Raw genomic sequence first — 57,671 nt, 5'->3', positions numbered from 1 at the left:
ATCGTAGCAGGAGCTTCAGCATATGCCAGAGCTATTGATTTCAAGAGATTCAGAGAGATCGCTGATGAGGTTGGAGCATATCTCATGGTAGATATGGCACACATCGCCGGACTTGTGGCAGCAGGACTTCACATGAGCCCAATCCCATATGCCCATGTGACAACAACCACAACGCACAAGACTCTCCGCGGACCTCGTGGTGGTATGATCATGTGCAGCAACGAGATAAATGAGAAGTTTAATTTCAACAAGGCCGTATTCCCTGGAATCCAGGGCGGTCCTCTCATGCATGTGATAGCCGGTAAGGCAGTATGCTTCAAGGAGGCTCTTACACCTGAGTTCAAGGCATATCAGGAGCAGGTTGTCAAGAATGCGGCAGCACTTGCAAAGGCACTCATGGCAAGAGGCTTTGATATTGTATCAGGCGGAACAGACAATCATCTGATGCTCATGGATCTCAAAAGACTTGGACTTACAGGTAAGGAAGTTGAGAAGCTTCTTGACGAGGTTCATATCACAGCAAACAAGAACACTGTTCCAAACGACCCTAAGTCACCATTTGTAACAAGTGGAATAAGACTTGGTACACCAGCCGTTACCACAAGAGGTGCAAATGAGGCTGACATGGAGATCATAGCAGACGCCATAAAGGCAGCAGTCCTTGACAATGATAAGGCAAAGGCTGAGCAGCTTGTAAAGAGTATTGTAGAGAAGTATCCACTGTATGCATAATCGATAAGAAATATTGATGCATTGCAGTACGTCAGGCATATAAGATAAGAACAAGAGCGGCACGGAAGTTTCCGTGCCGCTTTTTGAGAACATGAACATGAAAAGTAACAGTAAAGTTAAGAAAAAATTACTCATAGCAGCCGTGGCTGTTCTGGCTATAGTTGTGGCGGTGATCCTGGTATGTGCGGCATATCTTCATGCGGGCAGAAGCTCCCTCAGAGGACAAAGATCCAGGGATGCTGAAATGCTGTATGAAGGTCACAGCTACATGTATGATGAAGACAACATTAATATACTGTGTATCGGTGTGGATGCCAGAGGAGAGGCTGACACCGTGGGACAGGGGGATGCCCTGATACTTGTCACACTCAATGTCAGGGACAAGACGATAAGATGCCTGAATATCAACAGGGATACTCTGGCACCTGTCAAGGTATTTGGTGTTGCGGGCAAATATATCACGACCCAGAATCTTCAGGCAGCACTGGCATTTTCATATGGCAGTGATGTGGCTGACGGTGCGGAACTCACGGAATATACGGTATCAGAACTGCTTGACGGACTTCCGATACATGCATATGTGACGCTTGACTTTGATGGGATCAGCAAGATGAACGAGCTTGTCGGAGGAGTGACGGTGAAAGCCATGGAGGATCTGGACAGAGCAGATATACGCCAGGGCGAGACAGTGACACTGTCGGGGGAGCAGGCGGTATATTATGTGACGGAGCGCAACAGTGCCTCGGAGGATATAGGAACAAATGCCGCCCGTATGGACAGGCAGAAGCAGTACATGTGTGCATGGTGCGGCCTGCTAAAGGAAAAGCTTAAGAGAAATCCCCTGAAGATATGGGATATGTATGAACAGATGTCGGGATATATATCAACAGACATATCCAGAACCGGGATGCTGTATCTGGCGTGGAAATTTGCCGGGGCGGAGTTTACTGATGACGGAATGTATGAGTTCCCGGGTTCATATGAGAGAGAGAATTATTATGATGAATATATTGTTGACGATGCGGCGTTAAAGGAGCAGCTTGTCGAAATGTTCTACAGAGAAGTGGAGTAATGCCTGTATGCAGAACGATGATAGACAGGAAGAATTAGAAAGAAAAATTGCAGAGGCGGTGGCGCTCGCGCAATCCGTTGTCGAGGACAATGAGCGGGAAAGTCACGCAGAAAATGGAAATACCGACAGCCCTGAGATAGAGGCAGTGATGACCGAACCGGGAGGAGAGCGTAAGAAGCTCTTATGGAAGGTGGTCTTGGGGGTATCATCGGTGGTTTTGCTGGTGTGCATCTGCCTGATCGTGAGATATGCGTTTGCACATAACCGGAGCAACCGTGCAAACCGGGCACTCAGGGAGTATGTGGATTATGGAACAGATGGAGCTACGGAGAGCGATGCCTCGTCCAAGCAGGATGCAGGAATTGATGATGTGATATTCCCGCATGTGAAGGTGGACTTTGATGAACTTCAGAAAAAGAATCAGGATATATGTGCGTGGATATACATACCTGGAACAGATGTCGATTATGCGGTACTGCAGGGCAGTGACAACAGCTATTATCTGAGCCATGATGCATATGGGGAGTACAGCCCTGATGGAGCAATCTTCATAGACTCTGCAAATTCCAGAGGATTTTCGGATTTTGATACGGTCATGTATGGACACAACATGTCCAGTGGAACTATGTTCAAGACTCTGCACAATTATGAGGATGAGGAATTCCTCAGAAACAACAGGAATGTGTATGTATACACACCGAACAGTACGCTGTGTTATACGGTGTTTGCTGCATACAGGACAAATGACAGACATATATTCACATACAATGATTTCTCTGACAAAAAAGGCAGACGGTCGTACATAGATGGAATATTTGACGAGAATTTTGATACTGGGGTTGTGCAAAATGACCAAAAAATAGATGTTGACAGCAGACTGCTGACTCTTTCTACATGTTGTGGAATGGATGGAAAAAGATGGATCGTGCAGTCGGTACTCACAGGGGAAATAGAAGCGGATGCCAGATAAAAAAGGGAGTTTTGCACAATTGACGCTCTCTTTTTATGATGGTATACTTTGGAACAAAGTATGATGTCAGGAGAAGGACATCAGGGAGACAAGGAGTGAAGGTTATGACAACAAGATTGGGGAAGGCAGCTTCATTTAAGAGAAAAGCGGCAGCCTGGCTTGCAGCGGTGGCGATAACATTAGGCTGCGGAACAACAGCATTTGCGAATAACAGCCCGGAGAATGATTATGAGACAGATTCGACACACATTCTCATATCCGAGGCGGATACAACTATAGCGGATATTGACAATCTCATGCTTGGAGATGCACCATCGGAGGTGCTTGGAGATAAATCATTGGATGGATATTCAACTCTTGCAGTGTTCTCAGTTACAGCGGTGAATGATTATGATTATTCTGAGATAGAGACGACAAAGATAAGAGGAGCAGCCATCACCAGTGATATGACAGTTCAGGTGAGATTTCTTCCGGATGACGGAGACTGGACCAAGATTCCATTCAGCGTAGAGAGCGGAGTTCTTCTGGCAGAATTCCCATCGGATGGACAGCTTGCAGTGTTTGTCAAGGATGACATAGATATACCGGATGATGATGATCCTCAGACTGCGGGTGTATCACAGGCAGGAAAGGCACCACAGACAGGAGACAGACTCCCAATATACATATTTACCGGAATCGTAGCGGCGGCACTTGTGGTTGTATCAGTGAGAAAGATAAGAAAATAATATATAGTGTATATAAAAAAGAACTTTTGCATATATATGTGCAAAAGTTCTTTTTTATGTTTAGAAAGTCAAGTGATTATTTCATAAAGCACATTGAATAACATATTGATTTTTGGTAAAATTGTATATAAATGGGGTTTCCAGACACTTATACTGGTTATTCCGCAAATGTACATATCAAGAAAGGCAGGGAGTAATTTATGAGAAGAAGTTATGGCAGACGAATGATCGCATTTCTCATGGCATTCATTATGGCATTGTCCGTATTGTTCCAGAGTGATATTGCGGTCGGAGGGATTGCGCAGGTGCTGGCGGCACAGTCACAGAATGTGGCGACGGCCAGTGATGCGGAGAAGCAGAGTGATGTGGGGGATTCTGTTGCCACGCTGGCGGCGGATGATGCCATAGATCTGAATGCGGACGGATATTATTGTTATACAACGGTGACATCCGGTAAGACGTATTCGGGAAAACCATGGACGCTCACTTCGTCAGAGCTGGTGGTAAAGAAGATTGGAGATACGACCAACGACACGAAGCTGTCGTCAGATTATTATACTGTAGAATACAGTAACAATGTTAATGTTGGTACGGCAACAGTTACAGTCAGAGGTAATGCAGACATGAACTGCAGCGGTACTCTTACATGTACCTTTACTATAAAGGCAAAGAGTATAACTTCGACTGCACTTTTCTATATAGATGGAAAAGAGAAAGCGAACCAGCATAAAAATTGCAAAAATAAAATTTACACATATCAGGCTGGTGGTGTATGGCCGCAGATATATGTAAAGACAGCGAATACATCATCAGGATATTTCCTTACAGAAGGAACTGACTATGTTGTCGATTATTATAACAACGACGAGGAGTCAGAGGTAGTGGAGGATCCTCTTGGGGACGGCCCTAGAGTTGTAGTGTCCGCTGCAAAGAACAGCAATTATAAGATCGGTAGCGACGGAGAGTATTACATATACTACGGAATCAGCGCTGCAAACCTCAGTGATCAGGAGATATCACTGGAGGGTGATACATTTGTATATACAGGAAAACCTATAAAGCCGGCTGTTAAGATACTGGACAAGACCAACAACAAGTATCTGCACAGCATAGACGAGTGGGGTACAAATGACTATGAGTACAAGGTTGAGTATACCAACAATACAGATGTTGGAACGGCGACTGTCACAATAACAGGAGCACCTACCAGATTCAAGGGAACTGTAACCAAGACTTTCCAGATCGTGGATCAGGGAACTGAGGTATACAGCATAGCAGACGCTGACGTTACGGTGGATGACGACCTTGTATATGACGGAACTGCCAAGACTCCAAGTCCGGTGGTTAAGTATAAGGGCACGACACTTGTCGAGGGCAAGGATTATAAGGTGTCATACTACACCAACAATACAAATGCATCCACATCCACATCTAAGCCATCACTGACTATATCAGGACTTGGTTCATATGTGGGTTCAAAGACGGTGAACTTCACCATCAAGCCTAGGAGCACGGAAAATCTCTCCGTAACATTTGATGATGCAGTGTTCAACACCGCAAACAACATAACGATACAGGTTTCTCCACAGAATATTTCTGTCAAGGATAAGGAACTTGGAACTACACTTAAGTTATCCCAGGATTTCTCATATGACTTCAGTGAGTATTGGAATGCCAAGGATTACAATGTAGGAACACATAAGTTTAATATAGTAGGTATTGGAAATTACACTGGAACTGTTCCATGTGAGTTCCAGATTGTTGCAGCGGATATATCCAAAGCTGTAATAACTGCCGATGACGCCGAGTACACAGGTTCTGAGGTGACCACAACCCTGTCAAAGGTCACATTCAGCAATACGGATCTTGTGGAGGGCGTTGACTACGAGATATCAGGTTATGAGAACAACGTGGAGATCGGAAATTCAGCCAGAGTCATGATCAAGGGTCTCGGCAATTTCCAGGGAACATGTGTAGGTACATTTGCGATAAAGACATCTAAGATCAGCATGAATGATGTGGAATTTTCTACGATATCATCGATGAAATATACCGGAGCACAGTTGAAGCCGGATGTGACATTGACATACGACGGCAAGACACTTGTGGAGGGAACCGATTACTCTGTTGCTTACGGCGAGAATATCGTGCCGGGAACCAACAATGGTAAGGTTACATTTACAGGTATGGGAGACTATGCGGGTACTGTGTACAAATCATTTAACATACTTGCAAAGTCATTCTCAGATGCCGATGTAAAGCTGACTGTGAATAAGTCCAGTTATGAATATACCGGAGAGAACATAAAGCCGGATATAACAATTACATACAACGGAATGACATTGGTTGAGGGAGTTAACTACACCTTCCCGTTCAGCTACAAGGAGACCGGAACATGGACAGTCATTGCCATGTCAGCATCGGTATATTATTCCGGTTCAAAGTCATTCCAGATCACTATAGTTGCTCCGTCAGGTGATATGGGCAAACTCACATATGAGGATATACCTGACCAGTATTATAACGGCGGCGAGGTGAAGCCGGAGCTTACCATTAAGAATGGCAGTTATGTTCTGAAGGAGGGAACAGACTTCACAGTCACCGACAGAAAGAACAATGACAAGGTAGGAACTTCTACTATTACTATAGAAGGAATGGGCTCATACAGCGGAACTAAGGTTCTTGAGTTCAACATTTTACCTAAGCCTCTTGAGGACTGCGATGTCAAAGATATATCCGACAGCCAGTACACAGGAGAGGCATTAGAGCCGGCAGTCACCATCAAGAATGGCAGTGTTGAGCTGGAGCAGGATGTAGACTATACGGTAGAGTACAGCAATAACACGGATGTGACAGATGAGGCCAAGGTCGTAATAAAGGCTGCAAATGATAATTATACAGGCGAGATCGTCAAGTATTTCAAGATAACACCTGTTTCAATCATTTCATCTTCAAGCGGAATGGGAATAACCCAGGCCGACCAGTCACAGATGTACACAGGTATGGCCATCGAACCGGTGATAAATGTAACCAGATACGTTAATGGTGAAATTATCAAGCTGGAGAGAGACAAGGACTATACTGTTGAGTATGCGAATAATATAGAGGTAACAGGTTCAGGAGAGAAGGCTTCGATCACTGTAACCGGTATAGGAAATTACACAGGACAGAAGGTTATACGTTTCGAGATAGAGAAGAGAGCTGTGTATAACTGTCAGATGGATGCTATAGCGGATCAGTTGTGGACAGGCTCAGCTATAACACCTGAGATCAATATATACAACGGTGAGATCAAGCTTGTTGAGAATGAGGATTACACAGTAGAGTATGCAGACAACACGGATGCCGGAAAAGCGTCAGTGACCATAACAGGCTGTGGTGATCATTACACAGGTCAGATCATCAAATACTTCAATATTACTAAGGAATTTATAGACATAAGCACAAGTGACAAGATCACTTTGACGGGACTTGAGGATCAGTCATACAACTTTGGCATGGCGGTCAGACCAAGCTTTACTCTGAGCTATGACGGCGAGGAGATGACAGCCGGATCAAACGGTGATTATACATATACCTTCAAGGACAACTATGAGGTCGGTACCGCAACACTTGTCATAACAGGTGTGGGCAAGTACAAGGGAACAAAGGAATACACGTTCAAGATCGCCAAGTATGACATATCAGGTGATACACTGATTATATCAGGCGACACATTTGAATATAGCGGTACTGCTATCAAGCCATCACTTGTGGCTGTGAAGGTTGGAACCGTCAACAGAATAACATCATTTGATGATTTCAATGTCACATACGGTGAGAATACAAATGTTGGAAATGGAAGTGTGACCATCACTCCAAAGGCGGACAGCAGCTATACAGGAGAGCTCACACAGAAATTTGTAATATACAAGAAGAGTATTACAGGTGCAACAGTTTCAGCTTCAAGTGTGACATACACAGGTAAGGCACAGACTCCTGCGGTGACAGTTACATGCAAGGACGGAATGGCAGTGCCTTCAGGAAGTTATAGCGTTGAGTATGCCAACAATATCAATGTTGGTACAGCTAAGATCACGGTAACAGCTCTGGAGGATGGCAATTTCGATGGAACCGCTACAGGAAGCTTCGAGATAAAGGCTATAGATATTGCCGGAGCCGATGTGGCTGATATAGCTGACCAGACATACACAGGCTCAGCGATAACACCGGATATAACAGTCAGCTACGATGGCACCGAGCTTGTTGAGGGTGAGGACTATGTTGTATCTTCATATGATAATAATGAGAATGTCAGCACGGCTTCAGCTAAGGCGTCGATAACCATAACTGGTAAGGGCGTATACAGCGGAACAAAGAAGATCGAGTTCAATATTGTTCCTGCATCAGTCAGCAAGGCAGTTGTAACAGGCGTTGAGGACAGTGTGGTATACACTGGCGCAGATATAGCATTTGTAGGACTGGCAGTTACAGTGTCGGGCAGAAAGCTCACTGCTGCTGACTACACAGTGAAATATACAAATAACAGAAATGCTTCCACAACTGACAGCAAGGCAGAGATACTTATCACAGGTAAGGGCAATTACACCGGTGAGAAGATAGTTCAGTTCGTGATCGAGCAGAAGGATATAGCAGATTGCACAGTTCAGCCGATCAGCGCACAGATCTATACAGGAAAGGCTGTTGAGCCTGAAGTGACTGTCACTGACGGTGCAAACACTCTTGTAAAGGGAACGGATTATACCGTTGCATACAGCAACAATATCAATGTCACAACAACCGAGTCAAAGGCTGTTGCTGATATAAGTGGAACAGGCAACTATAAGGGATCTGTGAAGGCAACATTTGATATTGCCAAGAAGATCGTCAAGATAACAGATGCGGATGTTGCTGATATAGCAGATCAGACATACCACATGGGAGATAAGATAGAGCCGGCTGCAACAGTCACAGTGGATGGCGTGAAGCTTGACGCTGACTGCTATACGGTAACTTATACAAACAATGTGAATGTCGGAACTGCGACAATGACAGTTACAGGTATCACTGTACAGGGATATTCAGGAACTGTCGAGAAGACATTCAAGATACTTCCATTGTCTATTGCAAAGGCAGTGGCATCTAAGACTTATTCAGCGGTGTACACACCGGCTGGAACGACATTTACAGTGGAGAGCTTTGACATCACAGTTGATGGCAAGAAGTACACTGTGACGGACATGTCAGATTTCACTGTAACACAGAAGAACCTGATAAATGTTGGAACAGGAACAATAACAGTTACTGCAAAGGCTGACTGTAACTTTACAGGAAGCTTTGATATCGCAGCGACAATAACTGCAGCGAAGATAGAGGAGAGCTGGGCAAGCCTTGAGCAGACAGAGTTCAGCTATACCGGATCTGAGATAACTCCTGAGCCGGTTGTCAGAAGTGGAAATGTCATTCTCAAGAAGGATGTCGACTATACACTCAGCTACGACAGCAATGTGGAGTGTTCCGATAAGGCAAGCGTGATGGTGACAGGTACAGGTAACTATACAGGAGAGGTAAAGCTTCTCTTTACTATCGGTGCGAAGTCGCTCACGGGAGCAAAGGTAAGTGCTCAGGCACAGAGCTATACAGGTAAGCCGCTCACCACGAAGATCTCAGTCGTACTTGGAGACGAGAAACTTGTGGAGGGCCAGGATTATACAGTAGAGTATGTAGAAGGCGAAGTTACAAATGCAGGAACCGGTAAATTCAAGATCAAAGGTAAGGGCAACTATACCGGAGAGCTTGACGGCACATTTGTCATAAATGCGAGAAGTATAAATGCTGAGGGCATTATGGTTGCAGGTGTGGCAGATAAGACATACACCGGATTTGAGATAACACAGGATATAACAGTTAAGGATGGAGATGCGGTTCTCACAGAGGGAACAGATTACACTGTCGACTATGAGAATAACGTCAATGCATCGACCACAGATTCAAAGGCTGCAGTTATAGTCAGAGGTAAGGGTAACTATGACAGCAGTACAACAAGACGTGTAGAATTTACAATTGGACAGAAGGATATAACAGATGCAGAGATGGACGGCGTGGAGAGTTCAGTCGTATACACAGGAAAGGCTATTACATTTGATCAGGCTGTGCTCACTGTGGACGGTGTTAAGCTTGTAAATGGTGTGGACTACGAGACTGAATATGTCAACAATCTGAATGTATCTACTGCCAGCAGCAAGGCGAATATCATCTTCAGTGCAAAGGGTAATTATACAGGAAAAGCAAGCTGGACATTCACTATCACAGCAAAGAGCATAGAGGATTGTACAGTCAGCGATATTCCGGGACAGACCCACACAGGAAAGGCACTTACACCTGACATAACAGTCAAGGATGGCAGCAGAACTCTTGTGAAGGGCACGGATTATGATGTCGTATACAGCGACAATATTGAGGTGTCAACAGCAGACAAGCCGGCAAAGGCGGTTGTCACAGGAAAGGGCAACTACACCGGATCTGTACAGAAGACATTTATGATAGCAGAGAGAGTTATAGATATAACACCTGCGGTCATCTCTATAACAGACAAGGGACCATTTGTATATAACTATGGCAAGCAGATCACACCGGCTATATCAGTTACACTGGATGGAGAGGTGCTTCCAGAGGATGCGTATACAGTAAGCTATCAGAGCAATGTGAATGCCGGAAAGGCATACATAATCGTGACAGGAGCCGGAGAGTATCATGGAGTCATAGATACATCATTTACTATCGAACAGCTCGATGTGACAGGAGGAGTCCTTGAGCTTGAGAAGGATGCTTACGGATATACCGGAAGCGAGATCAAGCCTGTAGTGACAGGAATCACTCTGGCTGGCGGCAGCATAGAGCCTGGCACAGATTTTGACGTGACATACAGCAACAATATAAATGTAGGCAGTGGAGAGATAGCTCTCACAGCCAGAAGCAGTTCAAACTATAAGGGAACAGTTACAGGCAAGTTTGCGATCACTGCGGCAGACATCACAGATGCCCAGCTCACGGTTGCCGATCAGACATACACAGGTGCTGCACTCAAGCCGGCAGTGACAGTATATCTGGGACAGACAAAGCTTATAGAGGGAACAGATTACACAGTGGGATATGCTGACAATACCGATGCCGGAACAGCAACGGTTACTGTAAAGGGTATGGGCAACTATGCCGGAACAGTTAAGACGACCTTCAAGATCGCAGCAAGATCCATAAGTGCAGCAAAGATAACTGTTGCAGATCAGGTGTATACTGGAGCTCCGCTTACACCGGAGATAACAGTTATATTAGGTGGAAAGCAGATCGCAGACACCGAGTATGATGTTGACTATAGTGGAAATACCGATAAGGGTACAGCCACAGTGACGATAACAGGTAAGCACAATTACACAGGAACAGCATCAGAGACATTCACCATATCCGCAATGGATATAAGCAAGTGCGTGGTCTCACCTATAGCGTCTGTTGTATACGACGGAACAGCCCACAGTCCAAAGGTTACAGTCAAGAACGGAGAGATAGTTCTGACAGAGGGCAGTGATTATGACGTCACATACAGCGACAATGTAAGTGTTACAACAGACTCAAGAAAGGCAAAGGCAACTATCACAGGCCGTGGAAATTACACAGGTCAGTGTGTGGCTGAGTTTGAGATAACAAAGGCAGACTTTGCAGATGCAGTCATAACAGGAATACCTGAGAGTGTAGAGTGTACCGGTGAGAGCATAGTCCTCACAGGATATGAGCTCACACTTGGAGATACAAAACTTGTAGAGAATCAGGATTACGTTGTTGAGTACACTGATAATAAGGAGATCGGAACAGCGACTGTCAGATTCATCGGAGCAGGCAATTACAGCGGTGAGAAGACTGCAGCCTTCAAGATAACAAAGGCAGATATAGCAAACTGCGAAATCAGCCCGATCCAGGGACAGACATGGACAGGTAAGGCCATAGAGCCGGTGCTCACCATAAAGAATGGCAGCGTCACCCTGAAGGCCGGAACAGACTATGAAGTTACATACAGCAACAATATAGACGAGACGGATGAGGCGAAGGCAGAGATCACCGGTATTGGCAACTATACAGGAACTGCTGTAGTCTACTTCTCGATAACAAGAAGCGTTGTGGATATAAACGGCGCTACAGTGTCGGCTATACCGGCGCAGACATATGCATTTGGCAAGGCTGTAACTCCTTCAGTCACTGTTATGTATAACGGAATTACACTGAAAGAGAATACAGATTACACCTTAACATATGAGAACAATATAAATGCTGGAACAGCATATGTGATCATAACCGGAACAAAGTATTACTCCAAGACAAAGAGAGTAAGCTTCGCCATCAACCCTGCGGACATATCAGCAGGCCGTGTGGTTATAGATCAGGGAAGCTTTGTGTACACAGGAAAGAGCCAGAAGCCTGAGGTTACAGGCATAGAGTTTGGAGATGTGATGATAACTGATATGGACAGCTTTGACATAAGCTTTGGCAGCAATGTCAATGTAGGAACAGCGTCCATCAGCGTATCAGCAAAGAGCAACACCAACTACAAGGGCAGCGTGACAGGTGAGTTTGCCATAACAGAGGCAGATCTGTCAGGCGCAGCAGTTGAGGTAGACGATGCGGTATATCAGGGAACACCTCTTACCCCGGCTGTCAGGGTAACACTTGGTACAGTGGTTCTGACAGAGGGCAGGGATTACACTCTGAGCTACAGCAGTAACACAAACGTAGGAAAGGGTACTGTAAAGATTACAGGAAGTGGCAATTATAAGGGAACCATCAGTGCAGAGTTTGCTATAACAGAGAGAACGATCACTGATGCCGATGTGGAAGTCGCAGATCAGATCTACACAGGTAAGGAGCTCACTCCTGATGTGGAAGTAACACTTGGAGACAAGCTTCTGACAAATGGTGTGGATTACACAGTTACCTATGAGAAGAATGTCAATGTCGGCACGGCAAACGTTATAGTAAAGGGAACCGGCAATTATAAAGACACTATCACAAAGACCTTTAGAATAGCTGCAGCAGACATTTCAAGTGCAGTTGCGTATAAGATCAGTGATCAGACATATACCGGAAGTCCTATCACCCCGGTAGTGACAGTAAGCATGGCTGATGGAACAACACTGAAAGCCGGTGTTGACTATGAGGCTGAATACACAGGAAACACAGATGTTACGACAAAGGATGCACCTGCACAGGTGGTTATCACAGGAAAGGGCAACTATGTAGGAACCCTCAGAACAACATTTGCGATAGTACCTAAGTCACTTACAGGAGTCGCCATCAGCGGATACAGTGAGTCTGTGGCTTACACAGGTGCTGATGTGACATTTGCAGATATTATAGTTGCCGATGGAAGCGAGATCCTCACAGAGGGAATTGATTACAGGATCACATACACAGGCAACAAGGCAGTCACAACAGAGGATGGTACATACTTTACAGTAACAGGTACAGGCAATTACACCGGAAGCAAGGATGTACACTTTGTGATTACGGCAAAGGATCTCAGGGAATGTGATGTCGAGGAGATTGAAAGCCAGGTATACACAGGAAAGGCCATAGAGCCGGAAGTAACGATAAGAAATGGTAATGTTCTTCTTGTGAGCGACGTTGACTATGATGTCACATATGAGTCGAATATAAATGAGACTACAGAGACAACAAAGGCTAAGGCTATAATCACAGGAAAGGGCAACTACACAGGAAAGGTAACGAAGGAATTCGTTATAGGAAGAGTATTTACAGATATATCAAAGGCTGAGATAGAGGCTATTCCGGATCAGACATATACGTTCGGACAGGCCATAACCCCTGAAGTCAAGGTAAGCTTTGGAGGAAAGGCACTCACACTTAACACCGACTATACAGTGACTTATACCGATAATATTGATGCGGGAACTGCAACTGTAAAGATCATAGGTACAGGTGATTACAACAAGTCAGTTACAAAGACATTTGTCATAAAGCCGGCAGATATATCAAAGGCGTCAGTAGTTCTCAGGGGAACATCATTCACCTACACAGGTGAGGCGATTACACCTGCAGTGACAAGACTTGGCGTTCCTAATGGTGGTGTGACTGAGAGTATCACAGATCTCTCTTCATTCGCTGTGGAATACAGTGACAATACAGATGCCGGAACGGCAAAGGTTACTGTAAGTGCAGGAAAGGATACGAACTACACCGGAACTGCATCAACTACATTTACTATCACAAGAAAGAGCATAAGCGGTGCGGTCGTGAGCGTGGCAGATGCTGAGTACACCGGATCAGAGGTTATACCGGATGTAAAGGTAACTCTGGGAGATAAGGTGCTGACAGCCGGCGTGGATTACACGGTATCGGCTGAAAACAATGTAGAGGCAGGAGAGGACGCTCTGTTAAAGATCACCGGATGCGGTAATTATGAGGGCGTACTGAGCCAGACATTTGAGATCAGTGCAAAGAGCATAGACGGCGGAAAGTGCAGCATACCGGCTCAGGTATATATAGGATCTGCGCTGACACCTGATGTAGTTCTTGAGGTTGGAGGCAAGACTCTGACCAAGGGTGAGGACTACACAGTTACATACGCAGACAACATAGATGTCACAACGGCTGAGAAGAAGGCATCAGCGATCATCAAGGCCATGGGCAACTACACAGGAAAGCTCACAGTTTACTTTGACATCACGGCAAAGACTCTTACAGCAGCCGATGTTGACAGCATTGATGCTCAGGAATACACCGGCGAGGCGATAGAGCCAGTGGTGGTCGTAAGAAACGGAGACACAGTTCTTGTTGCGGGAAGAGATTACGATGTAACATACAGCAACAATACAGACAAGACTACAGAGGCGAGAGCAGTAGTCAAAGGTAAGGGTAACTATCAGGGAACCGTTACAAAGCTGTTTGAGATATGCGGAGCAAGCATAGCACCGGCGGTTGTGACAGGAATACCTGAGAGCGCAGAATATACAGGTGACAGCATAACCTTTAAGGACATAACAGTTGTGATGAATGGAAAGACACTTGTATATGGAACAGATTACACAGTAAGTTATGAGAACAATGTCAATGCAACCACTGAGGACAGCATGGCATACGTTATCATAAAGGGTAACGACAACTACGGTGGACAGATAAGAACAGCCTTCAGCATAACCCCAAGAAGTCTTGAGAAGTGCAAGGTCGATGCCATCGGAGGACAGACATATACAGGCAGGGAGATCACCCCTGAGGTTACAGTAAGAGATGGATCAAAGGTACTCGAAAATGGAAGAGACTACACGGTATCTTACAGTGACAATATCGAGGTGGGCAAGAATGCCAAGGCAGTTATAGAAGGTAAGGGCAACTACACCGGACAGCTTACAGCAGAGTTCACCATCGCAAAGGAAGTGCTCGACATTTCAAATGCGGTGATAAGTGATATCGCAGATCAGTATTACAACTTCGGTGAGGAGCTCACACCTGCACTCAGTGTAAATCTTGGAGGAAGAAAGCTTACAGAGAATGTTGATTACAGCGTAACCTACACTGATAACATTGAGGCCGGTACGGCTACAGCTACAGTGAAGGGAATCGACCAGAATAAGGGCGAGGTAAGTAAGACATTCAAGATCCTTCCTATAGATATAACAACTGCAGAGATCGCACTTGTGAAGGATTCATATGGTTTCACAGGAGATGCGGTAACAGCAGATGTAGAATCGATAACAGTCACAAGAAATGGAGTTAAGAAGGTACTCACAGATCTCGCAGGATTTGAGATCACATGTACAGACAATGTAAATGTCGGTACGGCTACAGTTAAGATCGCCGCAGGCGAAGGCCAGAGCTATACAGGAAGCACAAGCACATCCTTCAGGATCGTTGCAGCTTCAATAGAGCAGGCAGAGGTCAGCGTTGACAGTGCAGTATATACGGGAAGCGCGATCACTCCTGTATGCAGAGTAGTTCTTGGAGGAAAGACTCTTGCAGAGGGCGTTGACTACAAGGTAACAGTTTCAGGCAATGTGAATGTTACTGACAATGCACTGGTTACTATAGAGGGAACCGGAAATTACACCGGAAAGCTCTCACAGAAGTTCAGCATAACTCCTAAGAGGATATCACAGGCTGAGGTAAAGGCCGATGATGCTGAATACACAGGAAGCGCAGTTACGACAACAGTCAGTGTAGTCCTTGATGGAAAGACTCTTGTTCAGGGAACTGACTATAAGCTCAGCTACAGCGACAATGTGAATGTCACATCTGACACAGCAAAGGCTGTTGTGACAGTGACAGGAACAGGCAACTACACAGGAACAGTCCAAGGAGAGTTCTCTATAACTCCTATGGATATATCAAAGCTTGACATACCGGAGATACCAGATCAGACATACGGCGGTCAGGCAGTAAAACCTGAACTGAGAATTGTAAATGGCAACAATGTTCTCTCAGAGGGCACTGATTACACAGTGGCATACGAGAACAACGATTCGGTTACAGACAAGGCCAGCGCTATTATCTCAGGTAGAGGAAGCTACAAGGGATCAGTGACCAGAACATTTGCTATAAAGGCATACAGCATAGACAATGCAGAGATAAGTGGAATCCAGGATGCGGTAGTATTTACAGGAGATGCCATTGAATTTGCAGATATAGCAGTTGTAGTAAACGGCAGGACACTTGTGAACGGTACGGACTACACAGTAAGCTACGAGAACAACCTGAACGTTACAGATGAGAAGAATCCTGCATATGTGATCATAAAGGGCACAGGAAACTACGGCGGACAGGTTAGAACAGCATTTGCCATAACAGCTAAGAATATCGGCAGATGCAGCATTGATCCGATTGGCGGACAGATATACACAGGTAAGGCGGTTGAGCCTGAGATCACAGTCAGAGATGGCGCAAGGATACTGGAGACCGGAAAGGATTATGACATTACTTACAGCAACAACACAGATGTGACAGACAGTGCTGAGGTCACCATAACAGGTAAGGGCAACTACAGAGGCAGCAACAGTGCGGTATTCACCATCACACAGGAGGTTGTGGATATATCAAAGGCTGTAATGAGCAAGGTCGATGACCAGTATTACAACTTTGGAAATGCCATAAGACCAGAGGTTACACTTACATATGGCGGCAAGACATTGACACAGGATGTGGACTACGAGCTTGTATACATCGACAATATCAATGAAGGTACGGCGACGATACAGGCAAATGGTATCAACAAGAACACAGGCTCGGTGAGCACAACATTTGCCATAAAGCCAGTAGATATAACAACTGCTGAGGTTGTACTTGAGAATGACTCATTTGAGTACACGGGATCAGAGATCAGACCTGCAGTTAAGATGATAACAGTAAGCAGGGATGGCAAGGCGACGGCAGTGACATCTATGACAGCATTTGATGTGACATACACGGACAATACAAATGTCGGAACTGCTGGTGCGGTTATAAAGGCAGCACAGGGAAGCGGATTTACAGGATCTGTGACAAAGAAGTTTGAGATCACAGAGGTGGATATCGCACAGGCTGTAGTTGATGTGGAAGACCATGTGTACACAGGAAGTGCAGTAAAGCCTGCATATACAGTGACACTTGATGGCAAGAAACTCACTGCGGGAACAGATTTCAATGTGGTGTTCAGCAACAATGTAAATGTTGGAACAGCAGCCATCCTCACAGTGACCGGTACAGGAAACTACAAGGGAACAGTTGTCGCATACTTTGCGATAACTGCAAAGGATCTGAGCAAGGCAGATGTGAATGTCCAGTCATCAGTTTACACTGGAAAGCCACTTACACCGGCTGTGACAGTAACTCTCGATGATGAGATATTAAATGCAGACATTGATTATGTTGTTTCTTACAGCAACAATGTGAACGCTACGACAGCAAAGTCAAAGGCGACTGTGACCGTCAAGGGAACAGGAAACTATAAGGGCACTGTGACTGCTACATTCGACATTGAGCCAAAGGCGATCAATGAGGCGAAGATCAATGATATACTGGATCAGATGTACAGCGGCAGTGAGATCAGACCGGATGCAAAGGTGACACTCGATGGAGTACAGCTTGTTGCAGGAACGGACTACACTGTGACATATGAGAACAACATAGAGGTTTCAGATTCAGCCAAGCTTATCGTAACCGGTAAGGGCAATTACAAGGGAACTGTAGAGAAGAACTTCAGTATAAAGAGTCTCACTCTTGAGGACGCAGAGGTATCAGGTATACCAGCCGGCACAGAATACACAGGAAAGACCATAACATTTGGCGAGATCGTTGTGACACTGGTCGGAAAGAAACTGTCCGAGGATGAGGATTACACAGTAGAGTATAAGAACAATGTAAACGTGACAGACAGTGCGGAGGTTGTGATAACAGGTATCGGCAATTACAGCGGAGAGCTGAGCAGAACATTCAAGATCACAGCTAAGGACATAAGCAAGTGTAGAGTCGATGCGATTGGCGGACAGGTACACACAGGAAAGGCTGTAACACCTGAGGTCACAGTGAGAGACGGAACACAGGTTCTCGTGTCTGGAACAGATTACAAGACAGAGTACAGCAACAACATAAATGAGACAACGGCCAGCTCGAAGGCTGAGATCAAGATCACAGGATCTGGTAACTACACAGGAAGCATAACAGTGAACTTCACGATATCTAAGAATCTTGTGGATATATCCAAGGCTGTGATAAGCAAGATCAGTGATCAGCTTTACAACTTCGGCCAGCCGCTCACACCGGATGTGACAGTTACATTTGGTGGAAAGACACTTGTATACGGCGAGGATTACGCACTCGTATATGTGGACAACATCGATGAGGGTGTGGCAACCGTAACAGTTAGAGGTATCAATTCAAATACCGGATCTTTATCGGCTAAGTTTAACATCAATCCGGTCGATATAAGTGATGGACAGATAGCTCTTGATGCATCCGAGTATATGTATACAGGAACAGCAGTAAAACCGGTGATCAATTCATTTACAGTGAAGAGAGCTGGAAAGACAGTGACAGTTACTGATTTTGACAACCTTGAGATCAGCTACTCGTCAAATACAAATGTTGGAACAGGTAAGGTTACTATAAAGGCACTTGAGGGTGAAGGCTTCACAGGAAGTGTCAGCAAGACATTTGCAATAGTAGGTGCTTCAGTCGACAATGCTTCAGTAAAGGTTGGAAACGGAGTTTATACGGGTGAAGCTGTAACTCCGGATCACACAGTTACACTCGGAGGCAGGACACTTGTTGAGGGACGCGACTACAGAGCAGACTACAGCAACAATGTGAACGTGACAGACAGTGCAGTGCTCACCATCACAGGTATGGGTAACTACAGTGGAAGCACCACAGCAAGATTTAAGATAAGTGCCAGAAATCTTGCAGATGCAGACATTACGGTGGCATCGGCAAGATACACAGGAGATCCACTTACACCTGCAGTTACAGTTTCACTTGGCGGAACAGCTCTTGTGGAGGACAGAGACTTTACAGTTTCATACAGTGACAATGTGAATGTCACAACAGACACAGATAAGGCAGGCGTTACCATCACAGGTATAGGCAACTACACTGGAACGGCGGTTGAGAAATTCGATATCGCAGCTAGAGACATATCTCTTGCAGAGATAAAGGACATCGACAGACAGAATTATACCGGTAATGCGGTTACACCAAAGCTCACTGTTGTTGACGGACAGAGAGAGCTTGTGGCAGGCAGGGATTACACCGTAAGCTACAAGAACAATGTCGAGGTGACAACGGCAGCAGTTGCGGTGATAACAGGAAAGGGCAATTATTCAGGAACTGCCAGCAAGCTGTTTGCTATTGGCGGTGCAGATATTGCAGATGCAGATATAACAGGTATAAAAGACAGCGTAACCTACACAGGAAAGGCAATAACATTTGCCGGACTTAAGGTAACATACGGCGACGATGTACTTGTGGCAGGAAGAGACTACACTGTATCATACAGTGGAAATAAGAACGTGACGGACAAGGCAAGTGTTACCATCACAGGTATTGGCAACTACACAGGAAGTGTTAACAGATACTTTGCTATAACAAGAAGAAATCTTGCAGACTGTCATGTGAGCGAGATCGAGGGTCAGATTTACACAGGCAAGAAGATAGAGCCGGAGCTCACAATTACATATGGAGATCTGGTGCTTGTAGAGGGTGTTGACTACGAGATCGAGTACAGCAATAATATTGAGCCTACAGCAGGCGGACAGTCGGCAAAGGCAACAGTAACAGGTAAGAGAAGCTACACAGGAACTGTGGAGAGAGAATTTACCATTACAAAGGATCCTGTAAATATAAGCGGAGCCAAGATCAGTGCAATACCTGATCAGGAGTTTGCAAAGAAGAATATCACACCTGCGGTAAATGTTACATACGGTGGCAAGACGCTTGTACAGGGAACTGATTACAAGGTTTCATACATCAATAACTATAATGTTGGAACTGCCACAGTGACGATCACAGGATATGGAGACTACGTAAGTTCTAAGACGGCAACTTTCGAGATCGTCAAGAGAGACGTAACAGGTTATGTAGCAGAGCTTTCAAAGAGCAGCATGACATACACCGGAAAGGCACTCACTCCATCAGTTACAGCTATTAACAGCAGTGACGGAGCATTTGTGCTTGACGATGAAGATATCGCGGGCTTCATAGTGAGATATGCTTCAAATGTAAACGTTGGAACAGCAACGGTTACAGCTACAGCAGGAAGCCGGTCTAATTACACAGGAAGTGTGACAGCAACATTTGCCATAACAGCGGCATCAATCGATAATGCAGTAGTTGTGGCAGAGGATACGGAATACACAGGAAAGCCGGTAACTCCAGCCGTTACAGTGACAGTCAACGGTGTTGTGTTATCAGCAGCGGATTACACAGTGGCTTACAGTAACAACACTGAGGTCGGAACCGCAGAGGTAAGCATAACAGGAAAGGGCAACTACACCGGAGAGACAACAGGTACATTTGAGATAACAGCAAGAAGTATCAAGAACTGTACAGTTGAGTGCAGTACATCGATCGAGTACACAGGAAACCAGCTCATACCTGTTGTAAAGGTAAAGAATGGTGATGTGGAGCTGACAGAGGGAGTTGACTACATACTCAGCTTCGATATGAACACAGATGTGACAGGACGCGCAAAGGTGGTTGTGACCGGTAAGGGCAACTACAAGGATTCAGTGACAAGATACTTTGCAATTACAAAGAAGAGTATCGCTGGAGCTGAGATCAAGGGTATTACAGGAAAGGTATTCACAGGTAATGCAATAACACAGGATATTGAAGTTGAACTGGATGGACAGAAGCTCAGCCAGGGAACGGACTATACTGTGAAGTACGAGAACAATGTTCATGTAGGAACAGCAGTCATAACAATAACAGGTGCAGGCAACTACACAGATTCTGTAAAGAAGAGCTTTGTGATAAGCAAGGCAGATATAAGCAACACGGCTGTTATAAACGGAATTGAGTCCGAGGTTATATACAAGGGCACAGCATTTAAGTTTGATAATGTCACGATAACATGGGGAACAAATGTGCTGAAGGAAGGCAGAGATTACACGATCACATACCAGAACAACAGCGGAATCACCATGACGAGAACAAGTAAGGCTTCAGTCACTGTGAAGTTCATGGGCGACTACAAGGGAAGCGTTACAAAGCAGTTCAGGATCAAGGCATTTGACATATCAAAGGCAACCGTATCAGCGATAGCAGACAAGACCTACACAGGATCAGCGATCAAGCCGGCGGTTACAGTTAAGATCGGCAGTACAGTGATAAATCCAAAGGAGTACACGGTTGAGTACAGCAACAACGTGAAGCCGGGTGTTGCAAGTGTTACGATCACAGGACTTAACAACTTCTACGGAACAAAGAAGGTTACATTCAACATCCTTCCTGCAAAGGTGAAGAACCTTGCGGCAAGCGGTGAGACAACAACATCACTGAAGCTATCATGGAGCAGCAGTGCATATGCCCAGGGATATGAGGTGTACAGATATGATACAGGTAAGAAGACATATGTGAAGGTTGCAACAGTGAAGGGCACAAGCAGCAATATCACAGGTCTGGCAGCGGGAACTGATTACAAGTTCGCGGTATCAGCATATGTGAAGTCGTCAGGCAAGACACTGTATAGCGAGAAGACAGTCATAAATGCAGCAACAAAGCCAGCTAAGGTTTCAGGTATTTCATTCAGCAGCAGGGCAGAGAAGTCGATAGCGCTCAAGTGGAATACAGTTAAGGGAGCTACAGGCTACAAGGTATACAGACTTGTAGCAAAGGACAATTACAAATATCTTGGTTCGACATCAAAGACAGCTTATAATGTAAACGGTCTGACTGGAAGTACAGCTTACACATTCAAGGTAGTTGCATACAAGAAGGTCGGCAGCAAGGAGCTCGTTGGTGAGGATGCTACAGCAAGGATCATGACAACGCCATCGGCAGTCAAGAATCTTAAGATCAGTGCCAGAAGCAATGCATCGATAACGATGAAATGGAGCAAGGTAAACAACGCTGATGGATACATAGTTTACAGATACCGCGGCAACAGAGCAGTCAAGATCAAGACCATCACAAGCAAGTCAAAGGTCGTATTTGTAAGCTCAAAGCTCAGTGCCGGAACAACGTATAAGTACAGAGTTGTGGCATACAAGAAGGATGGAAAGGCGATCGTAGAGAATGCCGGAACATATGTATCAGGATTTACACTTCCTGCAACACCTGTTGTATCAGCGAAGGCCGGAGTCAAGCAGGCGAAAATTGCATGGAAGAGAGCCAAGGGAGCAACAGGTTACATCGTATACATGTCAACATCAAAGCGTGGCACGTATAAGGCTGTTGCAACTATAAGAAAGGCAGGAACTACTTCATACACCAAGAAAGGCCTGAAGAAAGGCAAGACATATTACTTCAAGGTGCGTGCATTTAACAAGTCAGGTAAGACAACATATAAGAGTTCATACTCAACAGTAAAGAAGATCGTTGTCAAATAGTGACTGACAGTTAGATAAGGGAAAGCCGGAAATAAAACTATAAAAAGCATCCAACCGGGTGAGCCTGGAAACAGGCTTATCTGGTGGATGCTTTTTTGTTATCTATGAGGCGGAGGAATCTGTCCGCCTGAGAGATGATAAAGTCCTTAAGTGCTTTATATGGAAATACATTCGTTGTATTATTGCCTACATCGGTGTCTATGGAGGTGAATGAGTCGAGATCATTCTGCAGTCTGCTCTGTGAGAAACATAGACATTTTTTTATGGTCATATCAGGTGATGAAACCTTCGGTATGATTGGTGAGAAATCCCTGATAAACAATGGATTTGTCACATTGTAATCACCGTAGAAAAACTGTTCTGAGAAGAAATCCCGGAATGGGATGCTCCTTCCCTCCGGCTGCATGCTGAGCTCGTGCATTCGGACATGGTCTATGTCGCGTGTCACACAGGTGGGAGTGTTATCGCCTGCCTCAAACTGAAAATATTGCGGCCAGAATTCCTCCACATAGGCGGCGTCCATCATGAGATGGGCAAGTATGCCAAGGTCGGCAGGTGTCATAGCTTCCACTGGATATTCTGACAATATGTGATCGATGTCCGGATATTTTGTTATGAGATCGTTCTGCCATTCCGGCCTGAAATGTGTCAGGGCTTTGTCCATAACCGCATCTGGAAGAACGCAGCCCAGCAGGAAATCATTCAGCAGCTCCGGCTGGGATTCCTTTGAAATATGAAGTTTGTCTGCGATGTATCTGCCCTCGCACAGGTGTATTATGTATCCCGGCATTGCAGCCCTCCCATATAGAATATATTTGTCAATTTGTAAAAAAGTGTACCCCCGGAGCCCCCGTAATGTCAATAAAGACAATTTCATACAAACAGTTTACTTGACTTATAATTTGTTAGGCGGTAAAGTCATAGATGGATAAATGGGATATCCATATCAGAGTAAAAGGAGAAACGTGTTGAATAACGATTACAACAAAGAACAAAACGACAAGAATGACGACAACAAGAATAATGGCAACAAAGGCAAAAACAGGAATGTCATGGTTCTGCTTGTCATCTCGGTGATATTGACACTGCTGTGCTGGAGAGCATACGACAAGATCACAAATGGAACGAAAAAAGAGATCCCGTACAGCGGATTTGTGGAGATGCTGGATTCGGGAGAGGTGGACAATGCGGAGATATATGCCAAAAAGATCAGATTTACCTCAAAGGAGTCTGACGGCACTCTGGATAAGAACACCTATGTGACAGTGAGGATAAGCGACGATAAGCTGGCAGACAGACTTAAGACAGCCCATGAGAAGTATGCCACAACATACAAGGGCAAAGACGAGAGCGGTTCAGCCATGGTCGGAACGATACTCTCATATGTGGTCATGATAGCTGCATTCTATCTGTTCCTCTCGTTAGTGACAAGGCGGAGCGGAATGATGGGCTTTGGCAAATCAAACGCCAAGGTATATATGGAGAAGAAGACCGGAGTCACATTTGCAGATGTTGCAGGAGAGGATGAGGCAAAGGAATCCCTGACTGAGATGGTCGACTTCCTTCACAACCCTAAGAAGTATATGGCTATAGGTGCAAAGCTTCCAAAGGGAGCACTGTTGGTCGGCCCTCCGGGAACCGGAAAGACACTTCTGGCAAAGGCTGTTGCCGGAGAGGCAAACGTGCCATTTTTCTCCATGTCGGGATCAAGCTTCGTGGAGATGTACGTGGGAGTCGGAGCATCGAGAGTCAGAGACCTGTTCAAACAGGCATCTGAGATGGCTCCTTGTATAATATTCATAGACGAGATAGATGCCATAGGCCAGAGCAGAGACAGCGTGAGGGGCGGTGATTCGGAGAGAGAACAGACACTGAACCAGCTTCTTGCCGAGATGGATGGATTTGACACATCCAAGGGAATAGTGATACTGGCTGCAACCAACAGGCCGGAGACACTTGACAAGGCACTCCTGAGACCGGGAAGATTTGACAGAAGAGTAATAGTTGAGAAGCCGGATCTTCAGGGTAGAATAGACACGCTGAAGGTACACTCCAGAAATGTCAAGATGGATGAGACTGTGGATCTCCGTGAGCTTGCGCTTGCCACAGCAGGTGCGGTTGGAGCAGATCTCGCCAACATAATAAATGAGGCGGCGCTCACTGCGGTCAGATCCGGAAGGAGCATGGTTTCACAGGCTGATCTGATTGGTGCGGTGGAGCTTGTATTTGCAGGAAAAGAGAAGAAGGGCAAGTTGCTCGGCGACCAGGAGAAGAAGGTCGTTGCATATCATGAAGTTGGACATGCTCTTCTGGTTGCTCTCCAGAAGCACACTGAGCCTGTTCAGAGAATTACAATAGTTCCTAGAACGATGGGTTCTCTGGGATATGTATGGCAGGTGCCTGAGGAAGAGAAGTATATGGAGACCAAGGCTGAGCTTGAGGCGAACATTGTGACGACCCTCGGCGGAAGAGCTGCAGAGGAATTGAAATTCGAGTCAGTGACCACCGGCGCGGCAAATGATATAGAGCAGGCGACCAAGACAGTGAGAGCGATGATAACCATGTACGGAATGTCAGACAAGTTCGGACTCATGCAGCTTGAGACTGTTCAGGGGAAATATCTCGACAGAAATGCAGTGCTCCAGTGTTCAGACAAGACTGCTGCAAAGGTCGATGAGGAGATTAGGAATCAGCTCAAGAAGGCATATGATGAGGCCAAGAAGCTTCTCTCAGAGCACATGAATGCGTTGGATGCCATCGCACAGTATCTGATAGAGAAGGAGTCGATAACAGGTCAGGAGTTCATGGAGATATTCAACAGAGTTGAAAATGCTGAACAAAATGTTGAACAGGAATAAAATTAAAACAATAATAAGATCAAAAAAGAGAAGCCGGGGCTGGCAAAAAGCTCCGGCTTCTCTTTTTTCTATATCTGCTTTAGATTATATCTGCTGAAGATCGTCCAGAGTCTTGCCGTATGCCGGTAAAAACTCGCACACGAAGTCGTTTACCTCAGGATAAGTCTCAGCCATCTGTGACACGGAATTCATGATCGTACCCATGGCACTGGAGAACTCGGTATTTCCCGATCCTGTCTCCTCCATGCATTTGATCAGGGCGGATAGCTTGTCAGCCGCCTTGACGAGCTTCCAGAGATATACATCGTTCTCGTCGTCGGCATCCTTAAAAAATATCGGTTCATAGGCTGGTCTGAGATCGCCCGGCAGCTTGTCAAGAAGTGTGTGGCATGCGATATCTTCCACATCCTTGAAGGCTGTCTTGATATCATCGTTGTAGTATTTCACCGGGGTCGGCATGTCGCCGGTGATGATCTCCGATGCATCATGATAGAGACCTATGAGTGCAGCTCTCTCGGCGTTCAGAGTCTTGCCGTAGCGTACATTGCCGATGGTTGCCAGTGCGTGGGCTATCATGCTCACCTCCAGGCAGTGCTCACACAGATTCTCCTCGCGGTTGTTCCTCATGAGTGCCCATCTGTCAATATATTTCATTCGTGATATAAGTGCAAAAAAGTTGTATTCCATCATAAAATCCTCGTTACTTCTGTTTATCGTTGTGGAAAAAGTTATATACCGCAGTGGCTGCAGTCTTGTTCATTCCCTGCGGGATCTCGAGATCAGCAATGCTGGCGGCACGGATCTTGTCTATGTCCTTGAAGTATGCCAGAAGAGCCTTTCTCCTTGCCGGACCGATGCCCTCAATATCGTCCAGAACTGAGTGAATCTGGGATTTGCTTCTGAGACTTCTGTGGTACTCGATTGCAAATCTGTGGGCCTCATCCTGAAGTCGTGTTATCATGTTGAAGGCCTGTGTATTTGCAGGGAAATCAATCTCCTTGTTGTTGTAATAGAGTCCTCTGGTTCTGTGGTGGTCATCCTTTACCATTCCGCATACCGGGATGTTGAGACCAAGCTCGTCAAGAACCTCCAGAGCTATGTTGACCTGACCCCGGCCGCCATCCATCATGAGTACATCAGGGTAGATATTAAACCGCTCGTCTGTGAACCTTCTTGTGAGTACCTCCCTCATGCTTGCGTAGTCATCCGGCCCGTCTATGGTCCTGAGCTTGAACTTTCTGTAGTCATTCTTCTTGGCGCGTCCGTTTTCAAATACCACCATGGATGCCACGGAGTGATAGCCGCTTATATGCGATATATCAAATGCTTCAAGGCGTCTTGCGGATGAAACTCCGATAAGCTGTGCCAGCTCATTTGCCGCACCCTCAGTGCGCTCCTTTTCACGCTTGAGCTTGTCGGCATCCTGGTTCATGACCAGAAAAGCATTGTCCTTTGCCAGCTTGAGAAGCTTCTGCTTGTCTCCCTTCTGGGGAACAATGATGTGTACCTGACTTCCCCGGCGGGCGCTCAGATATTCCTCGATGACCTTGTAGTCCTCAATCTGCTGCTCGATAATGATCTCCTTTGGCAGATATGGAGTGGAAGCGTAGTATTGCTTGAGAAAAGACTCCATGATCGTGCTGTAAGCCTCAGCATTTACGCCGCTCATGTGGTAGTGTTCCCTGCCGATCATCTTGCCGGATCTTATGAAGAATATGGATATGACACACTCATTTCCAAGATCGGTGGCCATGGCGATCACATCCCTGTCGTCTGCGCTTGTGTCACCGACTCTCTGGGTGGACTCAATGTGATGGATGCTCTTTATCAGATCCCTGATCTCGGCGGCCTGTTCAAATTCCATATCCTCGGCCAGCTCCTTCATCTGCTTTTCGAGATCCCTGATCACATGACCGTGGTTGCCGTTCAGAAAGCTTATGGCATCCTGGACATTTTTGTTGTAATCCTCCTTGGAGATATATCCCTGACAGGGCGCCATGCACTGCTTTATCTGGTGATACAGGCAGGGCCTTTCAAGGCCCATATCCCTTGGCAGAACCTTGTTGCAGCTCCTGATGTGATACAGCTTTTTCAGCAGCTCTATGATATCCTTCACCGCTTTGGAATTGGTGTATGGGCCGAAATATTTGGAGTGATCCCGTTTCATCTGATGGCTGTACAGTATGCGCGGGTAATCCTCCTCCACAGTAATGCGGATATAGGGATAACCCTTGTCATCCGTGAGCATGGTGTTGTAATGCGGTCTGTGCTCCTTTATAAGGTTGCACTCTAGAACGAGAGCCTCGATCTCTGAACCGCAGACAATATATTCAAACCATGCAATATGGGATACCATCTTCTGAATCTTCGGGGATTTCTTGTAGCCGGTCTGGAAATACTGATGTACTCTGTTGTACAGATCTATGGCTTTTCCTACATATATAATATGATCCCCCGAATCGTGCATGAGATATACTCCTGGGACATGGGGGAGCTTCTTAAGTTCTTCTTCAAAATCAAACATGTCATTCACCTCAAAAATCTTATATAAGTATATCACTATACTTACTATCATGTCATTCTTTCATCAGAAAATTTGAAAAATAAAAAAGGATTTTGAGAAAAAACGGAGAATAATAAAAATGTGTGGTAAGAAATATTGATCATGTGATAGGAGAGATTCTATGACGATACGGGAACAGCAGGAAAAAAGGGAACACGAAGTGCTCAGCAGATATGCGGCGTTCAGTGATCAGTCCACAGGACGTGACAGACCGGAGGAGCAGTGCGACCTCAGAACGGTCTACCAGAGAGACAGGGACAGGATACTCCACTGCAAGGCGTTCAGGAGACTTAAGCATAAGACTCAGGTATTTCTGTCGCCGGGTGATGATCACTACAGGACCAGACTGACCCATACTCTGGAGGTGTCGCAGATAGCAAGGACGATAGCCAGATCACTCAGGCTTAACGAGGATCTGACGGAGGCGATAGCGCTGGGACATGACCTGGGACATACGCCATTTGGACATGTCGGTGAGCGGACACTTGCGGCCTGCGCGGGCAATAATTTCAGCCACAATGTTCAGAGCGTAAGGGTTGTGGAACGTCTTGAGAACCGTGGTGAGGGACTTAATCTCACCTGGGAGGTCCGGGACGGAATGCTAAACCATAAGACATCATGCACTCCGCATACGCTGGAGGGACAGTGTGTGAGACTGGCGGACAAGATAGCGTACGTCAATCATGATATAGATGATGCGATAAGGGGTAACATATTGAAGGAGGAGGATCTTCCGACCAATATCACCGACATTCTCGGGAAGAATACCCGCACCAGACTGAACTGTCTCATACATGATGTGATAAATACGAGTCAGGACAAGGATTATGTCGGTATGTCGGCGGAGATCGGGGATGCTCTGGGGAAGCTGAGAACATACATGTTCAGATATCTCTACACTAACCCGATAGCCAAGAGCGAGGAGCTCAAGGCCGACAAGATGCTGAGGATATTGTATGAATACTTCATTGAGGACGCCAGCAGGCTGACAAATGAATGTGTTGAGATGATATATATGGGAGAGGATCCCAAGACAGTCGTGTGCGACTACATAGCTGGTATGACAGACAATTATGCGATAGAGACATTTAAGAGTATATATATACCGAAGTCCTGGAAGGTCTGAGCATACCTGACAAACAGGAGGAATCGAATTGTATTATTCGGATGACGTGATAAATGAAGTCTTGTCAAGAAATGATATAGTGGATGTTATCGGAAGCTACGCAAGCCTTAAGAAGAAGGGCGCGAATTACGAGGCATGCTGTCCGTTCCACCATGAGAAGACTCCGTCATTTAAGGTCAACAGGGAAAAACAGATGTATCACTGCTTCGGCTGCGGAGTCGGTGGCAACGTGTTTACATTTGTCATGGAATATGAGAACCTCAATTTCCCGGAGGCTGTGGAGAGACTTGCGGAGAGGGCTGGAGTACAGCTCCCTGAGAAGTCCATGAACGCCCAGGAGAGGTCGAGGGAGCAGTATAAGATAACGCTCAGGGAGATGAACAAGACTGCGGCTGCATATTTTCATTATATATTGAAGCACAGCCAGCATGGTGAGAAGGCTTATGAGTATTTTCACGAGACAAGAGGTCTCTCTGATGAGACGATAAATAAATTTGCGCTTGGATATTCAGATATATACAGGGATGATCTGTACAGGTATCTGAAGAGCAAGGGATATACAGATGACCAGATGAAGGGCTCGGGACTTGTTGAGATCAGCGAGAAGGAAGGCGGTGTGGACAAGTTCTGGAACAGAGCCATGATCCCGATACTGGATATAAACGGCAAGGTCATCGCATTTGGCGGACGAGTCATGGGCGATGGAAAACCGAAATATATAAATACCAGTGATACCGCGGTGTTCGACAAGAGCCATACGTTGTTTGCCATGAACATAGCAAGGCGGAGCAGGAGAAAAGGATTTATATGCTGTGAGGGATATATGGATGTCATCTCCATGCATCAGGCAGGATTTGACAATGCCGTGGCGTCCCTTGGAACGGCATTTACATTTGGACATGCTGGGATAATAAAGAGATATGCCGATGAGGTTTATCTGGCGTACGACAGTGACGGCGCAGGCGTGGAGGCGACGAAGAAGGTCATAGCAATTCTCCGGGAGGTCGGAGTCGGCGCAAGGGTCATCAATATGAGACCGTACAAGGATCCCGATGAGTTCATACAGAACCTTGGAAGCGAGGCATTTGAGGAGAGGATAAAGAAAGCTGAGAGCGGAATGATGTTCCTTGCAAGGATATATTCTGAGGAATATGACCAGAGCGATCCGGGTGAGCTGACCAAGTTCCAGAACCAGATAGCGAGGGAACTGGCATATATTGAGGACGACCTGGAGAGAAATAATTATGTCGATGCCATAGCGAGGAAATATGTGATCGACAAGGATGCCCTTGCCGCGAAGGTACATGCCTACGGTGTTGCGGGCACGGCAAAGCCGGAGATAGTGGAGCGGGAGACCCGCAGACTCCAGGAACAGCAGGGCTATGAAGAGTTTCCGGGAGACCAGAGCGCGGGAGCTCCGGGAAGACCTGAGACAAAGGATAATAAGACCGCCAAGCTGCTGCTCACATGGCTTGTGAACCGGCCGGAGCTGTTTGCCAGACTTGACGGCGTGGTGAGTGAGGCGGACTTTGAGCCGGGAATATACCGGACCGTAGCGGACAAGCTGTACTCACAGTACAGGGAGAAGCACAAGGTTGAGCCCGCTGTGGTGGTGAACACATTCCAGGATGTGGAGGAACAGAGACTGGTGGCAGGCATGCTCCAGACAGATCTGGCGATAGACATGACCGAGGAGGAGGTTGGCAATGCCATAACCGAGGTCGTGAAAAAGATAAAGCTTGCCAGCATAAAAAAACAGCTTGAGAGCGAGAATGACATGATGAAGGTTCAGCAGCTCATCAAGGACAGGAAAAAGATAGAAAAGTTTAAAGTTATTTTATAAGAAATAAACAATACATTATGTGGAGGAAAGATATGAGTACAATGGATGCGATCAATTCAAATGAAGACAAGTATATGATCAAGGTGAGTGAGGACGATGCGATCAACGCAAAGTTCAACACAAAGCTTCAGGAATTGCTTGACATAGCTCACAGCAAGAAGAACGTTATAGAGGACACAGAGCTCATCAAGCATTTTAACGATCTCAAGGAGGTTGCCCTTGATCTGGATACCATGCAGAAGATCTTCAATTTCCTTGAAAAGAACGGTGTGGACATACTTCAGATAACAGATGACGATGAGGAGGAGCCAACACTTGACGAGGACGTGATCGCTGAGGGCGAGGATGTTGAGAAGATAGATTTCACAGATACAGGTGATATATCAAGCACAACACAGGATCCTGTCAAGATGTACCTGAAGGATATAGGAAAGGTGCCTCTGCTCAGCGCGGAGGAGGAGATAGAGCTTGCCAAGAGAATGGAGGCAGGCGATGAGATGGCAAAGAAGAAGCTTGCTGAGTCCAACCTCAGACTTGTTGTAAGTATAGCCAAGAGATATGTTGGACGTGGAATGTTATTCCTCGATCTAATACAGGAGGGTAACCTCGGTCTGCTCAAGGCCGTGGAGAAGTTTGATTACAGAAAGGGTTACAAGTTCTCAACATATGCGACATGGTGGATCAGACAGGCCATCACAAGGGCCATCGCAGATCAGGCGAGAACCATAAGAATCCCGGTTCATATGGTTGAGACCATCAACAAGGTTACCAGAGTGAGCAGAGATCTGCTTCAGAAGCTCGGCAGAGAGCCGCTTCCAGAGGAAGTCGGAGAGGTTATGGGACTTCCAAAGGAGAGAGTTCAGGAGATCATGAAGATCGCACAGGAGCCTGTATCACTGGAGACTCCTATCGGTGAGGAGGAGGACAGCCATCTTGGAGATTTCATACAGGATGAGAGTATCCCTACACCTGTTGAGGCGACAAACCAGACACTGCTGCACGAGCAGCTCGACGAGGTAGTCAGCACACTTACAGAGAGAGAGCAGAGAGTTATAAAGCTCAGATTTGGATGGGATGACGGAAGACCAAGAACCCTTGAGGAAGTCGGCAAGGAGTTCAATGTCACAAGAGAGCGTATCAGACAGATCGAGGCAAAGGCGCTCAGAAAGCTGAGACATCCTAACAGAAGCAGAAAGCTCAAGGATTTCCTGTATAACTAGCAGAGAGGACCGCGCGATCTGGCATGGATGGTGCGAGGATAATAATTATGAAAGATATAGAATTGTCACTTCGTATGAAGACTGTTGCCGACATGGTAAAGCCCGGCGGCAGAGTGTGTGATATTGGATGCGACCATGCATTTGTGTCCATATACCTTGTGGCAAATGGCATATCGGACCGGGTCATAGCATCAGATGTTAGAACCGGTCCGTGTGCTATAGCCAGGGATAATATAGCCAGATGGAATATGACAGACCGTATTGATCTGAGACTCGGAAACGGACTTGCAACCATATCTCCGGGTGAGGTGGATTCCATCATAATAGCCGGCATGGGAGGAATCCTCATAACGGATATACTTGAAGCCGGCATGGATGTGGTACAGTCAGCCGGTCAGCTCGTGCTGCAGCCCCAGTCGGAGACAGAGCATTTGAGAAGGTACATCGCAGAGAATGGCTGGAAGATCACAGAGGAAAAAATGCTGATAGATGCTGGCAAATACTACGTTGTACTGAACGTGGATGTGACAGCACAGGATTTTGGTAATAAGTCAGCCATGGATGAAGTATATTATAAATACGGATATTACCTCATACATAATCATGACAAGATCCTCGGAGAGTATCTGAGGGATAAGCTTGATTCGACCGGAAAAGTCCTTGATGGACTGAAGAAGGTGGATACGGTCAATGCCAGACGGCGTGCCGGTGAGCTCACACATGAAAAGGAATGCATGGAAGAGGCATTGAGACTTATATCGGATATGGAGTAGATATTTATATGGGTGATGAGCAGAGAAGTATAACATCATTAAAGACAACTGCAAAGGAGTGGGCGAGGAAAGTCGGTATCGATTCGATCGACAGGCTGAACGAGATGATCGATTCAGGAAAGGGACTGGAGCTCATACTGGTATGCGAGGCTATGCAGAGTAACTGCATGTATGAGATAGCCAGAAAAGTTTCCGAACAGAAGCGTAGGATAATACTGATATCCGGGCCGAGCTCGGCGGGCAAGACAACACTTTCCCACAGACTCAGTATCCAGCTTCGTGCCATGGGACTCAGACCACATGCGATAGCTGCGGATAACTATTTTGTGAACCGTGAAGACAATCCTAAGGATGAGAATGGCAACTATGATTTCGAGTGCCTGGAGGCCATGGATCTTGAAACACTTAATAGGGATATGACAAGGCTGTTGGACGGTGAAGAGATAGAGCTTCCGGTTTTCAACTTCAAGACCGGAGTGAGGGAATATCATGGGGACCTTCTCAAAATAGGTGAAAATGATGTTATCATCATGGAAGGAATCCATTCGCTTAACCCGAAGATGACATACGGACTGGCGGATGAAGACAAGTACAAGATATACATAAGTCCCCTTAATCAGTTGTACGTTGAAGGTGAGGACGGCGAGCCGGCAAAGGTTTCAACCATAGACAGCAGACTGCTCAGGAGAATAGTCAGAGACAGCAGGACCAGAGGGAACGATGTGGAGAAGACACTTTCCATGTGGAGCTCAGTCAGAAGGGGAGAGGAGAAATATATCTTCCCATATGAGAGCGAGGCTGATGAGATGTTTAACTCGGGACTGTTGTACGAATATACCGCCATACGGCGTGAGGCGAGACCATTGCTGCTCGGGGTAGATGAGACTTCAGAGCATTACCAGGATGCGGCGAGACTTCTGCGTCTGATAGATATGTTCCACGACATAGACACAGAATACATACCAGCAAATTCCATACTCAGAGAATTTATAGGTGGCGGATGCTTCAGGATATGATGAAGGTTCACACAAGGATAAAGAATAACCAACAATACAAAAATACGGCACAGAGGCAAAACAAATGTCTCCGTGCCGTATTTTTTGTTCAAAATATAAGAAAAATACTATGAAAGGGAATGAGTTGGACTGTAAGCCGGGTTATGTCGAGAGTGATCATCTATCTAGGATTTATGTTACCATAAAACTCAAGCAACCTACCTGGAATGCAGCGGGCAACTGTATCATTCCACAAGCTCCTTTGCAGAAGCTATATTTGGTCTTGCTTCGGATGGGGTTTACAGAGCCTGTCATGTTACCATGGCAGCGGTGAGCTCTTACCTCGCCTTTCCACCCTTACCATACGAATATGGCGGTATATTTCTGTTGCACTGGCCTGGGAGTCGCCTCCACCGGACGTTATCCGGCATCCTGCCCTGTGAAGCCCGGACTTTCCTCACCTGCAAAAATGCAGCCGCGATCACTTATCCAACTCATATAATCTTATAACAAATCACCGGCAAAAAGTAAAGTGAAAATAATCAAAAAACAACGAATGTAGTTTTTAAAACTACTTAACACAGTTAAGAATGCTTGATGTGGATTGCGATTCATGATATAATCTATAGCAAAGACGAGCAGACTAATATATGACTTCAGGCATATGGCGCACATAGCGCTGGAAAGGACTAACAATGGAAGATGTATATTTAACTAATAGAGATTATGTGAAGATAAAGAATCTGAATCTGGTGAGCTACGGTGGCAATCAGAACTGGTCAAAGTCAAAGAAGATGCAGAAGGTCGGATGTGGTGTTATAGCCATGGCAGACCTCACGATGTATCTTGCTGAGCAGAATCCGAATATGATGACCGATGCCATCCGAAAGATCAACAAGCCAAAAGGCTTATACAACAAGCATGACTATCTTGAGTATGTGAGATTTTTCTATGTGCACTACGTGATACTTCTCATGCACAAGGGTATGCTGGGAATAGCACTCAAGCATACGATGAACAGATATTTCATGCTGAACGACATAGGGCTCAAGGCAAAGTGGAAGATGATGCAGTCCGATGAATCGATGCTGAGAGATATAAGACATCTCATAAGAAAGAATAAGCCGGTCATACTGGCCATAGGACCTAACAGATACAATCCATTTGGCAAGAAGGGTATCAGCCTTTATGTGGACAAGGACGGTGAGCTGAAGAGCTCCATCAGGGAGAATGTCCACTCACATTATGTGACTGTTACAGGAGTGTGCACCATAAAAGGAAGAGAATATCTTGTTGTATCTTCATGGGGAAAGAAGTATTATATAGACTATAAGGAATACAGGAATTACGTGAATAACGTCGGTGACAAGTTCACGAGCGGGATATTATATATCCAGGGATTATTATAAGATTTTACACCAGGAGGACATTGTATGAACGCAGTAGAATGTATCAAGACCAGAAGAAGTGTGAGAAAGTTTACAGATGAGATGGTGAGTGTTGACACAGTCAGAGAGATTGTTGAGCTGGCGTCATATGCGCCATCATGGAAGAATACACAGGTTATCAGATATACACTTGTGGAGGATCCGGAGATCATCGCTAAGATAGCTGCAGAGGGCGTTATGGATTTCCCTCTCAACCAGAAGACAGTCAGCAGAGCGAAGCAGCTCATGATAGTCACCAAGAAGGACGGAATATGTGGCTATGAGAAGTCAGGAGAGTTCAGCACAAGCAAGGGCAGCGAGTGGGAGATGTTCGATGCCGGTATAGCAACCCAGACATTCTGTCTTGCCGCTCATGATAAGGGCGTTGGAACAGTCATACTCGGAATATTTGACGATGCAAAGGTAGGAGAGATAGTTGGTATTCCTGATGGACAGACCGTTGCCGCAGTTGTGGCTATGGGTTATCCTGCATTTGCACCGGAGATGCCGCCTAGAAAGTCAGTGGACGACCTTCTCACAGTGAAGTAGATCACAGAACGGTACAATTACATATAAAAAGAAATTGATGTAAGCTGCACTTTAGTATACACTAAGTGCAGCTTTTTTTAATAAGGAGGCAACATGACAGACAGGATTTCTTCAAAGGCTGATGTTCTTAAGAGCCTGTATGGAAAATTGAAGTATTCGAGAGTGGAAAAGCTGAAGATAGTAACCGGAGCTGAGCTTGATGCCGATTCATATGGACTTGCGGCGGAGATAGCAGAAGAATTTGCCGGAGGGTATATCGTGGTCAGAAGCTCGTCCTCAAATGAAGACGGACTCAACACTTCGAATGCCGGTCACTATGAGAGTATTCTGGGAGTGGACCCTTCAGACGGAGAGGCGGTAGTAAGGGCAGTCAGGGAAGTGCTGGATTCATATAAATGTGATCTGGACGATGTGTCCGGCGAACAGGTTCTCATACAGAGACAGATCACGAATATCAGCTACAGCGGCGTTATATTTTCAAGGGAGATCAAGAAGGACAGGCCATATTATACGATAACCTACGATGATTCATCCACAGACGCGGTTACAAGCGGAAGGGGAGGAAAGACGGTATACATAATCAGGAATGTGGACTGTGATGAGCTGCCGGCGAACTGGGCTGCGCTCATCAGATCCATGCGTGAGCTGGAGGAGATGCACCCTGAATATCCACTGGATGTGGAGTTCGCAATAGATGAGGGCAATACAGTCACGATATTTCAGATGAGACCTCTTGCAGCCAGCATCAATGGTGTTCACTCCGATGTCGATGACGAAGAGGTGTTCAGGACTGTTTTGGAGGCTGAGGATACATACAGGGAGATCAGCAGCCTGGTTGGGGACAGGAACACCATATTGTCGGATATGGCATTCTGGAATCCTGCGGAGATCATAGGTGAAAATCCCCATCCGCTTGACTATTCCCTGTACAGGGAGATCATCACGTCTGCGGCATGGAATCAGGGACTCAGCTACATTGGTTACAGAGAGGTGGATGGAGACCTCATGTATAAGCTTGGCAACAAGCCGTACATATCTCTTAAGAAGTCGTTCCTGGGGCTGATGCCGGATGAACTGGATGACAGGCTGGAGGCGAAGCTTCTGAAGTATTACGATAAAAAGCTTATAGATGATCCGACCGCCCATGACAAGATAGAATTTGAGATAGCATTTTCCGAATATGACTTCTCGACGGAGGACAAGCTGGGGACACTGACGGAAGCCGGGTTCACCAGGGAGGAGATTGCGGACCTCTCGGATTCGCTGTTCAATCTGACAAACAATGCGATATGCAATTTCAATAGAAACAGGATGAAGGATCTCAGGGCTCTTAACGGCCTTCGTGTCCACCGTGAGAATACGAGAAGCAACTGGCTTATGGCGCACAATGATGTGGTAACGCTGATACAGTATTTTGTACAGCTCATAGAGAGCATAAAGCATTACGGAACCCCGAAATTTGCGCGACAGGCGAGACTGGCATTCATATCGAAGGCGATTAGCAGATCCCTTGTGTACAGAGGATATTTTACGGACAAAGAGATAGACGATTTTATGATGTCGATATATACTGTTGCGTCGGAGTACGATTCTGACTTTCAGGATCTGGTGGACGGCAGGATAACAAGAGGTACATTTGATGAAAAATATGGACATCTGCGTTCAGGCACATACGACATAACCTGCGAGACATACGCCCAGCGCGAGTTCGACCTGTCCAAGGGAAGCGCTGCTGCGAGAAAGCAGAGGCAGACTATAGAGGAGCTTAAGCATAATCCTCTGGATTCGGTTAAGCTCATGGAGGCACTTGAGGATATAGGCTTTTATGTGGACCTCAGGGAATTTCTGGATTTCCTCAAGGATTCCATGGAGGAGAGGGAATTCTTCAAGTTCGAGTTCACCAAGACATTAAGCCTTGCCATAGACATACTTATAGATATAGGCGATAAACTTGGCATAAGCAAGGAAGACATGGCATATCTTGAGGTGCCGGATATTCAGCTTATGGTGAACAGACCTGCGGAATTCACAGGCGATATATGGAGAAAGATCATAGATCAGAACAAAAAGAAATTCCAGAGGGCGTCCATGCTTATACTTCCGGATGTCATATATGATCCGTTGCAGTTAAAATGCATAGAGATATGGGAGGCCAGACCTAACTTCATAACATCTGAATGCGTCACGGGTGACATTCTCCTGCTTGAAAATTATGAGAATGAGGATCACGAGGATGTGGCTGACGTTCAGGATAAGATAGTAGTTCTCCCGAAGGCGGATCCGGGATACGACTGGATATTTGCAAAGGGGATAAAAGGATTTATAACGAAATACGGCGGAGTTGCATCCCACATGGCGATAAGGTGTGCGGAGTTCAACATCCCGGCGGCAATAGGCTGCGGAGACTGCATATACAGTTTCGTGGAAAAACAGCAGACGGTGACGCTCGACTGTGCACACGGTAAGATAACAAAGGGGGTATAGGTTTTATGTTACATGCACTTATAACACAGCGGGAAGGACACAATATGTATGGAAAATATACGGACGTTCTCGAGGCTGCTTATGTGGAGTTCTATGAGAGCCTTGGAATAAGACTCAGACCGGTATCCAACTTTACAAAAAACTTTGATGAGATAGTGGATGAACAGTTTGATCTCCTGATAGTGACAGGGGGCGGAACGCTCCATCCGAGACATTATGTGGAGCCGCACAATGCAGAGCTGCAGCCGCACCGTGATGCGCTAGAGGAGCAGCTCATAATGTACTGCGTCCAGAATGAGATCCCAGTGATAGGCGTGTGCAGGGGAATGCAGCACATAAATGCGCTGTTTGGCGGTAAGATAAGTTATTCCGCGCGCTTTAAGGTGCCAAGACCCAGAGGCACAGACCACATGGCAAGGATAGTCAAGACGGACAGATATATCAAGGTAAACAACTTCCACAGCGACTGTGTCTATCTGGAAAATCTGTCGACGATGTTCTATCCGATAGTGGTCGATGAGGAGAATGAATCTGTCGAGGCATTTGTATCACCGACGATGAGCATACTTGCCTTCCAGTGGCATCCTGAGCGTATATTTGAGAGCGAGGAAGGACGGCTTTTTACAAGACATCTTATACAGGATTTCCTTGGGCTTCCGAGAGATGATGTGAAACCGGCGATAGATTAACGTTGAAATGCCATATGAAAGATGCTAAAATAAACTAGCGTATACTTATGAGATAGAAAAGTTGCGATGGAGGCACTATTATGGAGAACGGAAAAGCTAAACAGCTTTTAGATAGAATACAGGATATAGTTGGAGATGGACAGAACGTTCCATTTGCAGCAGGTAAGGTACTGGTCAACAAGGAAGAGGTTCTTGAGATCGTTGAGGAGCTCAAGACTACTATAGATCTGGAACTCAAGGCATATCATGAGATCACAGACAAGAGAAGCAAGATCATCAAGGAGGCAGAGCAGGAGGCCGATGAGATCATCGCAGAGGCCGAGGAGACCGCATCCAGGATCAGGCTTACAAAGCCAAGCCCGCTCTTTGTGGACCGCAATGTCAAGAGCCTTGGCAAGCAGGACAGGCAGGCGCTCAGAACGGCCAACGAGATATATGCGGCATCTATCATTTATACAAATGAGATGCTGATGGAGATCAACGAGACCGTGAACCAGGCATATAATATGATAAGCATGGAGAGCGACAGAGTCCTTGATTCTCTGAGAAAGAAATCTGAGATCATTGAGAACAACAAGAAGGAGCTCATGGAAGGTCTCATGGATATGAAGAAGCAGGAGCGCTATGCCGATATACTGGAGATCAGCCAGCTTCTGGCGAATGAGCTGTATTATGAGAAGAACAAAGCCAAGGATGAGGAGCACAAGGATAAGAACGGTGAGCCGGAGATGGTTCAGTGGGAGTTCGATTTTGAAGATAAGAAGGAGCCTGAACCAATCCGAGTGAAGGCATCCAGGGAACCGGTCAAGAGTGTCCAGAGGGAGACTGACGATGCGGATTCTTCGATACATGTCATAAAAGACAGTGATCATGACGATAAGATGAGACGCTTTGGAGACAGAACACCGGTGAGACTTGAGGAGTCGATAACGGATGCGAGTGCCAAGGGAAGCGACTCAGACAAGAACGGCAGACCTGATTTCAGAATAGGCGGACGTATATCCGATGCCTATGATGACGTGGATGACGGAGTCGTATAAAAGTTTCGTGCAACATGCAGGGGACGCGCTAGTTTTGAATATTAAAGCCTGATAAGTTGGCGGCTGATACTTTACAGGGGGTAACGTGTCGAATAGCACATTATATGATGCAGCAACACAGCATGCATGGTATTGCGCCGGAGCATGGGAGATCATATAATGGTGGTGTCGTCGACAGGAGGCAACATTTAATATTATATACAAATAAATCAACCTAAAACGCGGAGGTAAAAAGTTATGGGAATTTTAAAGAGATTTAAGGACATTATGTCATCAAACATCAATGCACTTCTTGACAAGGCAGAGGATCCTGAGAAGATGATAGATCAGTACCTCAGAGACCTTCAGGAGGATCTCAGAAAGGTTAAGTCAGAGACTGCAACTGTTATGGCAGAGGAGCAGAGATGCAAGAGACAGCTTGATGAGTGTGACGCAGAGATCGCAAAGATGCAGACATATGCAGAGAAGGCACTTGTAGCAGGTAACGAGGGCGATGCAATGAAGTTCCTCGAGAAGAAGAACCAGCTCACGCAGAAGCAGGTAGCTCTTCAGCAGGCATATGATGCAGCAGCAGCTAACGCAGCCAAGATGAGACAGATGCATGACAAGCTCACAAAGGATGTCAGCGATCTCAATGCAAGAAAAGAGACTATCAAGGCAAAGGTTCAGGTTGCTAAGACTCAGGAGCGTATGAACAAGATGATGAGCGGTATCGGCGATTCATCAGCTTCACTTGATGCATTTTCAAGAATGGAAGCAAAGGCAGACGCTATGCTTGACAAGGCAAATGCAATGAGCGAGCTCAATTCATCAAGCGCAGATTCAATAGATGATCTTGCAAGCAAGTATGATGCAGCTCCAAATGCAGACGTTCAGGATGAGCTTGCAGCACTTAAGGCAAAGATGGGATTATAATATTCCAAACATATTGCAGAACAGAGAGGAGTGCACTACATGGGTTTATTTTCAAATCAGTTTGCTAATGTTGTAGAATGGGAAGAGTACAGAGATGACGTCATCTTCTGGAAGTGGACAAATAGAGAGATCAAGAAGGATTCAAAGCTTATAATCAAACCGGGACAGGATGCTATATTCCTTTATAACGGAGCGGTTGAAGGTATATTTACCGAGTCTGGAAACTACACTATTGATTCACAGATCATACCATTCCTTTCAACATTGAAGGGATTTAAGTTCGGATTCAATTCAGGACTTCGCGCAGAGGTTCTGTTTGTGAATACAAAAGAGTTTACATGTAACTGGGGAACCAGTTCACCGATCAGACTTCAGGCACCGGGACTTCCGGGCGGACTTCCTGTGAGATCAAATGGTAAATTCTCATTCAAGATAGACGATTATAATGTTCTAATAGAGAAGGTTGCAGGTATAAAGCAGCAGTTCACAGTCGATGACATAAGAGACAGGATAAGGGGTATCCTGGACGGACTGCTGATGAAGTGGATCACAAAGGTTGGCGGAGACGTATTCAATCTTATGGCCAATTCCGTTGATATAGCTAAGGGTATCAAGGAAGATCTGGACATGGAACTTCTGGGAATCGGACTTACGATAACTGATTTCAGAATAAGCGAGTTTACATATCCTGAGAATATACAGAAGCGTGCTGATCAGGCTGCTGAGTATTCTATGATAGGGGATATGAACAGATTCCAGCAGGTGAATATGGTTGATTCCATGGCAAGGGGTGGCCGTACAGGAACAGCCGGAAGCAATGCAACGGATATGGCAAATGCCATGGTAGGAATGCAGATGGGAATGGCTATGGCAGGTCAGATGGCCGGAGCTATGAACCAGATGAACAATGCAGCAACACAGACAGCAGGAACCGGAACAGCTCCAAAGTTCTGTCCTAACTGTGGACAGCCAACTAACGGTGCGAAGTTCTGTGGCAACTGTGGAACGAAGCTGATCTAAAGACAAATACATTATAATTGAATAATGATATTTTCAAATAAACGCTGTTATGATATACTAGGCAGATGGAATAAAACATATGTTTGGTATATATAACGGCGTTTTTTACGTCACAGGATACAGGAGGAATTATGGCAGGACTTAACGATATGCAGGAACAGGCCTGTGAGCATGTGGATGGGCCACTGCTCATACTTGCGGGAGCAGGAAGCGGAAAGACCAGGGTTATCACACACAGGGTAGCCTATCTCATGGAGCACGAAGGAGTTAATCCTCTGAACATACTGGCGATCACATTCACCAACAAGGCGGCCCGTGAGATGCGGGAGAGAGTTGATCTGATAGTTGGGGACGGAGCTGACAGGGTATGGGTCAGCACATTTCATTCGCTGTGTGTAAGGATACTCAGAAGATATGCTGATAAGATCGGCTATGGCAAGAACTTTGATATATATGATTCGGATGACCAGAAGAGTACGGTGAAGAGTATACTCAAGGATTTTCAGATAGACCCGAAGAGGTATCCCGAGAAGATGTTCATGGCGGAGATATCCAAGGCCAAGGAGAAGTATCTGTCACCTGATGAATTCGCAAAAAAGAATGCTGCAGACTATGCAGGAACAAAGGCTGCAGAGGTGTACACTGAGTATCAGAGTCGTCTTAAGAAGAACAATGCGATGGACTTTGACGATCTTATTTACAAGACGGTGGAGCTGTTCGAGCACAATCCTGATGTCCTTGATACATATCAGAATAGATTCAGATATATCATGGTTGACGAGTATCAGGATACTAATCACATACAGTTTCTGCTGGTCAAGATGCTTGCGAGAAAATACAGGAACCTGTGTGTGGTGGGAGACGATGATCAGTCCATATACAAGTTCAGAGGAGCGAATATAACCAATATCCTGAACTTTGAGAAGGAATATGAGGATGCGAAGGTTATCAAGCTGGAACAGAACTATAGATCCTGTGGCAATATACTTGCCGCAGCGAATGCAGTCATACAGCACAATGCAGGCCGTAAGGATAAGGCTCTGTGGACGGATAAGGATGCCGGTGAGAAGATCTCGTTTGAGCAGTGCGATTCGGAATATGCAGAGGGAGATATGGTGGCGAGCCGTATCAAGACTCTTGTCAGACAGGGAGTGGACTACAGGGATATAGCTATCCTCTACAGGACGAATGCACAGTCCCGTGTGCTCGGAGAGAAGATGGTGTATGCGAACATACCATACAGAGTATATGGCGGCACAAACTTCTATGCCCGAAAGGAGATCAAGGATGTTCTGGCATATCTCAAGGTCATCAACAATTCCACTGACAACCTGTACTTCAGGAGAGTGGTAAATGTTCCGAAGAGAGGTATAGGCGAGGCGAGTCTCAGCAAGGTTGAGTCATTTGCGGATGCGTATGGATTGTCGATGATGGATGCTGCGGCGAGAGCTGACGAGATACCGGGAATGGCTGCCAAGACCTCGGCCAAGATCAGGCAGTTTGCGGAGCTTATCACATCATTCAGGGATATGCTGGCGGATGGTGAGAGCCTTGACTCGGTGTACGACAGGATCCTTGAGGATACGGGTTATGAGTCAGAGCTCATAGCAGAGCACACAGAGGAGGCCATGACTAGACTTGAGAATATCGATGAACTCCGCAACAAGGTGGTGGAATTCACAGAGGATAATGAGGAGGCAGGGCTCAGCGAGTTCCTGGAGGAGATAGCGCTTGTGTCTGACCTCGATGCCATGTCGGAGGATGACAATCAGGTCAAGCTGATGACTCTCCACAGTGCCAAGGGTCTGGAGTTCCCATACGTATTTATATGCGGAATGGAGGACAGAGTATTTCCTAGTGGAATTGCACTCAACTCAGATGATCCCGATGCTCTTGAGGAGGAGAGACGTCTGTGTTACGTGGGTATAACCAGAGCCATGAAAAAGCTGTACCTGAGTGCGGCGAAGGAACGAATGATGCATGGTAATAGGGTGTACAGCGATGTGTCCAGATTCATAAGAGAGATCCCGCCTATGCTGTTTGAGCATGAAGCTGATATGAAGAATATGGCAAAGCGAAGAGAGTCGGAGTCTGTCGACAGATATAACAGAGGTGAAGGACGCAGAGATGCGTATGGAAGTTCATATGGTGATACATATGCCGGCTATGGCGGTGGAAGAACCGCTGGAGCAGCCTCAGGCAGAAGCTATGGACAGAAGAATCCATACAGCAGCTATGCAAAACAGCAGTCATACGGGCAGCCGTCTTCCCAGCCTTCGTTCGGCAAAGCCTTTGTGGTAAACAGTGTTGGCAAGCCGGATTATGCTGTTGGAGACAGAGTCAGACATATTAAGTTTGGTCCGGGTACTGTGGAGGCTTTGGAGAAGGGCGATAAGGATTACGAGGTTACAGTGAATTTCGACAGATGCGGTGTCAGGAAGATGTTTGCTTCGTTTGCAAAGCTCAAAAAATGCGAGTAGTCAATTAAACCGCATGTTAGATTTATTTATAAAATACATATAGAAATAATCAAAACCGTATGCTATAATTTTGGTATGTGTTGGGAGATAATAACTGTATGTTTCTTCTCTCAAATCAATATAATATAATGAAACCCGTTACAGGGTTAAGAAAGGGTGGAATGTAACGATGAAGAGTAGTGACGTAATCTTAGTTAAAGGCGATGCAACAGAAGAGAAGGCAAAGAGCACATTATTTGTGATCTTGGTTATCATTGGTGCCGTTGCTGCTATTGCAGGTATTGCATATGCAGTATATTCATATCTTACACCAGACTTCCTTGATGATTTTGATGATGACTTCGACGATGATTTCGACGATGACTTCTTCGATGATGAGGAAGATACAGATGAGGCAGAGCCAGCAGCAGAAGCAGCCGAGGCGGCAGACGCTGAGTAATTCGTACTGTATTATATAGAAGAATATGGTAGTATAAAGATACGCTCTATCCATTGAGGATAGAGCGTATTTTTTTGTCATCTACTAAAAAAATGGAAGATAGGACGAAACGTCATGATAAAAGGTATAAAAAATGCGGATAACAGGAATCGAACCTGCACCCCGAAGGACTAGATCCTAAGTCTAGCGCGTCTGCCAGTTCCGCCATATCCGCTTAATTCTTCATAAAATAAAAATAGCCCCTCATATCAGAAGGGAAATAGTGAGCCATCGGGGACTCGAACCCCGGACAACTTGATTAAAAGTCAAGTGCTCTACCGCCTGAGCTAATGGCCCATAAGTCTGGACTTTAATAACTGGGCTAGCTGGATTCGAACCAGCGAATGCAGGAGTCAAAGTCCTGTGCCTTACCGCTTGGCGATAACCCAATAGCATCGCTAATATGTGCGATAAAGAAAAAGGGTGGATAGAGGGACTCGAACCCTCGGCCTCCAGAGCCACAATCTGGCGCGCTAGCCAACTGCGCCATACCCACCATAGGCTTATAAAATAATTGCTATTTTATAAAAATATATCTTAGCCTGCTAACAGTAGTAGTAGCTAAGATACAAAAATGTGCCCGAAGGGATTCGAACCCCCGACCCACGGCTTAGAAGGCCGTTGCTCTATCCAGCTGAGCTACGGACACGTACCAATTCCCGCTATATGTATATGTTAGCGAAAATAAAGAGCGGGTGATGGGAATCGAACCCACGTATCTAGCTTGGAAGGCTAGTGTTCTACCATTGAACTACACCCGCATAATGCTTAACAGTGTTTTGGATTATAAGTCGGGGTGACAGGATTCGAACCTGCGACCTCTTGATCCCAAATCAAGCGCTCTAGCCAAGCTGAGCCACACCCCGTTAGTCCTTTGCGACCAACGCAAAACCTATTATACACAAGTCGGTGATGTTTGTCAACAACTTTTTTAATTTTTTTTTGAAAATCAGTTGCTGATGTGTTATATTGAATCAGACGTTATCGCCTGTTCATCAAACCGACTTTTGCATTATATGCATTATAGGAGCGAAAGTCAATAGGTATTTTGAAAAAAATTGAAAATTGTGAGGATGTGTAGAAATGGATAATTTTATATTCAGCATAAATGCAACGATACCGATATTTCTGGTGATACTTCTGGGATGGTTTCTGATGAAGATACATATTATAACAGAAGAGTTCGCCAACGTGGCGAATAAATATGTGTTCAAGGTAGCCCTTCCGGTTCTGCTGTTCAGGGATATTGCGACGACCTCCATATTGGACGACCTCAATGTAAAGTTTGTTCTGTTCTGCTTCTTTGGAACGATCATAATGTTTGGGCTGGTATGGGTGTTTGCACTGATATACTGTAAGGACAGAACCATGATCGGTGCATTTGTGCAGGGTGGAGCAAGAGGAAGTGCTGCGGTTCTCGGCGTTGCATTTGTGGAGAATATCTGTGGCAACTCGGGCATGGCGCCTCTCATGATAGTGTCAGCGGTGCCGATGTACAATATTATATCTGTAATAGCTCTGACATTTGGCGGAAACGACAGACAGAGGGGAACAGCGGGTATCAAGAAAGCGTACGTCAATATATTGAAGAATCCGATCATCATAGGAATATTGCTTGGAGTCCCGTTCTCTGTATTTGACATACCGATACCAGCCATACCGACAAGAACTATCAGTTATATAGCACAGACGGCGACTCCTATAGCGCTCATAGCCATAGGTGCTGGATTTGACTCACAGCAGGCATTGACCAGGCTCAAGCCGTCACTTGTGGCAACGGTCATAAAGCTTGTGATTCTTCCTGTCATATTCCTTCCGGTTGCCATTGGTATGGGCTTTGGGCCGAGTGAGATTGTTGCTATACTTATAATGGTTGGAGCACCGGCTACGGTGTCGGGATACATCATGGCGAAGAATATGGACAATGATTATGTGCTGTCATCGAATATTATCGTTTTATCCACATTATTATCGTCAGTGACGTTGACTCTGTGGGTGTTTGTGTTAAAATGTTTGGGAGTAATCTAATTTTATTATACAGAGGTTTAATTAATGGATAACATTGACTACAAGATACTGAGATGCCTGAAGGACAATGCGAGACTTACAGCATCGGCCATCAGTGAAGAGATCAATCTCTCTGTCTCGGCCGTGATAGAGAGAATAAGGAAGATGGAGAGCAGCGGGGTAATAAAGGGATATACCATTGAGGTTGACCAGAAAAAGCTGGGCAATGAGATGGTAGCCATCATGGAAGTGAGACTGAAGCATCCGAAATATTATGATGAATTTGCACAGCTTATACAGACAAATGACAGCATAGTCGCATGCTTCTATATGACAGGAGATTTTGACTTTATATTGAAGATAGTGACTGATTCCGCTGCAGGTCTGGACGAGGTGTATAGATTTGTGAAGGGATATGAGGGTGTGTCAGCAACTGAAACGCACTTTGTTCTCAAGACGCTCAAGGACGAAGTATCAGTTATACCGGAGGTAAAAGAGAAATGAACAACATAGTACTTACAGGCATGCCGGGAGCGGGCAAGAGCACTATAGGGGTTCTTCTGGCAAAGGTTCTCGGTTATAAGTTCATCGATGCAGATATTCTCATACAGAACAGTCAGGGAATGCTGCTCAGGGAGATCATAGCAAAGTATGGCGATGATGGGTTTTTAAAGATAGAGAATGATGTGAACAAGGGTATCACAGACCAACATGCAGTCATAGCCACAGGTGGAAGCGCTGTGTACTGTACTGATGCCATGGAGAAATACATGGCGGAGGATACAGTTATATATATCAATCTTCCATATGAGGAGATAGCGAACAGACTTGGCAATATCAAGAGAAGAGGCGTGGTGCTGAAGGATGGACAGACTCTGAAAGATTTGTATAATGAGAGGACAAAGCTTTATGAGAAGTACTGTCATATCAATATCAAAGCGGAAGGCCTTGGAATTGAGGAATTGCTGGACAGCGTTGCGGGCATGATAATTGTCAGAAGAGATCTGTAATACGTCATATGCCACATGATAGGGATAGAAAAGCTGCTTATATAGCTGAGGTGAAAATGTAGCATATATACAATGGAGGGAATGTATGGAGATATTAAAAATGTTAGGTCAGATACTGCTTCTTGTGCTTGGATTTGTGTTTATGATAAAGGGAGCGGATGTATTTGTAGATGGTGCGTCTAAAATAGCTGTCAAATGCAACATACCAGAGATGGTAGTTGGATTAACAATAGTTGCCATGGGCACTAGTGCTCCAGAAGCAGCTGTCAGCATAAAGGCGGCACTTTCGCCTGCGGGAGCCGGGATCACTGTTGGAAATGTGCTTGGAAGCAACATTATTAACATACTTGTCATCCTTGGAGTGACAGCACTCATAGCAGCACTTCCTATAAAGAAAAATACACTTAGGATAGATATACCATTTGTTATCGTGGCATCGATCATGATACTCTGCATGGGATATTTTGATGGTGTGCTCAGCAGACTTGAGGGTGTGATATTCTATGTAGTGTTTATTGGATTTTTGGTATATCTGATCATCAGCGCGAAGAATGGCAACAGCGAGAGTGATTCTATAGAACTCACGGAGAAGGATAAGACTCCGAGACTTATACTGTTTATAATCATAGGATTAGCGCTGGTCGTGGTCGGAAGTAATTTCACTGTAAATGCGGCATCATATATAGCTGGAAAGCTCGGTATGACAGAGAGACTCATAGGTCTTACAATAGTGGCATTTGGCACATCTCTTCCTGAGCTTGTGACATCATGCACAGCGGCAAAAAAGGGGCAGACAGATATTGCCATAGGCAACATAGTTGGAAGCAATATATTCAATATACTTTTCGTTGCCGGAACTACAATGCTCATAACCCCAGTGCAGTTTGAGCAGAACTTCCTGTTGGATGGCATCATGGCAATAGTGGCTGCTGTTCTCCTCTGGGTGTGCAGCGTCAGAAAGAAGAAGCTCACCAGGCCGGGCGGAATAGTGATGCTGGCTGTGTATGCGGTATATTTTGCTTATATTATGTACAAGAATTATATGTAGCAGATATCAAATGAATGGGGTATAGTCATTTATGTGATGATTATGAACCGGAAGAGTTGGTGTGTATAACAAGTCACGATGACAAGGATTATTACAGTATGGATGATTTTTATGATTTAGATGAACTTGATTAGATCTCAATAAAAAATACAGCGTGTAGCGATTGCCGCACGCTGTATTTTTTGTGGATATTTCTTGACTATGGTATGGGTATAACTTATAATCAGACGTAGCAATTTAAACCGCAAAACTTTAAAGTTGACACGCTTTGACGCGATAAAGTAAAACGCGGAAAAAAATGTATTGGGAGGATACTATGGTACTCAAAGTTATTATGCTTGTTGTTTTCTTTGCGATCATGCTTGGAGTTGGATTTTACTCGAGAAAACACACAAAGGATGTGAATGGATTTGTTCTTGGGGGCAGAAGCGTTGGCCCGTGGCTCACAGCATTTGCCTATGGAACATCTTACTTCTCAGCGGTTATATTCATTGGATATGCCGGACAGTTTGGATGGAAGTACGGAATTGCTTCCACATGGATAGGAATTGGAAATGCGCTGCTTGGCTCACTGGTGGCATGGGTAGTTCTCGGAAGAAGAACAAGACTGCTCACACAGGAGCTTGACACGAGAACTATGCCGGAGTTCTTCGAGAAGAGATACTCCAGCAAGTCATTGAAGCTTTTCTCGTCGATCATCATCTTCATCTTCCTCATTCCATATACAGCGTCACTGTACAACGGACTTTCAAGACTGTTCGGAATGGCGTTCAATGTTGACTATAAGATATGCGTAATCGTCATGGCTGCCCTTACAGGTATATATGTAATCGTTGGTGGATACATGGCGACTGCTATCAACGATTTCATCCAGGGACTCATCATGCTGGTGGGAATCGTGGCAGTCATATATGCGGTACTCAACAACTACGGCGGACTCACAGGAGCACTTGACAGCCTGGCAAGGATAAATGATCCTGCAGTGTCAGATACACCGGGTGTATTTGCATCATTCCTGGGACCTGACGTATTCAATCTGTTCTGTGTTGTCGTGCTGACATCCCTTGGAACATGGGGACTTCCACAGATGGTACAGAAGTTCTATGCCATCAAGGATGAGAGATCCATCAAGACAGGTACAGTTGTGTCGACACTTTTTGCTACGATAGTTGCTGGAGGATGTTATTTCCTCGGCGGATTTGGAAGACTCACAGGTACAGATGTTGCGACAGAGGGATTTGATGCTATCATTCCACATCTGCTTGAGAAGCTTCCTGCAGCCCTTATGGGACTTGTGGTCATACTTGTGCTCTCAGCATCTATGTCCACACTTTCATCTCTGGTTCTTACATCAAGCTCAACGCTTACAATAGACTTTATAAAGCCAGTCATTGCACCTAAGATGGATGAGAAGAAGCAGATACTTATCATGAGGGTCATGCTTGTCATGTTCGTTGCCGTATCGGCTGTCATAGCCATCGTGCAGTACTCAAGCCGTATCACATTCATAGCACAGCTCATGGGCGTTTCATGGGGCGCTATAGCAGGTGCGTTCCTCGCTCCGTTCCTGTATGGCTTATACTGGAAGAAGACAACTGTTGCAGCTTGCTGGACATGTTTTGTATGGGGAACAGGAATCATGACACTGAACTTCATAAGCAACACATGGGGATTGTTTAAGTTCCCTGCAATGATACAGTCACCTATCAACTGCGGTGCGGTTGCCATGGTTGGAGGACTTATCATCGTTCCTATTGTGAGTCTGTTCACAAAGAAGCCTGACCAGAAGAAGGTTGAGGAAGCATTCTCATGCTATGAGGAGACAGTTACTGTAGCTCACAGGAAGGCACTTGACTAACATAGATATTACACGGTCTTTACACAAAACTTTGTTGAAAGGCCGTGTTTTTTATGTTAATATTATCAGGCGGTAATGTGCATTTGAGGCATGCTGTAATCTATGTGGCAGGAGGCGCAGGGAATGATCACACTGTACAGAACGGATGACAGAATTTTGAGTGAAATACAGGAATATGGTCCTGGTGCCTGGATAGTCATGACTAAGCCAACAATAGATGAGAGTAAGAGCATAGCCGAGAGGTTTGAGATAGATCTGGCGGATGTCAGAGCCGCACTGGATGACGAGGAGAGCTCACGTGTTCAGGTGGAGGACAACTACACACTGATAATCGTGGATATTCCTTCTATAGAGATAAGAAATGAACGAGAGGCATATACAACAATCCCTCTTGGTATCATACTGGTTGCAGACTGCATCATCACCATATGCGCCGAGGAGACTCCTGTGCTTGAGGCCTTTATGGAGGGCAAGGTGAGAGAGTTCAGCACCAAGAAGAGGATGAGGTTCATGTACCAGATACTCTACAGGAACTGTACCACATACCAGTATTATCTGAGAGTCATGGACAGAAGAAGAACCCTTATTGAGCAGCGTATCCAGGAGGAGACCGAGGATGCGGATCTCATAGATCTTCACGAGCTGGAGTCCAACCTCGTATACTTCGCCACATCACTGAGAGCGAATGGAGTAGTTCTTGATAAGCTGACAAGATACGGCAGGATCAAGCAGTACCCGGAGGATAAGGAACTGCTGGACGATGTTCTGGTGGAGAACAAGCAGGCTATCGAGATGACACAGATATACAGGGATATCATAAGTGGTACGAGAGAGCTCATGACGACCATCATCAACAACAGACTGAACAACGCCATGAAGTTTCTGGCGGCCATAACCATCGTCATGGCTGTGCCTACAGTTATATCCGGTGTGTATGGAATGAATGTGGGCACGAAGTGGATGCCATTTGCGAATGTACCATATGGATTTGAGATAGTGTGCGGTATCATACTTGTGATAAGCATAGTTATCGCTATTATATTGAAGAAAAAGAAGATGCTCAAACAGTAGGGAAGATAGAAAAAAGGATCACCGGCGGTTTTGTTGCTGCCGGTGGTCCTTTTTTGTGCCTTTGTTATTTGTTGTTGATAGGTATTCCGTTTACCTCGACCTGATCGGATATCTGGATGACGATGCATTTCCTTCCGTCGATCTCCATGGTCTCTACCAGATCAGTTCTCTCAGGATTCACCTTGATGACCACATCAGGAGTCTTTACCTCAAATGTTTTTGTGTTTGCAACATTTGTCGCGTACATGACAGTTGACTTCTCACGCGGTACAACTATGGCCGGTTCATCCTCCGGGTTCTCAGATGGCTGCTCAGGCGGTGCTGCCGCAGCGGTTACCTTCTCGTAGTGGGCGTCAAAATCTGCCATCTTCTCGTCTGATACTCCGCTCTCTGTCAGCAGGTTCTTTATAGTGTTTTTTGAGAGAGTAAGCGGTTCCGGACTGTCCTTTCTCTGTTCTATCATCTCGTTCAGATTGTCGTGGATGGTTCTTACCATATCGTAATTACAGTCATCTCCCAGAGTCTCAGCAACAATCTCCTGAAATACATCCTTCTGTTCTCCCGCAGTTATAGGAAGAGAAGTGCCAAGGATGTTACTTATGAAGCTGTCGTGAAGCTCCTCCGGCTTTTTGGTGTAGTACAGAACGTTGTGGATATCCGTGCTCCTGTCGATAAATGCCGGGAACAGGAAGCCTATGTCCGGCATGTCGACCACCCAGTCGCGGACTCTGTTGTGGAATGTGCTTTCAACGTCGAAGTAGCTGAGTCCCGCCTTGGACAGGTTGACGTGGCAAATGGAGCACATGATATAGTCATACACCTCGTCTGATGCATCGTCCATCATGATGCCGTCGGTTGTCTTGCCCGGAACATCATATGTATCGTGGATGAGCAGTATGAGGTAGTTGCCGGTGTAATCGTAGTTCTCGATGACCTTGTCATAGAACTCATTTATCAGCTCATCGTTCTCAAGCTTGCTCTTCCTGAGTTTATTCAGGAATTCCTGTGTGCCGCCTTCAAACTCCTGTGAGGTAGGAAATGGCATGGTGACAAGATTCTTGCCAATGCTTCCTGATAAAGTCTTTTTCAGTATTTCAAAATATTTGTATGTTTCTTCTTCCGGCATGGTGAGAAACTGTTCGTTGATGGTCGCCACCTTGTTGCAGTCTCCGTCCACGTAGCATCCGCGGATCTTGCTTATGGAGCATTCCTTTGGAGCAAACAGGTGTCTTATCTCAAGTACGTCTTTTTTTGTCATAAATAAAACTCCGTTTCTATATAGTGATATATTTTGCGTTATAACATCTGCAATGACAGACCGCCTCCTAAGTATACCACAAATAATGACAAGTCTTAAAGATATCTTAAACTTTATAATGGTTGTTTCTTAATGGCAGTATGGCGATAATTGAGAACAGGAGGTGATTGTGGTAAGCTAAGGATAAATACGAAAAAGGTGAGGATATGAAAAATGTACAATATATTAATATGTGACGATGAAAAAGATATAGTATCAGCTATAGAGATATATCTTAAGACAGCCGGGTATTCGGTGTATAAAGCTTACAATGGTATGGAGGCAGTTGATATGGTAAATTCTAATGACATACAGCTTGTACTCATGGACGTCATGATGCCTCAGATGGACGGTATAACAGCCATGGCAAAGATAAGAGAGAGCAGCAATGTGCCGGTTATCATGCTTACGGCAAAGAGTGAGGATACCGACAAGGTGCTGGGACTTGAGGTCGGCGCAGATGACTATGTGACAAAACCATTCAATCCGGTGGAACTTCTGGCAAGGGTAAAGTCCCAGCTCAGGCGTTACATGCAGCTGGGAGGCGGAGAGACACCAAAAGATAAGCTGGTTATCGGAGGAATAGAGCTTGACGACAAATCCAAACAGGTCACACTTGATGGAGAAGTTATGCCCCTCACCCCAACGGAGTATGACATCCTAAAACTTCTTATGCAGAATGTGGGAAAGGTATTTTCTACAAAAGAAATATACAGGGCAGTGTGGAAGGAGGATCCTATGGGAGCGGAAGGATCTGTTGCAGTACACATAAGACATCTTAGAGAAAAGATAGAGATAAATCCTTCAGACCCAAGATATATAAAGGTTATCTGGGGAAGAGGTTATAAAATGGAGGTACAATAGTGGATAAGGCGATTTATAAGATACGAGGAAATGTGTTCTTTAAACTTGGAATATATATTCTTGTGGCGGTGCTGGCATATGGAACGCTGTATACAGGCGGTCTGGTGCTGCAGGGAAGCTACCTTGGAGTGTACAGTGATGATGATCAGGGCGCGACGCCGTATGAGAGGCTTGTAAATGATTATGTGGAGGACACAAATTATGCGCTTACCGAAAAGGTGAATGCTTACATCCAGGATACAAGGTCGCAGCTGGAAAGCATTACAACATATAGTCAGCTCGTGAGCGCCGATCATAACGGAGATAAGGTTATAACCGCGGCTGATGTTTTCCGGAGATTGACCAACGCGGATACAACATCTGCGATCAAGTCGTCATACCGGTATGCGGATATGAGCGAACGAGGCGATATCGGCTATATGCTGACGGCAGCCTGCAGTGATGATGCAAATGCAAATACTGGAAAGATAAAAGTAACGACCGGAAATATAAAGCTGATAAATGACGAAGCCCGACTGGACGACAATATATATACGAACGATTATGACAGCACGATAGAAGTGCCTGTTAAAAGATATATTGTGTTTAACAATCTAGGTGATATGGAACAGGGTGAGCAGTATATCAATGCCCTGCTGGGGGAGAACGATCCATATTATGACGAATACACGTATAATGAAGAAAATGACGAAAATGATACTGTGGAGAATGATACAGATTCTGTATTGACAGCGGATGGAAAGTCTATCACCACACAGGATATCATGTATGGCGATTATTACCCGAGTTCAGTTGAAAAACTGTATTTTGACGACACAGACGAGATTGGCAGTTCATCTGGGAATGGCTACTGTCTTGTGCTAAGCTATGATGCATATTCATTTATAAATATCACGGGAAAGTGCTATGTGGACGTGGCGGCTGCTGTAGACAACATCAAAGCGTCAAATCCGGAAATGGTTCAATACATTGGAATATGGAGGACGAAGAGCAAGGGGATACTGGCAGGATTTGCAGTCATGTTGCTGCTGTGCATCGTCATGTCAATATTTTCAATGGTCAACGCCGGCGTAAAGACAGGGAAGGAGACGATAACTCTCGGCAGATTTGAGAGGACTCCGACTGAGCTTGTGCTGGCTATGGCAGTATGCTCTGTTGCAGCAGCAGTAGGGATCTGCGTTGAAAGCGGTATTGCATCCATGTGTGTGAACCAGTATAGGAACTACACATTTGTATCAGAAAATATACAGTACATTGCGTTTCTGGTGCCGGTGGCATGTCTATATTCTGTGGCGTTGTTTTTCTTTAACAATATGGTTGCGAAGGTGAAGGCGGGAACATTTTGGGCAGACTGCCTGATAATCCGCGCACTGAAGTGGATAGCAGGAAAGACGAAATCTTGTTTCAGGTATGTGAAAAGTCATATGTCCCTGACGCAGAAGGGCGTATGGGCTTATATAGGTATAACTATAGTAGAGATAATTTTTGTGGCAATCCTGGCAGCAGGCAGCATGAGAGGCCTTCTTTGGGTGGTGATTTATATCATTTTAAAATGGCTGTGCATAGTCGGAATAGTGGCATATCTCATACAGACACAAGAGTTATACAAGTGCGCAAAGGAGATGGCGGAGGGCAATCTGGACAGGAAAGCGGACACAAGCAAAATGTTCTGGGTATTCCGCGCACATGGTGAACACCTCAACCAGATAAGAGACGGCATGTCAAAGGCTGTTGAGGCCAGAATAAAGAGCGAGCATTTGAAGACAGAACTCATAACAAATGTATCCCACGATATAAAGACCCCGCTTACATCCATAATCAACTATGTTGATCTGCTGCAGAAGGGCGATATGGATGAGAAGACAAGACAGGAATATATAGAAGTTCTCTCAAGGCAGTCCGCGAGACTGAAAAAACTCATAGAGGATCTGGTCGAGGCATCCAAGGCATCCACCGGCAATATCCAGATAAACTGGGCAGAGATAGATGCAAATATGCTTCTGGAACAGGCAATAGGAGAGTATGGAGACAAACTGGACAAGGCAGGGCTTAAGGTCGTATTTACGGGATCGGATACACCTGCGGTGGTTATGGCAGATGGACAGCATCTGTGGAGAGTATTCGACAATCTCCTTGCAAATATAAGCAAATATGCGATGCCGGGAACGAGAGTCTACGCATCGGTTATCCGCGGAGATGGCGAGGTAAGGATGGAGTTTAAGAATATATCCAGAGATCCGCTCAATGTGTCCAGTGATGAGCTCATGGAGAGATTTGTCCGTGGAGACAGCTCCAGAAATACGGAGGGAAGCGGACTGGGATTATCTATAGCGAACAGTCTGTGTACTCTGATGAATGCCAGATTTACTATAAGCATAGACGGAGATCTGTTCAAAGCGGCCATAATATTTACAGATAATGGTACTTTATAAAATTAAATTAACATGATTTATTGAAAAATGTTATTGACAACTAATTTGAGTTAGGGCATACTAACCTTGATGATAATATTATCAACAATCAGAAGGAGGCGTGTATGATGACTAACGAAAGATTAGAGACGGACAAGAAGAGTATAGATGATACAGGTATCCAGCGTACAGAGATGCAGAAAGAGATCGTTATCAGCAGACTCAGGGAAAGGGGATGCAGGATAACCAGACAGAGAATGATACTCCTTGACATAATACTCGGGGAAGAGTGTTCTTCCTGCAAGGAGATTTATTATAAGGCGGTCAAGCAGGACAGTCGTATAGGCTCGGCTACAGTGTACAGAATGGTGAATACACTGGAGGATATAGGAGCCATCAACCGTAAAAACATGTATAAGGTTGCCTGTGGTGCCAACTGTGGTATAGAGGATGCCTGTGTCATTGAGCTTGATGATTCATCCAGCATTGAGCTTTCGGCCAAAGAGTGGAACAGGATAATCCGTGCAGGACTTATGGCTGGCGGATATATTGAGAATCAGATGGTGACAGGTGTCAATGTAAAGCCTTGTGGCTGTGGCTCATGTTGTTAATAACGAAGGAGATGATCTACAATGGGTGGAACAATATTGGTAGTGTGCATACTGGTGCTTATAGTAGTGGGTGCAGTTATCAGTTCTGCAAAGCACTTTAAAGGAGAAGGAGGCTGCTGTGGCGGCGGTGGTTCCGTCAAGGTCAAGGGTGACAAGATAAAGGATGTTGCCGCTGTGAAGACTATTTACATAGAGGGAATGCACTGCAGCAACTGTTCAGATCGTGTACAGAATGCATTGAACAGTCTGAGCCAGGTGAACGCAAAAGTCGACCTCAAGAAGAAGCAGGCTGTCGTTAAGCTCGGAAGAGAAGTATCTGATGATGAGCTTAAGAGCTGTGTAGAGAGGTGTGGATACTCAGTAACCGGTATAGGATAAAGTCTTGAATAAAAAATTGTAAAAAATTTTCAAAAAATTGTTGGCAATTCGAATAAGATGTGGTATTATCCATATTGTTGTTGAAAACACAACAGA

34 protein-coding genes, 7 tRNA genes and 1 other RNA gene (1 of these 42 only partly in view) are annotated in these 57,671 nt (G+C 45.5%); 30 read left to right on the top strand and 12 right to left on the bottom strand.

All coding sequences use genetic code 11. The features are described from left to right. The 5 genes from glyA to ABUA31_RS10005 form a co-directional block, all read left to right on the top strand. On the top strand, positions 1 to 732 hold the 3' portion of the coding sequence (glyA, locus tag ABUA31_RS10025) for a serine hydroxymethyltransferase (RefSeq protein WP_015533968.1). 504 nt of this gene lie to the left of the window's left edge; only the last 732 of its 1,236 coding nucleotides appear in the window; its start codon lies beyond the left edge, outside the window; its stop codon occupies positions 730 to 732. 97 nt (positions 733 to 829) lie between these two features. After that, positions 830 to 1,804: an LCP family protein gene (locus ABUA31_RS10020; protein ID WP_158576563.1), complete on the top strand. Its 975-nt coding sequence runs from the start codon at positions 830 to 832 to the stop codon at positions 1,802 to 1,804. A 7-nt stretch (positions 1,805 to 1,811) separates the two neighbouring features. Next, positions 1,812 to 2,774, top strand: a complete 963-nt coding sequence (srtB, locus tag ABUA31_RS10015) for a class B sortase (protein WP_055147022.1) — start codon at positions 1,812 to 1,814, stop codon at positions 2,772 to 2,774. A 104-nt stretch (positions 2,775 to 2,878) separates the two neighbouring features. Next, positions 2,879 to 3,502, top strand: coding sequence for a hypothetical protein (locus tag ABUA31_RS10010; RefSeq protein ID WP_015533966.1), 624 nt, complete (start codon positions 2,879 to 2,881; stop codon positions 3,500 to 3,502). 200 nt (positions 3,503 to 3,702) lie between these two features. Beyond that, positions 3,703 to 22,560: a fibronectin type III domain-containing protein gene (locus tag ABUA31_RS10005; protein WP_349818746.1), complete on the top strand. Its 18,858-nt coding sequence runs from the start codon at positions 3,703 to 3,705 to the stop codon at positions 22,558 to 22,560. 76 nt (positions 22,561 to 22,636) lie between these two features. On the opposite strand, the gene ABUA31_RS10000 is transcribed toward ABUA31_RS10005, so the two are convergent. Beyond that, positions 22,637 to 23,350 (bottom strand): hypothetical protein, encoded by a 714-nt coding sequence (locus tag ABUA31_RS10000; protein ID WP_055147013.1) that lies wholly within the window; start codon positions 23,348 to 23,350, stop codon positions 22,637 to 22,639. Between the two features lie 262 nt (positions 23,351 to 23,612). On the opposite strand from ABUA31_RS10000, the gene ftsH reads away from it, so the two are divergent. After that, positions 23,613 to 25,418: an ATP-dependent zinc metalloprotease FtsH gene (gene ftsH / locus ABUA31_RS09995; RefSeq protein ID WP_055147076.1), complete on the top strand. Its 1,806-nt coding sequence runs from the start codon at positions 23,613 to 23,615 to the stop codon at positions 25,416 to 25,418. Between the two features lie 84 nt (positions 25,419 to 25,502). Here ftsH and yfbR read toward each other — a convergent pair whose 3' ends face one another. After that, positions 25,503 to 26,105, bottom strand: a complete 603-nt coding sequence (gene yfbR / locus ABUA31_RS09990; RefSeq protein WP_055147010.1) for a 5'-deoxynucleotidase — start codon at positions 26,103 to 26,105, stop codon at positions 25,503 to 25,505. A gap of 13 nt (positions 26,106 to 26,118) precedes the next feature. Further along, complete coding sequence (gene uvrC, locus ABUA31_RS09985) at positions 26,119 to 27,942, bottom strand: excinuclease ABC subunit UvrC (RefSeq protein ID WP_055147073.1); 1,824 nt, start codon at positions 27,940 to 27,942, stop codon at positions 26,119 to 26,121. 160 nt (positions 27,943 to 28,102) lie between these two features. On the opposite strand from uvrC, the gene ABUA31_RS09980 reads away from it, so the two are divergent. The 5 genes from ABUA31_RS09980 to ABUA31_RS09960 are packed head-to-tail and all read left to right on the top strand — an operon-like array spanning position 28,103 to position 33,959. Next, positions 28,103 to 29,107: a deoxyguanosinetriphosphate triphosphohydrolase gene (locus ABUA31_RS09980; RefSeq protein WP_022216126.1), complete on the top strand. Its 1,005-nt coding sequence runs from the start codon at positions 28,103 to 28,105 to the stop codon at positions 29,105 to 29,107. A gap of 28 nt (positions 29,108 to 29,135) precedes the next feature. Beyond that, positions 29,136 to 30,950: a DNA primase gene (gene dnaG, locus ABUA31_RS09975; protein ID WP_022216125.1), complete on the top strand. Its 1,815-nt coding sequence runs from the start codon at positions 29,136 to 29,138 to the stop codon at positions 30,948 to 30,950. A gap of 32 nt (positions 30,951 to 30,982) precedes the next feature. Next, positions 30,983 to 32,170, top strand: coding sequence for an RNA polymerase sigma factor RpoD (rpoD, locus tag ABUA31_RS09970; RefSeq protein WP_022216124.1), 1,188 nt, complete (start codon positions 30,983 to 30,985; stop codon positions 32,168 to 32,170). A 47-nt stretch (positions 32,171 to 32,217) separates the two neighbouring features. Continuing rightward, positions 32,218 to 32,943 carry a tRNA (adenine(22)-N(1))-methyltransferase gene (locus ABUA31_RS09965; RefSeq protein ID WP_117875429.1) on the top strand — a complete coding sequence of 242 codons (726 nt, stop codon included), beginning with the start codon at positions 32,218 to 32,220 and terminating at the stop codon, positions 32,941 to 32,943. 8 nt (positions 32,944 to 32,951) lie between these two features. Beyond that, positions 32,952 to 33,959, top strand: coding sequence for a uridine kinase family protein (locus ABUA31_RS09960; protein WP_015533961.1), 1,008 nt, complete (start codon positions 32,952 to 32,954; stop codon positions 33,957 to 33,959). Positions 33,960 to 34,075: 116 nt separating this feature from the next. Here the strand turns inward: ABUA31_RS09960 and rnpB are convergent. Next, an RNA gene (gene rnpB, locus ABUA31_RS09955) (RNase P RNA component class A) lies at positions 34,076 to 34,435 on the bottom strand. 198 nt (positions 34,436 to 34,633) lie between these two features. Here rnpB and ABUA31_RS09950 point away from each other — a divergent pair. The 9 genes from ABUA31_RS09950 to ABUA31_RS09910 all read left to right on the top strand — a co-directional run bounded on the left by ABUA31_RS09950 (position 34,634) and on the right by ABUA31_RS09910 (position 44,981). Further along, entirely contained in the window at positions 34,634 to 35,347 is a 714-nt protein-coding gene (locus tag ABUA31_RS09950; protein WP_055223258.1) for a hypothetical protein, read from the top strand. 24 nt (positions 35,348 to 35,371) lie between these two features. Continuing rightward, positions 35,372 to 35,914, top strand: a complete 543-nt coding sequence (locus ABUA31_RS09945) for a nitroreductase family protein (protein WP_015533958.1) — start codon at positions 35,372 to 35,374, stop codon at positions 35,912 to 35,914. 93 nt (positions 35,915 to 36,007) lie between these two features. Further along, the gene (locus ABUA31_RS09940) at positions 36,008 to 38,398 is read left to right on the top strand and encodes a PEP-utilizing enzyme (RefSeq protein WP_349818745.1); all 2,391 of its coding nucleotides are present in this window, start codon (positions 36,008 to 36,010) and stop codon (positions 38,396 to 38,398) included. Positions 38,399 to 38,403: 5 nt separating this feature from the next. Further along, positions 38,404 to 39,087 (top strand): gamma-glutamyl-gamma-aminobutyrate hydrolase family protein, encoded by a 684-nt coding sequence (locus ABUA31_RS09935; protein ID WP_015533956.1) that lies wholly within the window; start codon positions 38,404 to 38,406, stop codon positions 39,085 to 39,087. A gap of 80 nt (positions 39,088 to 39,167) precedes the next feature. Further along, complete coding sequence (locus ABUA31_RS09930) at positions 39,168 to 40,127, top strand: hypothetical protein (protein ID WP_015533955.1); 960 nt, start codon at positions 39,168 to 39,170, stop codon at positions 40,125 to 40,127. Between the two features lie 237 nt (positions 40,128 to 40,364). Then, positions 40,365 to 41,042 carry a PspA/IM30 family protein gene (locus tag ABUA31_RS09925; protein WP_015533954.1) on the top strand — a complete coding sequence of 226 codons (678 nt, stop codon included), beginning with the start codon at positions 40,365 to 40,367 and terminating at the stop codon, positions 41,040 to 41,042. A 39-nt stretch (positions 41,043 to 41,081) separates the two neighbouring features. After that, positions 41,082 to 42,062, top strand: a complete 981-nt coding sequence (locus tag ABUA31_RS09920) for an SPFH domain-containing protein (RefSeq protein ID WP_055223264.1) — start codon at positions 41,082 to 41,084, stop codon at positions 42,060 to 42,062. A 131-nt stretch (positions 42,063 to 42,193) separates the two neighbouring features. Then, positions 42,194 to 44,542 carry a DNA helicase PcrA gene (gene pcrA / locus ABUA31_RS09915; RefSeq protein WP_055273291.1) on the top strand — a complete coding sequence of 783 codons (2,349 nt, stop codon included), beginning with the start codon at positions 42,194 to 42,196 and terminating at the stop codon, positions 44,540 to 44,542. 169 nt (positions 44,543 to 44,711) lie between these two features. After that, positions 44,712 to 44,981 carry a hypothetical protein gene (locus tag ABUA31_RS09910; RefSeq protein WP_015533951.1) on the top strand — a complete coding sequence of 90 codons (270 nt, stop codon included), beginning with the start codon at positions 44,712 to 44,714 and terminating at the stop codon, positions 44,979 to 44,981. A gap of 134 nt (positions 44,982 to 45,115) precedes the next feature. Here ABUA31_RS09910 and ABUA31_RS09905 read toward each other — a convergent pair. The 7 genes from ABUA31_RS09905 to ABUA31_RS09875 form a co-directional block, all read right to left on the bottom strand. After that, positions 45,116 to 45,195 (bottom strand) — tRNA-Leu (locus ABUA31_RS09905). Positions 45,196 to 45,244: 49 nt separating this feature from the next. After that, positions 45,245 to 45,317: transfer RNA gene (locus tag ABUA31_RS09900), tRNA-Lys, on the bottom strand. Between the two features lie 20 nt (positions 45,318 to 45,337). Continuing rightward, positions 45,338 to 45,409, bottom strand: a tRNA-Gln gene (locus ABUA31_RS09895). A 33-nt stretch (positions 45,410 to 45,442) separates the two neighbouring features. Then, positions 45,443 to 45,516 (bottom strand) — tRNA-His (locus tag ABUA31_RS09890). A 79-nt stretch (positions 45,517 to 45,595) separates the two neighbouring features. Beyond that, positions 45,596 to 45,669, bottom strand: a tRNA-Arg gene (locus tag ABUA31_RS09885). A gap of 41 nt (positions 45,670 to 45,710) precedes the next feature. After that, positions 45,711 to 45,781, bottom strand: a tRNA-Gly gene (locus ABUA31_RS09880). 30 nt (positions 45,782 to 45,811) lie between these two features. After that, positions 45,812 to 45,886 (bottom strand) — tRNA-Pro (locus ABUA31_RS09875). Between the two features lie 217 nt (positions 45,887 to 46,103). Between ABUA31_RS09875 and ABUA31_RS09870 the strand changes: the two genes are divergently transcribed. From ABUA31_RS09870 to ABUA31_RS09845, 6 genes are all read left to right on the top strand, one after another. Continuing rightward, complete coding sequence (locus ABUA31_RS09870) at positions 46,104 to 47,048, top strand: AEC family transporter (protein WP_349818744.1); 945 nt, start codon at positions 46,104 to 46,106, stop codon at positions 47,046 to 47,048. Positions 47,049 to 47,072: 24 nt separating this feature from the next. Next, on the top strand, positions 47,073 to 47,531 hold the full coding sequence (locus ABUA31_RS09865) for an Lrp/AsnC family transcriptional regulator (RefSeq protein ID WP_022215931.1): 459 nt from the start codon (positions 47,073 to 47,075) through the stop codon (positions 47,529 to 47,531). Continuing rightward, complete coding sequence (locus tag ABUA31_RS09860) at positions 47,528 to 48,037, top strand: shikimate kinase (RefSeq protein ID WP_055223268.1); 510 nt, start codon at positions 47,528 to 47,530, stop codon at positions 48,035 to 48,037. Before ABUA31_RS09865 ends, ABUA31_RS09860 begins: the two co-directional genes overlap by 4 nt. A gap of 85 nt (positions 48,038 to 48,122) precedes the next feature. Next, complete coding sequence (locus tag ABUA31_RS09855) at positions 48,123 to 49,085, top strand: calcium/sodium antiporter (RefSeq protein WP_015533950.1); 963 nt, start codon at positions 48,123 to 48,125, stop codon at positions 49,083 to 49,085. Positions 49,086 to 49,401: 316 nt separating this feature from the next. Next, on the top strand, positions 49,402 to 50,943 hold the full coding sequence (locus tag ABUA31_RS09850; protein ID WP_349818743.1) for a sodium:solute symporter family protein: 1,542 nt from the start codon (positions 49,402 to 49,404) through the stop codon (positions 50,941 to 50,943). Between the two features lie 123 nt (positions 50,944 to 51,066). Further along, on the top strand, positions 51,067 to 52,014 hold the full coding sequence (locus ABUA31_RS09845) for a magnesium transporter CorA family protein (RefSeq protein WP_015533947.1): 948 nt from the start codon (positions 51,067 to 51,069) through the stop codon (positions 52,012 to 52,014). 64 nt (positions 52,015 to 52,078) lie between these two features. Here ABUA31_RS09845 and ABUA31_RS09840 read toward each other — a convergent pair whose 3' ends face one another. Next, positions 52,079 to 53,272, bottom strand: a complete 1,194-nt coding sequence (locus ABUA31_RS09840; protein ID WP_015533946.1) for a DUF4317 domain-containing protein — start codon at positions 53,270 to 53,272, stop codon at positions 52,079 to 52,081. A gap of 213 nt (positions 53,273 to 53,485) precedes the next feature. Between ABUA31_RS09840 and ABUA31_RS09835 the strand changes: the two genes are divergently transcribed. The 4 genes from ABUA31_RS09835 to ABUA31_RS09820 all read left to right on the top strand — a co-directional run bounded on the left by ABUA31_RS09835 (position 53,486) and on the right by ABUA31_RS09820 (position 57,575). Continuing rightward, complete coding sequence (locus tag ABUA31_RS09835; protein ID WP_022215879.1) at positions 53,486 to 54,175, top strand: response regulator transcription factor; 690 nt, start codon at positions 53,486 to 53,488, stop codon at positions 54,173 to 54,175. Further along, positions 54,175 to 56,607 (top strand): sensor histidine kinase, encoded by a 2,433-nt coding sequence (locus tag ABUA31_RS09830; RefSeq protein ID WP_055273294.1) that lies wholly within the window; start codon positions 54,175 to 54,177, stop codon positions 56,605 to 56,607. The genes ABUA31_RS09835 and ABUA31_RS09830 overlap by 1 nt, the downstream gene beginning before the upstream one ends. A 107-nt stretch (positions 56,608 to 56,714) precedes the next feature. Continuing rightward, complete coding sequence (locus tag ABUA31_RS09825; RefSeq protein ID WP_015533944.1) at positions 56,715 to 57,197, top strand: transcriptional repressor; 483 nt, start codon at positions 56,715 to 56,717, stop codon at positions 57,195 to 57,197. A 21-nt stretch (positions 57,198 to 57,218) separates the two neighbouring features. Further along, positions 57,219 to 57,575 (top strand): heavy-metal-associated domain-containing protein, encoded by a 357-nt coding sequence (locus tag ABUA31_RS09820; protein ID WP_055273296.1) that lies wholly within the window; start codon positions 57,219 to 57,221, stop codon positions 57,573 to 57,575. Positions 57,576 to 57,671: the final 96 nt, after the last annotated feature.

Origin of the sequence: Coprococcus sp. RTP31081st1_H1_RTP31081_211007 (genome assembly GCF_040227275.1) — a bacterium.
Lineage (GTDB): Bacteria > Bacillota > Clostridia > Lachnospirales > Lachnospiraceae > Coprococcus > Coprococcus aceti.
Note: the sequence above shows the minus strand (reverse complement) of the source record. Positions and strands in the feature narration are given on the sequence as shown.

Excerpts from the sequence above, each read along its gene's own strand:
- ABUA31_RS09860 (WP_055223268.1), top strand. The coding sequence starts at position 47,528 with ATGAACAACATAGTACTTACAGGCATGCCGGGAGCGGGCAAGAGCACT.
- ABUA31_RS10000 (WP_055147013.1), bottom strand. The coding sequence starts at position 23,350 with ATGCCGGGATACATAATACACCTGTGCGAGGGCAGATACATCGCAGAC.
- srtB (WP_055147022.1), top strand. The coding sequence starts at position 1,812 with ATGCAGAACGATGATAGACAGGAAGAATTAGAAAGAAAAATTGCAGAG.
- ABUA31_RS09940 (WP_349818745.1), top strand. The coding sequence starts at position 36,008 with ATGACAGACAGGATTTCTTCAAAGGCTGATGTTCTTAAGAGCCTGTAT.
- ABUA31_RS09835 (WP_022215879.1), top strand. The coding sequence starts at position 53,486 with ATGTACAATATATTAATATGTGACGATGAAAAAGATATAGTATCAGCT.
- ABUA31_RS09845 (WP_015533947.1), top strand. The coding sequence starts at position 51,067 with ATGATCACACTGTACAGAACGGATGACAGAATTTTGAGTGAAATACAG.
- ABUA31_RS09865 (WP_022215931.1), top strand. The coding sequence starts at position 47,073 with ATGGATAACATTGACTACAAGATACTGAGATGCCTGAAGGACAATGCG.
- ABUA31_RS09820 (WP_055273296.1), top strand. The coding sequence starts at position 57,219 with ATGGGTGGAACAATATTGGTAGTGTGCATACTGGTGCTTATAGTAGTG.
- rpoD (WP_022216124.1), top strand. The coding sequence starts at position 30,983 with ATGAGTACAATGGATGCGATCAATTCAAATGAAGACAAGTATATGATC.
- ABUA31_RS09925 (WP_015533954.1), top strand. The coding sequence starts at position 40,365 with ATGGGAATTTTAAAGAGATTTAAGGACATTATGTCATCAAACATCAAT.
- ABUA31_RS09855 (WP_015533950.1), top strand. The coding sequence starts at position 48,123 with ATGGAGATATTAAAAATGTTAGGTCAGATACTGCTTCTTGTGCTTGGA.
- uvrC (WP_055147073.1), bottom strand. The coding sequence starts at position 27,942 with ATGTTTGATTTTGAAGAAGAACTTAAGAAGCTCCCCCATGTCCCAGGA.
- pcrA (WP_055273291.1), top strand. The coding sequence starts at position 42,194 with ATGGCAGGACTTAACGATATGCAGGAACAGGCCTGTGAGCATGTGGAT.
- ABUA31_RS10010 (WP_015533966.1), top strand. The coding sequence starts at position 2,879 with ATGACAACAAGATTGGGGAAGGCAGCTTCATTTAAGAGAAAAGCGGCA.
- ABUA31_RS10005 (WP_349818746.1), top strand. The coding sequence starts at position 3,703 with ATGAGAAGAAGTTATGGCAGACGAATGATCGCATTTCTCATGGCATTC.
- ABUA31_RS09825 (WP_015533944.1), top strand. The coding sequence starts at position 56,715 with ATGACTAACGAAAGATTAGAGACGGACAAGAAGAGTATAGATGATACA.
- ABUA31_RS09950 (WP_055223258.1), top strand. The coding sequence starts at position 34,634 with ATGGAAGATGTATATTTAACTAATAGAGATTATGTGAAGATAAAGAAT.
- ABUA31_RS09960 (WP_015533961.1), top strand. The coding sequence starts at position 32,952 with ATGGGTGATGAGCAGAGAAGTATAACATCATTAAAGACAACTGCAAAG.
- ABUA31_RS09920 (WP_055223264.1), top strand. The coding sequence starts at position 41,082 with ATGGGTTTATTTTCAAATCAGTTTGCTAATGTTGTAGAATGGGAAGAG.
- ABUA31_RS09930 (WP_015533955.1), top strand. The coding sequence starts at position 39,168 with ATGGAGAACGGAAAAGCTAAACAGCTTTTAGATAGAATACAGGATATA.
- ABUA31_RS09850 (WP_349818743.1), top strand. The coding sequence starts at position 49,402 with ATGGTACTCAAAGTTATTATGCTTGTTGTTTTCTTTGCGATCATGCTT.
- ABUA31_RS09870 (WP_349818744.1), top strand. The coding sequence starts at position 46,104 with ATGGATAATTTTATATTCAGCATAAATGCAACGATACCGATATTTCTG.
- yfbR (WP_055147010.1), bottom strand. The coding sequence starts at position 26,105 with ATGGAATACAACTTTTTTGCACTTATATCACGAATGAAATATATTGAC.
- ABUA31_RS09965 (WP_117875429.1), top strand. The coding sequence starts at position 32,218 with ATGAAAGATATAGAATTGTCACTTCGTATGAAGACTGTTGCCGACATG.
- ftsH (WP_055147076.1), top strand. The coding sequence starts at position 23,613 with ATGGTTCTGCTTGTCATCTCGGTGATATTGACACTGCTGTGCTGGAGA.
- ABUA31_RS09980 (WP_022216126.1), top strand. The coding sequence starts at position 28,103 with ATGACGATACGGGAACAGCAGGAAAAAAGGGAACACGAAGTGCTCAGC.
- ABUA31_RS09935 (WP_015533956.1), top strand. The coding sequence starts at position 38,404 with ATGTTACATGCACTTATAACACAGCGGGAAGGACACAATATGTATGGA.
- ABUA31_RS09945 (WP_015533958.1), top strand. The coding sequence starts at position 35,372 with ATGAACGCAGTAGAATGTATCAAGACCAGAAGAAGTGTGAGAAAGTTT.
- ABUA31_RS10020 (WP_158576563.1), top strand. The coding sequence starts at position 830 with ATGAAAAGTAACAGTAAAGTTAAGAAAAAATTACTCATAGCAGCCGTG.
- ABUA31_RS09910 (WP_015533951.1), top strand. The coding sequence starts at position 44,712 with ATGAAGAGTAGTGACGTAATCTTAGTTAAAGGCGATGCAACAGAAGAG.
- ABUA31_RS09840 (WP_015533946.1), bottom strand. The coding sequence starts at position 53,272 with ATGACAAAAAAAGACGTACTTGAGATAAGACACCTGTTTGCTCCAAAG.